Here is a 57671-nt window from a genome sequence, read left to right as displayed (position 1 = left end):
TGCTTTCTACTATTACTTCTTTTAACGCACGTACTTTAAGAGTATCCCTGGTTTGGGAAAAAGCCTGGCTGATAGATAGGATAATGAATAATATAGCACAGCCGGTTGTAAAAGATCGCATAGTCCTCCTGGTTTGTTGACTATGCAAAAGTATCTGGTGCTGTCACGGCTTTGGGTTAATAAACCTTGGTATATAGTTAACAAATGTTAACCGGGCTAACCACCTCTCTCAAAAAGACCGCTGTCAAACCCACTCAATAAACAAGCTTATACCCCAACCCCCTCACATTCACCAGCTGCACAGAATCATCATGCTGCAAATACTTCCTCAGCTTACTGATATACACATCCATATTCCTCCCATTAAAGAAATTATCATCTCCCCATATCTCCAGTAGTATATTCTTTCGGTGCGTGATCATATTCGGTTTCGCCGCCAGCATTTTCAGGAGATCTGCCTCCCGGAGGGATAAACGTATCAGCTCCTTCTCATGCCTCAGTTCCTGCCTGTTATGATCAAAGGTATAGTTCCCCAGCAGGTAAACTCCTGTAGTATTCCTGTTTCCAGTAGCCGCAGGCAAACTACGCTTCAGCAATGTTTTTATTCTCAGTATCAGCTCTTCCAGGCTGAAAGGCTTCTTCATATAATCATCCGCGCCGGTTTGCAGGCCGTTGATCACATCTGTGGTCTCACTTTTGGCAGTAAGGAAGATGATAGGTGTTTGTTCATCCACAGCACGAATATCCTTCACCAGCGAAATACCATCCTTGCGTGGCATCATGATATCTATGATACAGACATCCGGCCTGAACGAAAGATAATGTTCCCACCCCTGCACGCCATTTATAGCATGAGAGATATGGAAACCATTCATTTCCAGGGTTTCTTTCACTACCCCTGCCAATATCACTTCATCTTCTACCAGCAGGAGCTTGATCTTTTTCATTCTTCGGTATTTGAAATGTAAACGTTGTGCCTTCTCCGGGAGTACTGTCAACAGATATATGACCATTCATCTGCACCAATAGCGCCCTCACATGACTTAATCCAAGACCATAGCCTTTGGTATCAAGCCTGTCACCCTGTATCACCCTGTAAAACTTATCGAACAGGAACGGATAATGCTGCTTTTCAATACCATTGCCATTATCGGCAATAGCAAAACTGAAAGATGTAGGATGCTCTGTAACGCTGACCCTTACCCGTTTCAGCAACTTATCATTGTATTTTATGGCATTATCCAGCAGGTTCACCAGGATAGTATCCATTGCTTCCCTGTCTGTATAGATATAGGGCTGTGCAATATTGTAATGCATAGATATCTCCGCTTCCGGCTGATAAGCGAACCGGGCTACCGCTGTGCCAAGCAGCTCCTTTATAGAGATCTCTTCCCTGTATAACGGAAGCTGTGTCTGTTCCAGTTTTGTTAACTGCATGATCTTTTCTATAAGCCCCTGCAGTTTATCCAGTTCGTCTTTGGAATGACGCAGGTAACGTTCCGTTTTCTCCTTGTCATGCCTGCCATGGAAGGTCAGCAAAGACTCATTTGTGGCCTTCAGTATAGCTACAGGCGTCTTCAATTCATGGGTCACATGACTGATAAAGTCCCGTCTCATATTATCCAGCTTTTCCTGCTTCAGTATAATACGCCATAATATCCATATGCAACCGGTTATCAGCAGCGCAATAAACAGGGAAAGTATAATAGCGCTGCTCATTTTCTTCAGCAGGTAAAGAGTGATGCCTGTAAACTGTACTGCCACCACCTTATGCTGATTGGAAAGCGCCGGGTTAACCGTAACCTGCGGCTTTGCCCGTTTAATCTCTTTTGGAGTTACAAACAGTTGAAAAGGTATGGTGATCCCCTTTTTCCTGAACTCTTTCTGCAACAATACCCGGAGGCTGTCTTTATTGGGAGCGGCATTTGTAAAGGAAGTAAAGACAGTGGAAATAAAATGTGAATACGGCGAGGTATCTCCCATAGTCAGGTCTGGAGCATGAGAGGAATCTACACTGATAGTATCTGGTTGTGCGGCTGTAGCTACCTGTTTTTTGATTTTGGCGGAATCAGAATTTGTAACATTTACATTGACAGTGGCTTTAAAAACATAAGACTCCTCCTCCTCAGGACCGGAAAGTATCCTGACAGATTGCAATACAGACTGGTCATATGACTCCTTTACTATCTCTGTCACTGTAGCCAGGAAAGCTTCCTGTTGCGACAGGTAAGTCTGTCTCAGCCAGTAAAGCTGAAATAGTAATACTGTCAGTACAGCCGGTATAGCTATCCACCATATCCTTTTACTCACTTTCTTCATGTCCGCAAATTTAACCTTCTGCTGCCGGGCTTATACTTTTCTTTAACAATCATTAACGTTCATTAAGAATTAAACCTGCCGTATTTGCGGATACACTTTAATACCACACAGACCTATCTGCCTATATCCTCATTCCAGAGCTCCGGCCGCTTCTCTATAAACTCCCGCATCATCTCAATACATTCCTGGCTGTTTTCTACGATCACTTCCCGGTTATTTGCTTTCAGCAGGTCTTCCCCACCCATAAACGTCTGGTTTTCACCTATTACGACCTTCGGAATGCCATACAGCAGTATAGCACCCGTACACATCGGGCAGGGAGACAGCGTTGTATACAGCGTACAATCCTTATAGGTAGCCGCAGTAAGCCTGCCGGCATTTTCCAGCGCATCCATTTCCGCATGCAGTATGACGCTGCCCTTTTGTATCCTCCTGTTATGCCCGCGCCCTATAATATTTCCATTATGTACCAGCACAGACCCTATTGGAATACCGCCTTCATCAAGGCCTTTTAAAGCCTCTTCTATAGCGGCCATCATGAAATTGCTCATAACATTGGTTTTCTTTTCTAAGATATAACTATATTGCCGTATGATCATCGATACATTAAGGAACGCGGCATTATACGCCAACCTGGGCGCAAAATTCGTAAAGGCATTTGACTACCTGCAGCAGACAGACTTTTCAAAAGTAGCAAAAGGCAAATATGAAATTGAAGGGACAGATATCTTTGCCATTGTAAATGAATATGATACGATAGATACAGCGGGAGAACAAATGGAATCTCACAAAAAATACATCGACGTTCAGTATATAGTCAGCGGAGAGGAACTGATTGGCCATGACTTTCTGCGCAATCAATCCCCCTCCAGAGAATATGATGAAACAACTGATTTCATGCTGTTCGGAGAAACGCCTTCTTTCTTCTCAAAACTCGAAGCTGGTATGTTCGCCATCTTCTTCCCTACTGACCTGCACATGCCTAATATTAAAGTGAAGGACCCCGTTCCGGTAAAGAAAGTTGTGATCAAGATCAGCGTTACTTTCTGATAAGGTTATCCAGCGCGCAACCGTTGTATGATACATAGCTTAACAACAAGGCGAAGAAAGCCGCATGTACCAGCTGCGAGGTCAGCGCCTCCCAGTTCTCTATAAGAGTAGTGCCCAGGATAAGCAGTATCATAATAATCCCCCCGGCAATAAGTGAAAGGCGGGTGAACAGGCCCAGAATAAGTGTCAGTCCTACTACAAATTCAGCAATAGGTAAGGCATAGCTGAAAGGCGTAACCAGCGCGGAAGGAAGCATGGATTTTTCAAAACCCTGCACCATCCATGCACTGAACTTATCAAGCTTGGAAAGTCTTACCAGCCCGTGGCCAAACATGCTGGCGCCAATAGCCAGTCGCAGAAGCAGGAACGTAATTGTGTTGTTGATCATTGTATATGGGTTTACTTATTTGATACAGCAAATATCGTTGACCGGAAGCATCAGCTTCCTGTACGATGGCCATATTATTCTGTACTTTTATTGGATGATGAAGGAAAATCTATATCAGCCTTTTGAAGTTCGAATTTAAGGAAGTTACCGAATGGCAGGAAGCACCGCATCAAAATAACTTCTAAGAATATTTATAAACATTATTTTTTATAAATAAATAATTAAAATATGTTATTTTTAGCTCCGTTCTTTATAATGTTAGTTAGCTCATGCGATTTGTCAAACAAACCAGGCTTTTTTACAGGGAGGGGAATTCGGACAAAACTTATGAAATAGACCTATGCGAGGTTGGCCCCGGACAATATGTAGTAAACTTCCGCTATGGTAAACGCGGCAGCGCGTTGAAGGAAGGCAGCAAAACAGTAGCACCTGTTTCGCTGGCAGAAGCCACTGCAATATTTGATGCCCTTGAAAAGGAAAAGCGCTCAAAAGGATATTCCGGAGAAGAGGATGCCGGACCTGTAGCAGAATTCGTTGCCCCGGATGCTTCCGGGGTAGAAGGAGCCGCACAGCAGGCCATTCTCAAACGACTGGAATACGCTCTTAAAAGAAATTCAAAATTTAAGACCAGCTGGAAAACATCCCGCGTAATCTGGATGGCGGGCGAATTACGCCTGAAAGAGGCCGTGCCCTATATCACCAAACTGATAGAACGGGAAGACGCCATGCAACGCTATGCCTCCCTCTGGGCCTTAGGCCGCTGTGGAGATAATACAGCCGTTCCCGTATTACACGCCTACGCAAACAACCAGGCATACCCATATTACCAGCGCCAGATAGCCAGCAATTCCATGTTGCTGCTCATGACGCCGGAAGAGGCAGACGTCTATTTAGAACAATACCGGAAAATATTACCACTCCCCTTCCAGGAAGCTATCAATAAAGATAACAGGCAGGAACTGCTGCAATTGCTGAGAGACCAGGTAGGCACCCTGATCTCCCCCTCTTATCCTGTACTGGAAGAGCTGTACATAATAGCATACCGCGTACCGGTAGTAAAACAGGTGCTGGTAGAATTCCTGTCAACGTTACCCTTTAAACCTAATTACTTCCAGCACATCCGCCACATCTTCAAACAGGCAGAACTCCGTGACGATCATGAGATGTTTGGCATACTGGGCGCCCGCTTTGAGCGTGAACCGGAAATGTTCAGGCACAAAAACTGGACAGCATATGAAGGATATTCGCCCGAAATTTACGTAGAGGCATTACAGTCTTATATAAGCACAGCAAAAGAGCTGAAGAAGCCCGGCAGCAGGATCGCTTACTCCAATAAAACCAGGCACTACCTGAGGAACCGCGTGCTGAGAAGATTGAGAAAATTAGGCGAAGCTGAAGATATCCAGTACGTAAGGCTTGCAACAGCCCTGCTGCTGCAATACGATGCAGCGCTCAATAACGTACCGGAACGCTACGCCAGGACCATGCGATATGACTACTCAACAAGGTCATATACCACACTGGAAAAATATTATCCTGCCAACGCAGAAGCCGTATACCTGCATTATATCCTTTCAGGCAACAGGAAAGATTACCAGCTGATAAACGGTGGCATGGGCTGGTATATTAAACAGGATACCACTCAGGAACAAACGAACCAGGCGCTTAAAAAGGAGGACGGTTTACTGAATAAATTGGCCAGCCTGCTCCGTGGCGGAAAAAAAGACGACAGTCAGCCAAAGGAATCTGCTGAGAAGACAACGAACGATAGCCCTGCGCCTTTTGCACATCTCTGGCGCAAATTGCCCCAGGCCTTTATTCAGCTGCTGGCTAAAGCACGCATGGAAGAGATCCATGTATTTGCACTGACAGAACTGACATCCCATCCGGATTACACCGCTCTCCGGCAAAAGATGGACGTATCACTGATCACTGCCCTGCTCAGGAATCCCTTCCCTATCCCTCAGCGATATGGACTGGAGCTGGCAAAAGAGAAATACGATCCCAACACTCCTTCCATTTCTCTTGTGCTGGCCCTCATAGGCAGCCCCTGGGAAGAGGCCCGCAGCGTAGGTATGGATTGGATGACCGGAAGGCCGGATGTTTACTTCGCCTCTGCCGATTTTGTAAAGGACCTGATCTTCTCCCCTTATAAAGACATAAGGGCATTTGCCGGTAAACAACTGGAAAAAACACCAATTACTGGCGATAACGCCAGGCTGATAGTTGGCAAGGCTATCGCCCACCTGCTTTCCTTCCGCAATGCAGACAAAACCACGAACGATTTCCTGACAGACGGATGCAGCCTGCTGGAATGGAGCTTTGGCCCCACCCTGAGCAGTCTGGACTTCCCATTGATAGAAGAGCTGCTGAACAATCAACTGCCTGCTGCACAGGCATTTGCAGCCCGCCTGCTCCTGCTCAAGAAAAAACAGTTCAATCTCAATCACATACCCGATAGCTTACTCTTACGCTTACTCGAAAATACCTATCAGCCGGTTAGAGATGCAGGTACAGCCGTACTTTCGGCTATCGGTGACGAAGAATTGTCTAAACGCCAGGGGCTGCTGCTATACTGTTGTACAACATCCTATACAGACCTCCGTAACGGTATCAGACCGGTATTGAAAAGATTGGCAACTGCCTATCCCCGGCTGGCAGTAACACTGGTCAATGAACTGGTGCCATTGCTGATGAGAAAGGAAACATCAGAGATGCTCCATGAAGACATCGCCGGTATTCTCAGCAATGAACTGGTAGAACACCTGCACGATATAGACCAGGCCTCAGCATTACGCTTACTCTATTCCAACTACCGCCCCGCTCAGAGATTTGGGGTGATAATACTGGAGAAATATATACCTGCGGATCAGCTTACCTTGAAGCAGGTCATAGCTACCGGCAATCATGAGCTGCTGGCAGTAAGGGAATGGTGCTGGCGCTTCTTTGAACAGTATGTTGCCCGCATCCGCTATGAAAGAGATGACGCTATTGCATTGCTGGATGCCACCTGGGATGATACCCGTGCCTTTGCCATGAAATTCTTCCGTGAACAGTTCCAGGAAAATGACTGGTCGCCGGAAACACTGGTTGCCATCGCAGATAGCGTAAGACCGGAAGTCCAGGCTTTTGGCCGTGAGCTGCTCACCCGCTTCTTCCGCCAGGAAGAAGGACCGTCTTACCTCATGAAGCTGAGCCAGCACCCTGGAGTAGCCATGCAGCTTTTTGCTACCAACTACCTGGAACAATATGCTACCGGCAACCTGCCCTACCTGAAAGAACTGGAACACTACTTCAGATCTGTACTGTCAAGGGTTAACAAGGCCAGGATAGCCAAAGAAAGGATCTTCAGCTTCCTGGAAAAAGAAGCCCTGCAATCGGCCGAAGCAGCTGCTTATATAGGTGGTATCATCGCCGATATCTCCGCAACAGTATCCATAGGAGATAAAGCGCGTTGTATCACCATCATGCGGAATATCCATCAACGCTATGAAGGAATGTTCCTGCCTGTAAGATTCATGGAAATCCCTGTGAAAAGATCTTAAACCCTGGAAAATGTTATTTAACTATAAATATAGCGGACACACACAGGTATACAGCAATGCTACTGCCGCCGGCATCTCCTTTGCGCCGGATATCTACCGCGAACCCACTTTCTTTGCAGGAAAACTGCGTAAGAAGATCGCTTTCCGCGAAGCTATCTCCGCCCTGCATGACGTCGTAGTATCCGATCTGCGCTTCAAACCAAAGGATAAAACAGCGTACAAAGAATGGGCTGCACAACAGGAAAGTATCTGGCTGGCAGAAGCAATGGGACAATACGATGCCGCCGCGGCAGATGCCCGCATCAAAGCCCTGCAGGTAGAGCTGACAGATGTACAGAAGGAAAAGGATCGTGTGATGGCCCCGTTTTATAAAGCACGCAAAACCTATTTCGATTACCTCTACCAGAAAGACAGAGATGCCTGGTTCGTACTCGACCCCGTGATCAGCGTACACCCGGACGAAATATTCTTCGAATGCTTCAGCCAGGATGAATCCGCATACGGCAAACTGAGCGCCAGTTACAACGTATTCAAAGAAGTAAATGAATTTAAATGCGGTACTACCAACATCGATTACTCCGCAGCTTTATACAATGAATTCCAGAAGATAAGGGACTATAAGGAGACTTCCTTTACCGTAGATCCCGGCGGGTTCTCTGTTCAGACCACCAGGGAAGAAATGTTCCGGGAAGTCAAGATAGACCTGCCCGACAGCTGGGTACGCGGCTTCCTCCAGGTTAGTTCCGCCATGACGCTGCCGGCAGCAACATTTGACCTCCACCCGATGGATGTTTACAACTTCTGCCTCTGGCTGCGCCGCTTCAAAGAAAAGAAAGGCCCACGCTCCATCCGTTTTGTACTGGAACCAGGCAAACCGGTAAAGGCCATCTTCGAGCCCTGGAACAAAGAGATTACCTGCGCAAGGTCCATCTATACTGGTCCCCAACGCCGCGAGATCCGCATCTGGGGCCGCAGGCGACTGCTCATCCTGGAACGCCTCATCCCCGTGGCTAAGAAATTTACCGTTCACCTGACAGGTAACGGACTGCCCTCATTTTATGTGGCAGACCTGGGAGATATGCAGTTCACCCTCGGACTTTCAGGATGGACAGCGAACGACTGGTCACGCTGCGGACAGTTTGACCTCATGGCTCCCCGCGCAGCTATCGACGATGTTTCCAAAATAAAAATATACAATGACCTGCAGCAGAACTGGATGGGCCGCCCTGACGAGATTGCAGCCCGCACAGGCCTGACCAGGGCCGCCGTACTGGCAGCACTGGGTATCTGCACTCAGGCCGGTAAAGTGATCTATGATCTGCACACAGGATATTACCGGCTCAGAGAACTGAGCCGCGAACCACTGCCGCTGGATCAGCTGCGCTTCTCCAATCCTAAAGAAGAAAGCGCTACCCGCCTGGCAGATGAAGGCAAAGTCACCTTCGCCGAAAAACTGGTGCCCGGTGTAGGCTTACAGCTGGAAGGCACAATACCCGCACACCGGCGTTCATACCATCCCGTTATAGTGATAGACGGAGATGAAAGACTGAGCACAGGACATTGCGATTGCAGCGATTACATCGCCAACAAACTCCATAAAGGCCCGTGCGAGCATATGCTGGCATTGCGTATGGTGTTTGAAAAGAAAAAACAACATAACGGATAAACGGAAAAGTAGTAACGTGAAAGGGGCATGAGAAAATGATAGAAAAAATATGCAATATGTATTTGTTGTTTGCATAAAAGTCTCTATCTTTCGTGTCAGAAAAGAATAGTATCTCCGACACTATCTTTAAAGAAGTTCTTTGTAAAGAGGAAATGATTGCACTTGCGCCCGTAACAGGGAAGAGTGATGCTTCGTCACTCAGGTAACATGACTATACATGCTTCACTAAATGCAATCTTTACTTTGGGCGGGGCACACCTACCAGTGATTTACGGTAGAAGCCCCGGGGGCTATAAATCACCGGTAGGTGTGCCCCGCCCTGGAGTTGATTGATTTAGTCAAAGGCTTGCACGAAGGGCCGTTTCCTCTTTACATTGTTTCTCTCCCCACTCCCCTTTCTGCTGCTACCCCGCTTATCCATTTCAACAGACTAAATTATCAGTACTAAAGCCATAAAATTATGACAGGTTTGACCCGTCAGGAACTGTATGACAGGATACGTTCTTCCACCAGAGATGAAGTGATCCTGGAAGAAATGAAACGCTTGGGCTTCTGGGCGCGTAGCACAGGCGCCCCCAGCTTGTCGGAAACATTGATCCGTAAAGAAAGCGAATTACGCCGTGAGCTGAATAAGCTGATGGAAGAAAAAGCACGTTACCGCAACAAAGAGAAAATACTGAACGATCTGCGTAAGAAGCGGATGATGGACGCAAAGGCAAAACGTGCAGAAACCAAACAGCGTAATGAAGAGAAACGCCGGGAAAAGGCCGCCGCCTGGGCTGCAGAGAAAGAACGGAGCGTTGTTTACCTCGGAGAAGACGTTTCCGCAGGACTGAATAAAACATTCTCAGATATCACCCGCCTGTCAGCTGCAGGATTACCCATATTACATGATGGCGTTGGCCTGGCAGCAGCAATGGGCATTACATTAGGCAAACTTCGCTTCCTCTCCTACAACAGGAAAGTAGAGGAAGTTTCCCACTACAAACGCTTCTATCTCCCTAAAAAATCAGGTGGCCGCAGGTTGATATCTGCCCCCATGCCACAACTGAAAGCAGCACAGTACTGGGTCCTTCAGAATATATTGTATAAAATACCCGGCAGCCAGTCCGCGCACGGCTTTATTCCCGGCAGGTCTATTGTCACCAACGCACAGCAACACGTAGGAAAAGATGTTGTGATCAATATTGACCTGCGTGACTTCTTTCCCACCATCGTTTACAAACGTGTGAAAGGAATGTTCTGTAAGCTTGGATACAGCGAACAGATAGCCACTATACTGGCCCTGCTCTGTACCGAACCGGAAAGAGACCAGGTGATGCTTGACGGGAAAGAATATCATGTAGCCAATACCAACCGCCACCTGCCACAGGGAGCGCCCTGCAGCCCAGCTATTACAAATATTATCTGTTACCGGCTGGACAAACGTTTTGAAGGCCTTGCAAAGAAATTCAATTACACCTACACCCGTTATGCAGACGATATGACCTTCTCAACCAGTGGTGAAACAGCCGGTAAAGCCGGACAGCTGCTGTGGGCAGTAAAGAAAGTAGTGAAAGAAGAAGGATTTACCATCCACCCTGACAAGCTCAAGGTGATGCGCAAAGGTGATAAAAAGGAAGTAACTGGTATCGTGGTAAATGAAAAAATGAGCCTTGACAGAACTACTCTCAGAAAATTCCGGGCATTGCTGCACCAGGTATCAGTTTCCGGCTTCGCAGGTAAGAAGTGGGGCAATGGAAATATTGTAAGCAGCATGGAAGGATATATCAACTACGTGCAGATGGTGAAGCCCGAAACGGGAAAACAGCTGAAAGACAAATTTCGTTTACTGCTGAACAGGAAAGATATCAAAGCAGATCTGCCGGAAGCACCTAAAGAGGTCTTACCAGACACCTCTCTTCCCGATCAGAACAACGATAAACCCTGGTGGGACGTGGTATAAAGCCAGCTGATCTCACAAAATTCAGCTGCGCATTCCCTCCGGCAAAAAAAGCTTTCACCTGCCGTGAAAGCTTTTTTTACACCCCATCTCACTACTTAAACGGACGCATATCTACAGCCGTATCATTCCTGTAATAAGTCCCCAGCTGCCTGCCGCCCTTCTCATCATAAGTAATAGTAGGCCCATGCTTTTTCTCCCCCTTATAGAACTGTATGGCAGCCAGCTTCCCGCCGTAATTGAACACCTTGACATAAGTAAGGGAAGTATCTTTCCTGTGTGTGTAGAGCTCTGTCCGGAAATACACGCCCCCATTCCCCTCCTGGGAAGAAGTCAGCCCATAAGCGGTCGTATCTGTTAACTCATAAGGATCATTGCTGTGCCTGGATGCAGTATTGCCACATGAACAGCATATGATAAGACATGCGGTAATGGTTGGTAAGTGGAATCTCATTTGGGATATATTAAAGAGGCAATCTATTGTATTTCAGGGGGATTATAACCGGGAAAATGAATTCATTAACAAGGCATTAACTAATTCCTCTTAACATTGAACTATTTTAGAGCCATATGTGTTAGTTAGAAAATACCAGGACAATACTAATGTGACTGTTTTGATCTTATCTTGTTCTATTCACGCTATTACAACTGATTTTCTGTATGACTCCTTCAAGCTTGACGGCTCCCTCTGCATGGTTTCAACAAATGCAAATCGAAAATCCTGTTTACTATGATGCTTCATTTACATTTTATTTCGGCGGACAGGGAGCCTGGCAGGTGTTCCGGCACAAAGATGTGCAACGTGTCCTGAGCGATTATGAGGTATTCTCTAATGAATACATGCCCAAATCTGACGATAACCTCCTTGGCAGCAACCTGAACCAGACAGATCCTCCCCGGCACAGACAGCTGAGAGCCCTGATCAGCAAAGCCTTCGCCCCTTCCATGGTGGCACAGATGGAAACATGGATCAGAAAGGAGTGCGAAGAACTGCTCAACTCCTGCCTGGAAAACGGAGAAATGGACTTTGTAAAGGAATTCTCCATTCCCCTGCCCGGAAGGGTCACTGCCCAGCTGCTGGGAGTACCCAACCAGGACCACGATCAGGTCAACGCCTGGATCAATGCCATTGCCAGCGATCCAGCCGTAATAGGAATGGAAGCCTATTTTCAGGCGCAGCAGGAAATGGGGAAACTGTTCATGACATTATTGGAAGAAAGGGCCCGGGTACCACAACAGGACCTTATCACCCACCTTCTACAGGCAGAAATAGATGGGGAAAGGCTTAGCCCTGCAGATACACTGGCCTTCTGCATAGCACTGCTCATTGCAGGCAATGAAACCACCAATAGTTTCCTGGCCAACGCCATGTATAATTTTGCAAGCATGCCTGAAATACAGGCCCGCCTTGCTGCTAATCCGGCAGATATTCCTCTGGCTTTGAATGAAGTACTTCGCTTTGACCCACCCGTACAGAGCATGTGCCGCATTGCCAGACAGGATGTGGTGCTGGAAGGACATCAGATCCGCAAAGGAGACCTGGTCAATGCCTGGCTCTCAGCGGCAAACCGGGACCAGACAGTTTTCCCGCACCCCGATGAATTTAATATGTACCGTGATAATGGAAAGATACTCAGCTTTGGCTATGGCGCACATTATTGCATAGGGGCAATGCTGGCCAGGCTGGAAACGAAAATAACTTTTGAAACAGTATTTAGTAAAATGTACAATATACAGTTAAAGCCTGGGGTGCCTCCCACGAGGAACCCCAGCACTATTGTATCCGGATTTCAGCATTTACCATTGATATTTGAACAAAAATAATATGAGCCGTTTCGAGCCTCGGTCAGGCTCTGGTTCAAGGGGGCAATTATAAAAACAACTATCAGCAAAATTCCGTTTGGCCGCAGGCCAAACCAAAAAAGTACCATCAGATAAAACACCGGTTTGGCCCGCAGGGCCAAACCCATAAAAAAATATCATCAAACCGGATATACTATGTATATATATCCGAATGTACGTAAATTGCAGTTGGAACCTGGCCCCAATCGCTATTCTGCAATGTAATCAACAAACTGTATCTGAATTCGAAAAATCGGATGGAATAATTGTACAAGCAGGGAAACCTGATACAATCCCATTGAACAGATGTTCCGTAAAAGTAAAAGATCGGTGCATGAACCTACTACAACGAATTGTTACTACTGGCTGCAATGACTCTCTGCATGAGGACAAGAAACGTTCAATCCGCATAGTGAACACAATCTGCCTCACCACTGCATCTATGTCTATTGCATTTAGCGCCTGCTGTTATTTCCTTACCGGCAAAGAGAGCATAGTTGCACCGGCAATGATCGAAGCCGCATTGCTGCTAAGCATCATCTTCCTCAACTACCTTGGCAGATATACCGCTGCTGTAATAGCCCTCATACTCGTTAATAACGTTACAATACAGTATTACAGCGCTGTAATGGGAAGAGTAACGGAAGTCCACCTGCTTTTCATTTTCCTGGTGGGTCTCTCCATGCTGCTCTTTGAAACAGCAAAAATGAGAAGATTAGGTATAGGCATAACCATCTTCTGTTTCCTGCTCGGAGAGATCAACATGTACAATGGTTTCATTACCCCTGAAACACCGGTAGATGAACACTCCGCCACACAATTTGTTATCAGGTGGGTAACCATTCCAAGTATACTCCTGCTGGACCTGATGGTCATCTATTATTATGTAAAGAACGTAGATCGCCTGCAGAAGCGCGAAACAGAAATGGTGCAGGAAATGCTGAAGAAAGTTGAAAGACATAACAAGGAACTGGAACTCCTCACCGCCCAACTGGCCAAAGCTACAGACGCCAAAACAGTATTTGTAAGAGAAACCAGTCACGAAATACGTACTCCCCTTAACGCTATTTTCGGCATCAGCCAGTTGCTGCAACTGAAAGCTGAACAGGAACACACGCTCGCCCCTGTTAAACAGCTCATAGATCATCTGTACGCGGCCAGTTACAATACCCGCGAAATCATCAACAATGTGCTTGAATTTTCAAGGATAGAAGCCGGTAAGCTGGATACACCCCAGCCGGCCGCCTTTAACCTGCAGGATTGGATAGAAGGCATTGTGAACATGCATCAGTATGTAGCCAACGTAAAAATGGTGAAGATCAGGTATAGGATAGCCGAAAACATGCCGGAAATGATCATCTGCGACAGGATACTGCTCAGTAAAACACTGAATAACCTCCTGTCAAACGCCATTAAATTTACCTGCCAGGAAAGTGAAGTACAGCTGCGCATATCTGCGGAGAATGATAACTGGCAGCTGGAAGTAACAGATGAAGGAGAAGGTATCAGTCCCGAAAGACAATCCACTATATTCGACGCCTTCGTTACCGAAAGGAATATCTTTCTCGAAGGCACAGGCCTGGGACTGCACATTACCCGGCATCTGATCACCATAATGGGTGGTAATATAAATGTGCGCAGCGTCCCGGGAAAAGGTACAACCTTCACGGTTACACTGCCTCTGCTCACTGTTGCAGCAAACGGTGCTCTCCGCGGCATACATGAAGAAGAACAATTCATCCACCTCAGCCATACTTCCATACTGATCATCGAAGATGATAAAATGAGCCAGATGATCCTTTCAAGATTCCTCTGCGGACTAGGCAGCAGGGTTATGCAGGCTGAAGATGGTGTACAGGGGCTCCTGCTGGCAAGAGCTTCCAGGCCCGATATCATTATTCTCGATTCTCATATTCCCGGTATGAGCGGAAAAGATACACTGGCGCAGATCAGGAAAGATCCCTTACTGAAAAATATCCCTGTTATTATAGCTAGTGGAGATGCTTTCAAAGAAGCCAGCGAAGAAATGCTGCTGGCAGGCGCCAATGAGTATATGGTAAAACCAATAGAGTTTAAAGCATTACACGCTACACTGACTAAATATCTACAGGCAGGGGCCCACCCCTGATCCCCCCCTATGTTACGTGACCGGGATGGGCGTCCCCCTGTCAGCCATTATCAGGCCGTTTCAAGCATGGTAAAATGATACCGCTCCGTATCCTTCGTACTCCAGTCTATATTTCCTTTCATCATAATGGATAAGGCATGTATATACCTGCTCAACTGTAGATCTGTGGACATATTGAATGATGGCAATTCCTGTGCAAGCGTCTCGAACTGTTTAACCTGTTCATCATGAATATTTACTGCTGCTGTAATGGCTTCATCAATAGAACAGTCCCTGTTGTTCCTGATCAGCATTACAAGATTCATTTCGTCCCCCTGCTCAAGTTCCTTGTTAAAAGAGAAAAGATCATTTGCCCAGCAGATAGTATTGCTGCACAGCTGGATCAGCCGCTGCACCTTACCATCCAGGAAAACATAATCCGGCAAACAAAATCCCTCTATCGCTTCAAGCAGATATGCAAAAAAACTGGCCCCGCTGAAGATAGGTCTCCACTTCATATATTCTTCAACTGAAGGCAACTGTGATCGGTTAACATTCTCAATTCTCCATAGGTTAGCGGCAAAAGCCTGTTGCAGGCTCTCTATAAATCTTACTTGCCAGCCAAGGTTTCCAAGCTTCCGGATCCTTCTCCAGAAGTCGCTGACTGCGCTCAGTACAGGCCCTCCCTTTTCTAGTGTTACAATGCTGTTACGTTTCATAATACCGATGAGCGCGTGTACAAGCCGTTCAAACTGTATGCTCTGTTTAATACCGGCAGAGTCATCCGAATGTTCATCAAACTGATCATCCAGTATGAACAACAGTGTGTTAAGATCGGCCGCAATACTCAATGCATGCGGCTCTGCGGTGGGAAACATTCTCGCTACCATCCAGGTAAACTTTTGTCTGTGATAATATGACCAGACTTCCTCTGAAGGAACAAGCCTGTACTTTTTAACCCAATTGGTAGTGTGTTTGTCTGATTTTTCTACGTGAGGATTCAACTTTGACGGAAATGGGCAATAAAGGCCCGGCAATTGCTGAGTGTACATCATAATCAGATTAGTTTTGTGAGTGAGTAAGAACGAACACTACACATAGGGGGGATGTGTGTATCACATGACAAATGTAAATGGGTATCTTATTGCATATGCCTCCCGACAGGAAATACGGGCATTTAATGAATATACATTTTTATTCGCAAGACAAAAAACAAACATCGCAAACTCAATCCCCTCCCTAAAAAGCCGCGCAGCGCTCCCCACAAAAAAACGCTTTTGCCGAAGGCAAAAGCGTTTTTTTGTGCAACTTTCCCGCTCTATAATAGCAATCTTATCAGAATGAAACCCACGCTATTTGCGCTTTTCTCTCCTCACCTTTCCTCGTGATCATGATAGTAACATAAGTAGAACTTGCTTCTCCATAATCAGACGAACCCAGCATACAATAATATCCTTTAAACGTCTCCGGTGTACCAAAAAGAAATAACCGCTCCTGTTGTTTATCATCACAACGGTAACACACCGCATTCGCCTCAGTCAGGTAACGCAACGGCCTTTTATCCAGGTACGTACCACCAGGATCAAGATACTGCAGGTAGTCATTGAAAATTATATAAGTACCTTTTGGCGTAGGAATATACTCGAAAGAAAGATACGGCGTTGTATTAAGCGCCTGTATCCGGTTACGGAAAATCCATTGTCCCTTTTTCTTCCTGTGCAGGTACAACGGCGAATAAGTACCATTGGCCACCTGCATTTTGATCAGCGCATAACCAGACTGTTCTGCACCCGTTGCATCCAGGTGAGACACACCTATATCATTCAGATTGGTATGCATCTTATTCCATGAATTAGTACCCGTAGAAGCAAACTCACTCATCGTTTCAAACAGTACAGTACTGCTGCCATCCTTATGCGAAAGCAACAGCTGCGGCTGACCGGAATACGGCCCTGTATACTTCATTTTTTGCTGTGCAAACGCACTTACTTTCTCCTTACGCAGATGCTTGTAGTGACGAAGCTCCAGCGTTGCAGCATCAATATAATTAATATAGGCGCCGGCGTTATCAGCTTCTCCTGTATTATTCAGTAACAGGTGTAAAATGTTGGTACCGGCAGCCCGTTGCAGGCTGGCATGCACATCTGCAAAGTTAGCGGTATATGAAAGAGTACGGTGAGCGAAAACACTGTTTTCCCTGCCTGCTGAAGAGATCACTACAATAGCGGCAGAATCCTTACTGCCTTTACGGTTACTCAACGCCGCCGTAGCAACATATACCTTCTCTCCTCCCTGTACGCTCATATCCAGGTAAGCATAATAATCATAAGGACTTCCCGGCATATAATAAGCAGCGCTGTGTATCAGCTTATGCTCCGGGCTGAAGTGCATGACCCTGATACGCTCTTCGGGCAGCTCTTTCCTTTGCAGTTCCCCACCGGCAAAAGAAGCAACAGCATAATAGTCGCTCTGCGCATCTTTTACCACATAAAAATCGTGCGATGAAAAATTATTCTGTACAGCTACGTCCCTGTGCAGTACAGTAGGCAGCTCGCCCAGCTTATCTTCCTGCACCAGTTTACCGGTACTGGCATCCAGTACCAACCGGTATAGGTTAGGTTTATATTTCACCAGTTGCTGCAAAAAGAGCACTATCTGGCCATTAATAGCATAAATACCATCTATCTCCGTATCATTAAGATTTTGTGCATCCCAGAGAGCGCCGGTCACGGTTTCCGTTGCCGCAACCGTATGTTGGGCATTGTAGATAGTAACCACTATTCCCAGTTTCTTATCAAAATGAAGGTATGCGGTATTGCCGTTAGGTAATAAAACGAGCTTGTCAAATCCGTCTCCCGGTTCAGGGAAGCTCTCGCTGAGCTGTACTTTAGGCGTTTGTGCAAATGCGTGGTTGGCAAACAGTAGTAACAACAGGATAAGGCCTGTGTAGAAATATTTCATAGGTTTTTGTGGTTCTGGGTGTAAATGTATAAATATTTTATTTAATCTTTATCTGCTCCTCTCCCCCCACCACCCATCAAAAAACAATTCAAACTGCTATACAACTTCTTTTATCCTTATTCCCCTTTTGTTATATTTATGACTATTTCCAAACATATCGTAAATGAATATCAACAAAATCCTCCTGCTTCCCGGCCTCCTTTTGATGTCCTGCATGCAGTCTGTCTTAGGACAAACCACATCAAAATACGACCAGCATGAAGCATTCAGCCCCCTGTTCTATCCGTCAAACGGCAATGAATACCGCAGCGCAACCGGCGCCCCAGGTCATAAATACTGGCAGAACAGGGCAGACTATGCCATTAACGTGACATTAGATACCGCCAAACACAGTGTAAGCGGTACAGTGAACATCTCCTATAAGAACAACAGCCCCGACGGCCTGCCATTCCTCTGGCTGCAGCTGGACCAGAACATTTACAAGGAAAATTCCCGCGGCGCCGCCACATCCGTAGTAACCGGCGGCCGCTTCGCCAACCGTACCTCTACAGACGGGTATAATATCAGGTCAGTGAATGTAACCGTAGGCGGTAAAAAAACAGAGATCAAATACCTGGTAACAGATACACGTATGCAGATCATTCTCCCGAAACCGTTACAGGCCGGGGGAGGTACCGCAAAGATCAGCATCGAATACTCCTATGATGTGCCCCAGTATGGTACAGACCGTACCGGCCGTCTGAAAACCAGCAACGGCTGGATCTATGAAATAGCCCAATGGTACCCGCGCATGGAAGTATATGACGACGTACTGGGCTGGAACTCCATTCCTTACATGGGCGCTTCCGAGTTTTACCTGGAATACGGAGACTTTGACTACACCATCACCGCTCCTGCAGGACTGGTAGTAGTAGGCTCCGGCGAACTGAAAAACGAATCCCAGGTGCTCACAGAGAACGAAAGAGCACAGCTGGCCAAAGCACGTAACAGCGACCAGACCGTAATGATCAAAGACAGCGCTGACGTAATAAAAACACCTGCCCGCACCGGTAACCTGACCTGGCATTTTGAATGTAAAAATGCCCGCGATGTTTCCTGGGCAGCTTCCAGGGCATTTATCTGGGATGCAGCCAGGATCAACCTGCCCAGCGGCAAAAAAGCCCTGGCCCAGTCTGTTTACCCCGTTGAAAGCGTGATGCGCCCTAACGGCTGGGTAAGATCAACAGAATTTGTAAAAGGTTGTATCGAGATCTATTCCAACCAGTGGTTTGAATATACCTATCCTGTTGCTACCAACGTAGCAGGCATTGTAGGTGGTATGGAATACCCCGGCATCGTTTTCTGCTCCTACAGAAGCTCCGGCAGCGGTCTCTGGGGAGTGACAGACCACGAGTTCGGCCATAACTGGTTCCCTATGATAGTAGGCTCCAACGAAAGAAAATACGCCTGGATGGATGAAGGCTTCAACACCTTTATCAACGACGGCTCCGGTAAAGTATTCAACAACGGTGAATTTTACCAGAAACAACAGGGGCAATCCATGGGCCGCGCCATGTTCGGCTCCGATCCCATCATGAGCACTCCTGATGTGATCCAGAGCAGCTACCTGGGTATTGCAGCTTATTATAAACCCGCTATGGGCCTTGGCATCCTGCGCGATTACATCCTGGGTAAAGAACGTTTTGAATATGCTTTCCGCACTTATATACAACGCTGGGCATTTAAACACCCAACTCCCTGGGACTTCTTCCGTACCATGGAAAATGCTGCCGGCGAAGACCTGAGCTGGTTCTGGAGAGGATGGTTCATCAACAACTGGAAACTGGACCAGGCAGTGAAAGACGTGAAATACGTAGGTGCCGATCCCTCCCGCGGTGCACTCATCACTGTAGAGAACCTGGAGCAGATGGCACTGCCTGTCATCGTAGCCGTTACTGACAGCAAAGGACAAACTGATACAGTAAAGCTCCCTGCCGAAGTATGGGAACGCGGTTCCACCTGGACATTCAGACATAATTCTGATTCCCGCATCACCAGGGTAGTGATAGATCCTGACAAAGCTTTCCCTGATATCGACCCTGTCAACAATACCTGGAACGGCGATATCAAAAAAGTACCTGCCTCCGTATCCGTTAAAGATATCCTGAACAGATATCTGCAGGCAATAGGCGGTGTAGAAAAGATCAAAGCGATCAAAGACCAGGCTACCGTAGCTACTGGTAATGTACAGGGCACTGATATCAAAATGACCAGGAAATATAAATCACCTGATAAATTCCTGCTTGACGTCTTCATCCCCGCCATGAACGTACATGCCAGCAAACTGGTGATCAACGGCGATAGTATCTCAGCTATACAGATGGGCGCTCCCATGCCGCTGAACGATGAAGCAAAAGCTGGTATCCGCGATAACCTGACACTGGTACCTGAACTGGGATACCTCGATAACCTTTCTAAAGTACAATTGTCACAGAATATTGTTACAGGTGACGATGGAAAAGAATCCTACATGCTTACCGTGTCCGAAGGCGACGAAGGTGGCGTGACAGAGCTTTACTATGATGTGACAACCGGCCTGAAAGTAAAAACCGTGAACCGTAACGGCGAACAGATCTCAGGTATAATTGAGTCCAGCGATTACCGGGAAGTCAATGGTGTCAAATTCCCCTATTTGCTGAAAAATAACCTGGGAGGCCAGCAAATCGACTTTAAAGTAACCGAGGTAAAGGTAAACAGCGGTTTAAGCGATTCCGACTTTAAATAAATTATTGCGCATAGCTCCCCTCAAAAAAAATAGCTTTCGCCACGGCGAAAGCTATTTTTTTTGAACAATTCCTCCTCTCTTCCCCTCCCCCAAAAATTGCAATCGCTTGCATATAACGAATTAAATTGATAAATTGTTAACCTGAAGCTATATTGATAATCAATAAATTTGAGCTTCAACAAATTTGTGTTGGATAATGTTTAATTATTTTTTATATATTTAATGACATTATTGTGCGGAAACAGCACTGACCCGATTGAGAAAAATGACCCGTGAATCCCTGTGGCATAAGTGATAAAGATAATTTTATTGAAAAAACTCAGATTTAAATTTTAATCATATATAATCCTGCTATCATGAAAGTATCTGCTATTAGCTTCCCAAGTGTTTTTGAAACAGCGTATGGCAACACTGAAAACTCTTCCAAGGACTTATTGAACGGACTTAAGATCAAAAAAGACGATAACTGGTACATTGTTGGGAACATGGCCAGACGGGGCGGCATCAATCCCGGGCGCATCACTAACGCTGCTCCCCAGGAAGCTGACTACGAAATCCTCTTTAAAGCAGCCATGATCAACGTACTTGATAAAGTACAACAGCCACTGTCTGTCACCATGGGCTTTCCCTTCTCTACTTATAATATATATAAAGGCGCAGCAGAACAGTTTTTAACCAAGAGACACTTTCTGATAGAATACGATACTCACACTTTCAATAATAAAGGAGCTATTAAAAAAGGGATGCTGGATATTGAGCGGTTTGAAGTGATCCCTGAAATTGTAGGCGGTATCATCGGACTGAAAAAAACGGTGAACGATCCCAAAACAGAGAACTTCATCGCCGTAAGCTTTGGCTTCGGTACTATTGAAGGCGGCATGGCTACTGCCGATGGGTTGATAAACCGTACCTGCTTCAGCTCCCATGGCATCAAATACGCCATTAACAACCTGGCCCGTGAGCTGAACAAACAATATTACCTGGATATGAAGAACGAGCATCAGCTGGACGATGCCTTCATGAAAGGTTCCATCTTCACCAACCGTAAAAGAATAGACCTGAAAGATATGCGCAAAGCATTGCTGACGGCCTATTACAAAGAAGTGGTATCTCCCCTCATGAGAAACTATTTCACTGACCAGGACTTTGAAAATTGCAGCAAAATATACCTGATGGGCGGCGGCGCCCATTACCGCGAACTGACAGACGCTTTCGTAGAGGAATTCAGGGATTTTATCCCCGTGGAAGTCGCGCCGGACCCGGAAAACCTCGTGAGCATTGGTTATCTTTATAACTCGCTCAGGATCTCTGACGATAAACATCAGAGAAGCGTAGGACTGGACCTTGGCAATGCCTCCTCCATTATTTCCGTTTTTGAAAACGAAACTATATCTGCTGAACCAAAACCATGATGTGTCTGTCTTGAAAGATCTAATAAAGAAAGCCTTTGGGAAAAGCGGGTTCTTTATCCCCAGGCAGGTGTCTGTACAAGGCACTATCGAATCAACTATACCCGGAACTATTGATGGAAATGTAAGAGGCGATGTCCGGACAGAAGGTATGCTTATAATTGGAAAAACAGGCAGTATTCGCGGAAATATCTATGCAACTGACCTTGTTACCTATGGAAAAGTATACGGAGATGTTTTCGTAAATAATAAAGCTGTTATCAGTAACAAGGCTTATGTTAAAGGAGATGTAACCGCCCTCATACTCGAGGTGGAACAGGACGCCGTTATTGAAGGTGCCATCCGCAAACACGCTACAGAGGCCGATGATGTTGTGCCTCCTGACGCCAGTGCGGAGGACGATAAGATGCTGCCGGCTGAGGATGAAGAAAAATCCAGCTCGTGGTTTTAAAGTGAAAACCGGGCTGACTGAAAGGTCAGCCCGTCATTATATTATTTCAGTTTAGCCCGCTCATATTGTACGGGCCACGTAAATGAACCGTCTTCCAGCTCATGTGCAGCACGCATAGGAAAGTACGGGTCCCTCAGAAACTCCCTCGCCATTAATACAAGATCTGCCTTCTGTTCTGTAATAATACTTTCAGCCTGTGCCGCAGTAGTGATCAGTCCTACGGCCCCGGTCAGTATTCCCGTTTCCTTGCGTATATGCTCCGCAAAAGGGGCCTGGTATAACGGTCCTACTGATATCTGTTGATGGTGGACCAGCCCGCCGGAAGAACAATCTATCAGATCTACTCCCTGCTGCCTCAATAGTTTGGCCAGCTGCGTAGAAGAATCAAGGTCCCATCCGCCCTCCGCCCAGTCCGTAGCAGAAATACGGACAAACAAAGGATATTCCTCCAGCCACACTTCCCGGACTGCACTCACTACTTCCTGCAACAGCCGTATCCTGTTCTCAAAGCTGCCCCCATACTCATCTGTACGGTGATTGCTGAGGGGCGACAGGAACTCATGTATCAGGTAGCCATGGGCCGCATGCAGCTCAATTACTTTAAATCCCGCTTCGAGCGATCGTTTTGCCGCAGCCTTAAAATCAGCGATCACCTTACGGATCCCATCCGTTGTCAGCGCAACCGGCTGACCATACTTCTCTGAAAAAGCAATAGCACTGGGAGCATAAATCTCAGGCCACCCGCCATTTTCCGGCAATATCAGCTTAATGCCCTGCCACGGTGGTGATGTGCTGGCCTTCCGGCCCGCATGCGCCAGCTGTATACCGGCCACCGAGCCCTGCTGATGAATAAATTGCGTGATCCTTTTAAGGAAGCTAATATGCGAATCATCCCATATGCCAAGGTCAGCAGGAGATATCCTCCCCTCCGGGCTCACTGCCGCCGCTTCCGTGATCACCAGCCCGGCGCCTCCCACTGCCCTGCTGCCAAGATGTACCAGGTGCCAGTCATTGGCAAAACCGTTCTCCGAACTGTATTCACACATAGGAGAAACAGTGATCCTGTTCCTGAATGTTACGCCGTTTATCTGTAATGGAGAGAATAATGCTGACATTTCACTGTGTTTAGGTACCGTAATTTAAGGAAATGCTATAAACGAAGAACCTCCGGACAGGCCGGAGGTTCTTTGCTAAAATGTATGAGAAAGCAAGCTTAGTCAATACGTCTTACGTTAACGGCGTTCATACCTTTCCTACCTTCCTGCAGCTCAAATTCAACCCTGTCATCAGCTTGAATTTCGTGTACCAGGCCGTTTACGTGTACAAAAGTCTCTTTATTGGACTCATCATGTTTAATGAAGCCAAAGCCTTTTGTCTCGTTAAAGAACTTTACAGTTCCTTGGAATTTTGTGTTCATTTGAATTAAATTATAAAATTGGTAAAGGATAAAGGTAAGGGTTAAATAGCCGGATGCCAAATAAAAAAACAATTACTGGCTGGTAACAGGCCAATTTCCCTCATATCTGCACCACTTTTACTCAAAATTTAACTTATCATTATAATTTACTGATATCTCCAAACAACACCCTGAAACACCTGCTCTGCGTTTTCAACGTGTCCGCCGGCGTCTTAAATTCCTTTTTTCCATAGAATTCCTCCATAAAATCCTCCGGACCAGACCACACCGTCTGCATCATTCCCTGGTACCTATCCTTCATCACCTTCGTGGAAGTAGCCCTGAACTGCAACATATCCGTCAGCTGCTGCTGCGCACTTTCCGCCTTCCGCCACGGGCACGTGATCACCTGCAGCCCCTTCATGGCAAAATAAACCGGTGTCTTATCCGGTCTGTCGTAATGCCAGTCACATATCACCACATCCTTGGGAATAAGATCAACTGCCCTGTACGTATTGTTGAGACTGGCCTCCCACATACCCATACCAGTGGTCTTCCCATCCAGCAACCTGTCTCCCCATATCCACAATGCCCTGCCTTTCGATGCCAGGTGATTCCGTAACAACGTCACTTCTCCCGCAAAAAGCTCAGCTTTATCCCTCCCGCCACAACGCGGACATTTCGCTTCTCCCAGGTAAAACACCTCATCCATACCGGCATGAAAAGCTTTGGCCTCGAAAGCGTCACACAGCTCATCCACCAGCGTCAGCACTACACCATGCACTTCCGGATGAAGAGGACAATAACTCTTGCAATACAGGCCGTCATCATTAGGCCATACATAATTCTCCGGCATCTTCACCCAGGGCGTTTCATCAAACTGGGGATAGACAGAAAGCAACCGGCCGGTAGAACCAGCCCAGGACTGATGCCCCAGCAGGTTAAACTGAGGGATCAGGTTAATGTTAGATTGCCGGCATACCTGGACAAGTTTTTTGACATCAGCTTTGGAAAGAGCGTCGTTTTCACGCAATTCCGGGTGACTTTCATACTGGTAGTTATAATCTACCCTCAGAAGCAACGTATTTACCTGCCTGGGAACGAGCTCTTCCCGTATAAAACGGATGAACGCATCCAGTGAAGACTTATGAGGAGCTCCTATACAGAAGCCTCTTACAGGTAAAATGCTGTCAGGAACAGGAAAAATAGTAGCATGGCGTGGTGCCGTAGTTGGGCGGAATGCACTGATAGCAGCCGCCACCAGCAACAGGATAAGTATTTTTTTCATAAAGCGGGGATCATTATTGCATGAATTTAGTAAAAACCCTTTTGAATATTCAGCCGGTCACAAGCAGTAATCTCCGTTCCCATAAAATAAAAGGCCTGCCGGAAGGCAGGCCCTTATTTATAAAAGATCAAGTTTGAAAAATGCTTATTCCATATTCAGGTCAGCGGCGCCTCTCACCTCAGTGCTAACCTCACCCAGCAGCGTATTGCCCTTGCAATTCTGACCGGTATAGACCTTTACAAAGTCGATCGCGTTCAGGGTAACCGCTTTACCGTCCTTATCCACTGCCCATGCAATATCCAATGAGTTGTACATATTGGTCTCATACGGATCTTTGGTGGCGTCAGTACTCCAGTTATCTGCATAACCCCATGCAAAGGCCGCATTGATATACACACTGCTGCCGGGCATTAAGCCAAAAGTATTAGACATCACAGTTCCCTCAAAGGTGATGGAATCCTGGTTGGCTGCAAACAAAGGATAATACTGGTGATTATGGAAACGGTTAATAAGCACCGTGTCGCTGTTGCCTCGGTTATCTTTCCATATCACATTGGCTACTGCCTTAGGATTGTAATAGGTAACCTTATAATTCTTAATGGTACCTTCCGCATTATATTGACTACCCGCCAGCTCGTACCACGGGTCATCAGGAATACCATTACCGTTAATATCCTGGCTTACCACCACAATACCCGGCTCTGACCATTCTGTAGGCGTTTTCAGCGGATTGCCATATATGGCCAGATCTGCGCCTGATTTGTTTACTATGGAGTGATCAAATCCAAATATGACATATCCTCCAAACGCACCCAGGTGCACCATGTTACTGGTACCGCCAATGATCTTCTGCGCGCCTTCAGGAGTACCTATGCTTTCATTTACAAACTGGCCCGGTGCAGGAAAATATTCATATACCACGCTTATATACTTACTACTGGTGCCCGTTACCGGTCTTACCTTAGGCACCACATCCACCGTTAATTCCTTATTCACCTTAGTGCCATTGGCACGGCTGCCTTCATATTTGATCACATACTTGGCTGCAACACCTGGCTTATATGCCAGTCGCCAGCCGGTGATAGTAAGTGTATCATTGATCTTCCATGAATGGGTAACAGGTACATTGTTGTCTGCAATGGCCTCAATAATGATGCTGTCTCCCACATTGACAGTGGTATCTTTGGTAACAGAAAGTGTTACGTTCAAAGATGGCGTAACATCCTTATCATCCTTACAGGAATAAAGAAGAGCCGTGAAAACGCCCGCTAACAGTAATACGGCGGTAGATGATTTTTTGTAGTACATATATTCAGTGTATGTTTTTAATATAAGAACACGGCCTTCTGCGGTGTAGGTCCTGTCGCAAACTTGAATCGCAGTGTACCGTTGTTATAAAAGCAGAACATTTCCCCATCCCCCGTATAATTCTTTACATCCGCAATATAAATATCGCCTCCGTTCTGGTTAGCAGTTATGCTATAGGGTGTGGTAATGCTGGTGCCATCAGTGATGAAATTACTTCCCAGTACTTTTGTAACGCTGTTAAATGGCTTGATCCACGGGCTGTAAGTGCTTACCATGTATACGCTGTCACCATATACCGTCATCGCCTGTACGTCGTAACTGTATGTAGGCGTAGCCACTGCATCCGTTGTCGTATTGATCCTGGTAACCTGTGGCGTCAACGCCGGATTGGTCCAGCTGCCCCAGGAAGCTACATATACGTCGCCTCCTTTGGCTGTAACAGCCCTGGCAGGATTATATCCTACAGTTATTTCCGCCGTCTTGGTAAAGGTAGCGATATTGATCACGGAAACGGTGGTAGGAGTAGCATACGGATGAGAAGGATGATCAGAGTTGGTAACATACAGTTTACCGTTGGATACGGTCAGCTCTTCACATGCCCCTCCGGCCAGCACACTGGCCTCTATGGTAAGAGAACTGGTATCGATACGCCTTACATAGCCGTCGTAACAGGATACATATACTTTGCTGCCGGAAAATGCCACATTACGCGGCAGGTACTCTGCGGTTGTACCCGTAAAGAAAGGAATACGCGCCAGCGATACCAGTGTAGTCGCATTCAGCACTTCCACATAAGATTTAAAACCGCCCTGGATACCGGTAACGGTTACATAGATCTTGTTACCATAACGTTTCATATCATTGGCTGTCTCGCCAAGACCATAACCGTTCTTTGTCTTGAAATAGTTTTTATCTACCACGCCGGTAGCTACATTGTAATAGGAAATGGCGCTGTTATTAGAGCCCATTAATCCTTCACAGAGCACATAAACGCCCGTTGTGGCAGGTACGCTGGCTATAGATGGACCGGATGCCAATCCGTCGGTGGGTAACAGGGACTGCTGCGTTTCTTCTTTGCTACAGCTGTAGAAAGAAACGGCAAATGCAAGACCAAGGGTGTACAGAACAATTTTTTTCATGGGTTTCTTTTTATATGTTGATGAGGGAACTCTCTCCTACCTGGGAATAAAAGCAAAATGGGCAGGTATATCGCCTGTGGTAACACTCCATTTCTTCTTTCCCGTTTTGTCGAAACAATAAAGGGTGCCGGGTAACAGGTAATCTTTGGCATCTGTTACATAGATGTCGCCGCTTGCCGGATCTATAGCCATTCCATAAGGCACTGCTATCTGCTTTTCCGAGCCGTCAGTAATAAAATTATTTGTAACTATGTTTTCGTTCTTCACATTCACAATAGCATAGGAAACAGTATTGCTGCTGGTAATATAGCTCCATTCCACACTGTAGATGTACGCAGAATCTCCCTTTATACAAAGATTACTGGCGCCCAGGTCAAAAGAGTCCTTTACAATATCCTGTTTGGTATCTATTACATACAGCTTCGACGGAATGTCATAGTAGTCGCCCCTGGAAGTAACGTATATATCCCCATACTGATCAGCCTTCATCCGGTGCAGGTTAATAGCCACATCTATCCGCTTTGCTTCTGTGAACGTGTTCATATCCACTACAGATACGGTACGATCATAATTCGGCGGACTATACCCCCCTGAATTGGCCACATACATCCTGTCTCCCACAATCGCCATTTCTTCCGGCTGCCTTCCCACTTCTACTTTCCTTAACACCTGCAGGGTAGCAGTATCTACTTCTGCAATAAAACCTTCCCCGGTATTGGTATCACCCTGGGCCGCGGCATAAGAGCTCACATATGCCTTGCCCTTGTAGAAAGTGATGTACCGGCAGTTACGGATACTGATCTGTCCAATACGCCTTGCAGAATGTACATCCATCACCTCCACCTTATCAGACATATTGATCACCGCATAAAGCTTGCCCCCATATATCTGTATGTCATTGCCCACATCTCCCATCTCCTTTGTCGCCCCGGGATTCACCTCACTGTAAATATTACGTTTGTAGGTGCCGGTACTTCTGTCAAAGTAATCCAGCGTAGCCAGGTTCATCCCCATATTACCTTCATTGAGCAGGTAAAATCCATTGGTCAGTGAATCCGGATCAGCCACCGGAGTTTCTACTGGTGGGACTATCTGAGGCCCCTTACGGCATGCCCCTGCGAAAATGGCGAGCGCCACTAATACCACCAGATATATATTGAATGTCCTGGTCATCGCTTAAAGATTTATAGTAGCTGTAACACGGTAATAACGCCCCGGCATCGGGTAACTGATCACCACGTCGTAATGTTGATTAAACACATTATTGACCTCTCCGGTTAACCGTGTCAGCTTTTTATTGAAAATGAAGCTGGTAGACAGTGACAGGTCACTGGTATACCAGGGTTGCATATAATATTCAGGTATGTTCACACCAAGAAAGTAACGCTCCCCCACATAGATAAAACTATAGTTCACCTCCCATTTATTCCAGGAAGCATGCCCTATAAAGGAGCCACTGTGTACAGGCGCATAGGCTATCTGGTCCTTATAATTGGCCTCAGCAGGATTGGTCATATCCAGCGCCTTCTGGTAAGTATATTTCACGGAGAAGTCTGTCTGCACAGTTTTAATAAGCCTGGGCGATAACTGCACACCTGCATCTACACCATAAATCTCCACCGATCCCAGGTTCTGCATCTGCCAGCGGAACAGCTTGCCCGGCGCGGCCACTATCTTGTTCTTTACATGGCTGTAATAACCATCCGCCTGTAATGAAAAGAACTGCAGGAAGCCATTGCCATTATGAGTATAACTGAAGCCGGCATCATATTGTTTGGTATATTCCGGTTTCAGGTTGGTATTGCCTACAGTGGTATAATACATATCATTGAATGTAGGCATCCTGAAGATGTTCTTGTAAAATGCCCTCACACGCAGATCAGGACTGGCAAAGGGCTGCCAGGAAGCCAGTATTGTAGGGGTATAAGCATAATAATCCTTGCCGGCTGTATAAGCCCTGGCAGTTTCATTTACAATGGTGGTAAGCATATTGCCCTGTATATCCACTCTTCCAAGATGTACCTGGGTAGCCAGCGCGGCCAGCGTGGTATAACGGGTGGGAATGGCAAAATGGTCCAGGTTAACGGCCGTCATATTATTCACCTGGAAATCGGCCGATAAACCAACGTCCCAGAAAGAAGTGATCTTATATTGATTGGCAGAAGAGATGTAGTATTCATTCTGCTTGAAACGGTTAATGAACGCCCCGTTGACCGTAATCATGGAAGTATCCAGGTAGCGTACATAATCCCGCATGTATTTGGCATTCAGCAGCATGCTGTAACGTGTGCCTATCTTTTTGCTGTAAGAGGTCTGGAAGAAGAAGTTCCTGTCCCATTGCCGCTGTCCGTTGTAGAATTTATTGCTGACAACGGGTCCTGGCAGTCCACGGTCAGAGTTGTAATAATAAGCTTTAGCCTGCCAGGTGCTGCTGTCCCTCAACACCCCATACAACCCGCCTTCTACGCGCCATGCATCTATGTCAGCATTCTCCCTGACAGCAGTAGTATCATAAGTACCGTTGGTATAACGGAATTTGTAACGGCCGTCGGCATGCGTCCATTCGCTGCTTACAACGGCAGAAATACGGTCGTTCAGCTTTTGTTCTACACGTACTGAAGGATTGATCAGCCCGAACGAGCCGGTCTTAAATCCCACCTTCCCATGCATGCTTTCCCCTTCTTTAAAGGTAGGTTTGCGGGATTGCAGGTAAATGGATGACGCTGAGGCGAAGCCTTTTGCCGGTTGAAGCACAACCCCTTTCTGGGCATTGTACAGATCTATCTGCTCCATATTATCGAGCGAGAACCGGCCCAGGTCTACCGTTCCGTTCTGGGCATTGCCCAGCTGTATCCCGTCATAGAATACACCTACATGGTTGGTACCCATGCTGCGCACGTTCAGGGTTTTCAACCCGCCTACTCCGCCATAATCTTTTAGCTGTACACCCGAAAAGAAACGCACAGCATCTGCCACGGAGAGACTGTTCATCTTCTGTAATGCTTCCCCGCTCAGGGATTGTACAGGGGTAACGGAATTTGTCCTGTCGGAGAAGATGGTCACTCCCCGCAGGGTACGGGCAGCGGCAGTGTCTTTCGTTACTGCTGCTGCCACAGGATGAGGCACAGTGTCCTGTGCATATCCGGCATAACTGCCGGTCATGCAGACTATGAACAGGTAAAGAACGGATATGTAGGAATGTTGCCTCAATTACTGCAGGTGATTAATTAGTGAAACATTAGGATAAGGGGGGAAAGCATAAGCTTTCCCCAAAATGTGTCTTAATGGAAAACAATCATAGCCGGGTAATAGTAACCTGTATAATTTACTGTATTGATTAATGCAGCATTGCTGGCATTATAGAAATACAGGCTGTTGTTATCATCGCCGTATTCATTGCCGGTGGCAGTCACTATCAGCTGGTTCTTCGCTTTGTTGTAGGCAATACCCTTTCCATAGAAGTATTTACCTGCAGGCAGCGTAATGAATGGCGCTGAGAGCGAGCCGGTATTACCGGGAACATAGCGGTATACACTGGTACCGGAAATGATAAAGACAGCATCATCGGCAGTAGACGCAACGATAGATCCGGAAACAAAATCCCACTGGTTATAGTAAATATCGAAGCCTGCCTGTACACTGTCTACCGCCAGGGTAGACGGATTGATCCTGATCAGCGCTTTTTTGGAAGCGGCCCATATGCTGCCGTCTTTTCCTGCCGCAAAACCGGTTACCGCACCGCTGATGGTCTTAGCTACGCTGCCATCTGCCGTGTTGAATATCTTTACTCCTTCTGCTGCAGATAATGCAAATACATAAGTGCCGGTACTTAACATATCACGCGTATCACCGCCTCCGGTCGCAAGCTTCAGGCCCAACGCCGGACCGGCAAGTGAAACACCATAAATACCGTCAACACTGCTAAGCCAGCCCTGGGTGTTTGTTACGCCAACAATAGCACGGCCACTGCTGCCTGGCAGGTCTGCAATACGGCCGGTCTCTTTTAACGTAGTCGGGTTGAGGGTTACCAGCGGAGCGCCATATTTACCCACCAGGTAGAATTTATTGTCAATGATAGCGCCATATTCCATAGTGCTGGTATTACTGCCTAAAGTGCTGCCCGGGTTCTCGGTGCTGTAAACATTTATATAAAGACTATCCAGCCCATAATCATAGAAGTTCAGATTACCGGCAGCAGTAAGGAACTGTCCCTCGCTGAGAATGAAAAAGCCGTTCTCATACTTACTCCATACATGTATGTTGAAAGTATCTGAACCGGAACCTATAGAGTTGGTGGCCTGAACTACTACTTTGAAGTCGCCGCTTTCTGTTGCTTTGAATTTGTATATGGAATCTGTACCTACAGTATTACCGCTGATGATCCATTTGAAGTTGACTCCGTTCCTGTTGCTGATCACGGGGCGAAGAGTGATACTGTCATTCACATAAAGTGTATCATTAGGTTTCTCTGCCTGTACATCAGGAGCAGTTGTGATGTCCTCGTCTTTCGAACAGGATGCCATGACAACAACAAAACCCATAAATAACCAGGAGAGTAATTTTTTTTGCATGCTTCGAATTTTTATTTCAATTGATTGATAATGACTATGCTACCCTGTGCAACTTTCACTTTGCAGGGATACTGGTACTGATGAATAAAAAGAAAATATAGCCTGTCCCAGGCGTTACATCTGTTGCTTTTCACCCGAAAGCAGCGAATGGCTGTTGCAGCTGGCAGGTCTTCTGGCTTTCCTGCTTTTTCCGGGCCTTCCCGTCTAGCATGTTGCAGACAGTGGCAGATGGAGATTGTATCCGGAAAAAACGCTCGTTCCGCTTGAACGATACAGGATTACAGCTACGGGGATAGCTCCGGTTTTACACCGGATTCCCTTTTAATTCACCACAGGGTGAAACCAAATGCGGCACAAACCTACAGTAAGGCTGATTAATATCCAAAAAGTCCTTAATAAAAAACAAACATCTCAGTCCCCCTCTCCAAATTCCCTACAACGCCGTCTCAAATTCCCAGGCGGCCGCAGGGTCCAAATATCCCCCTCCTCAAAACTTCGATAGCCTCTTCTCACAACTATAAACTCTCAATCTTTTAAGAAACCCCCGTCTCAAATCCCCAGCCGGCCGCAGGCCAAAAATACCTCCCCCCGGAAAAATCGATTTCACCGAAGGTGAAATCGATTTTTCCGGTCAGTTTTTTTCGCGTCAAAACATAGTATCTTGCCGCAAACTCAAAACTGTTCTATTGAAAAAACTCATACTGTTTGTAGCTCTACTGTGCGCTCTCACAGACATTTACGCGCAAAACCTGCTAAACAGGACAGTCACCGTCAATGTTACTGACAAACCCGTTTCAGTAGTACTAGATAACATTAGCACCCAGGCCAACTTCCATTTTTCCTATGTACGCAATTTCATCCCTGACGACAGCCTGGTAACCATCAAAGCCTCTAAAAAAACAGTAAAACAAGTCCTCGACCAGCTCTTCCACGGCAACTGCCACTACAAGGAAATAGGCGACCAGGTCATCATCCAGCAGGGCGCAGCCCCGGTAAAAGAACACTGGTTCGTGATCAGTGGAAGGGTCACAGACGCTTTCACCGGTCAACCGGTAAGCAACGCCAGCGTATACGAAGGCTCCCAACTCATTTCCACATTCACGAACGATCAGGGCTTCTACCGCCTCCGCATTCGCGAAAGAGAAAAAGCAGTTGCCATTAACGTAGTAGTAAGCAAAGACCTCTACAGGGATACTGCCCTGGTCATTGCCGGTGGCTACGACCAGGAAATAGACGCCAGGGTACGCCCCTCTGCTCCCATACAACTATCCATAGTAGATGTAAATCAGTTCACACGCGTTGAACAAACCTGGATGGGAAGGCTCTTCCTCTCTTCCCGGCAACGTATGCAAAGCTTGAACATACGCGACTTCTTCAACAGCCAGCCCTACCAGTACTCTATTATCCCCGGCGCCGGCACACACGGTAAACTGGGCTCCCAGGTAGTTAACAAGGTATCATTCAACCTCATTGGCGGCTATACCGCCGGGTTAAACGGTTTTGAAATAGCCGGGGTATTCAATATAGATCAGAAGGATGTCCGTTATGTACAGCTGGCAGGCCTTTTCAACACAGTGGGCGGCAGCGTCAAAGGAGCTCAGGTGGCTGGCTTTCATAATAATGTAATGGATAGCCTCAGCGGCATGCAGGCAGCAGGCTTCAGTAATATTGTAAAGAAAGGCTTCACCGGCGCTCAGATAGCTGGCGCATACAACCGCTCCGGCACCAACAGCCGCGGAGTCCAGATTGCCGGTGGACTGAACAACGGCGGTGGTGAGCACAATGGCCTCCAGGTTGCGGGAATGGGGAATATCAGCCGCGGAGGATTGAGCGGCGTTCAGATAGGCGGCGCTTTCAACTATCGCAAAAAGGGTGGCAAAGGAATCCAGATCGCCGGTGGCGGTAACATCACGGAAGATACGGTACGCGGTGTCCAGATCGCAGGAGCTTTCAACTATACCAAAGTATTACACGGACTGCAGATCGGGGTGGTCAACATCGCCGATTCTTCTACCGGCTACAGCCTGGGCCTTATAAACATCGTCAAAAAAGGATACAACCAGCTCCTGGTATATAACAGTGAGCTGACAGACCTGAACGTAGCTTACCGCTCCGGCAACCGGAAACTATACAGCCTGCTCCTGGGAGGCATGAGCCTGAACAGCAATGAGAAGATCTATACCTTCGGATACGGCATCGGTACAACCATCCACCGTAATGCACTGGAAGATATCACCCTGGAGCTGACAAATGAAAATCTGTACCTGGGCGACTGGGAAACCACCAATACCATGATGCGCCTGCAAACCGCCTGGAACAGACGGCTCGTAAAAGGGATCACATTCTTCGGAGGGCCGTCTTTCTCCGTGCTCTTTGACGACAGGAAGAATGTAACCGTCCCCGGTTACAAAGCACTTATTCCTGGCCGTTATGCAGCCTTCTCTTCCGGCTCCTCCCTGAAATGCTGGTTTGGCTGGCATATAGGCCTCGCATTTTTCTAGCCTCAGATATTCAGCTGCTTACCGCAAAGCTCACCTTCTTCCGGCTTTCCCCTTAAGCATTCCAGCGGCGCGCAGCGCAAAAAGACACTCAAAAAATTTGCTTTCGCCGAAGGCGAATGCAAATTTTTTGAGCAGTTAACCTCCCCGTTAAGAAATTAAACTAATGCACTACCTTCTGTATTTATTTGGTACTTTTGCAGCTTATTTTTCAAAACAGACAAATAAAACTCAGGTAATGTCAAAAGTTAAAGTAGGTTTTGTGCAAATGAGCTGTACGGACAATAAGGCCGACAACCTGGCCAAAGCCATCCGTCAGGTACGTGAAGCTGCAGCTAAAGGCGCACAGATCGTATGTTTGCAGGAATTGTTTACTTCGCTGTATTTCTGTGATGAGGAGAACTATGATAATTTCTCCCTGGCAGAACCCATTCCCGGCCCCTCTACAGATAGCTTACAGAAAATAGCTGCAGAACTGGGTGTGGTGATCATCGCTTCCCTGTTCGAAAAACGCGCCCAGGGACTTTATCACAATACCACCGCAGTACTGGACGCCGACGGCGCTTACCTGGGCAAATACCGCAAAATGCACATCCCCGACGATCCCGCTTATTATGAGAAGTTCTACTTCACCCCCGGAGATCTCGGCTATAAAGTATTCAAAACAAAATTCGCTACTATCGGTGTCCTGATCTGCTGGGACCAGTGGTACCCCGAAGCAGCAAGGATCACTGCCCTCATGGGCGCCGAAGTGCTCTTCTATCCCACCGCTATTGGCTGGGCCACTTCCCAGGACGAAGCCACTAACGTAGAACAGTACAACGCATGGCAGACCATTCAACGCAGCCACGCCGTTGCCAACGGTATCCACGTGGTAAGCGTGAACCGCGTAGGCTTTGAACAGGAAGGCCGCATGAAATTCTGGGGCGGTTCCTTTATCGCCAATCCTTTCGGCTCCATCATCTACCAGGCTTCTCACGAAAATGAAGAAGTATTTGTTCAGGAACTGGACCTCTCCGTTACTGACAGGTACCGCACACACTGGCCGTTCATGCGCGACAGAAGGATCGATTCTTACTCTCCTATCACCAAAAGATTTATCGACGAAGCATAATGACGAACGGACAACCAAGTTTGAAACAGCTGGGATACTATTTCCCGGCCGAATTTCATCCGCATATAGCTACATGGCTGAGCTGGCCGCACAAAGAAGCCAGCTGGCCCGGAAAGATCAATACTATCTATCCCTACTACAGCCAGTTTATAAAATATCTCGCCGAAAGCGAGCTGGTACGCATCAATGTAAATGATGCCGCCATGAAAGCTTTTGCAGAAGGACACCTGCGCAATGCAGGCGTGAACATGGCTCAGGTAGAATTCTATATCCATCCCACAAACGACGCCTGGTGCCGTGACCATGGCCCCGCTTTTCTCATCAATCCCAACGCGGAACAGAAGAAAGTGGTGGTAGACTGGAATTACAACGCCTGGGGTGGAAAATATCCCCCGTTTGACCAGGACGATGTCATCCCTACCCACATCGCCAAACATTTCAACCTGCCCGTATATTACCCCGGTATTATTATGGAAGGTGGTTCTGTGGAATTTAACGGTAAAGGCGCCCTGCTCACCTCTGCCTGCTGCCTCCTGAATGAGAACAGAAATCCCCACCTGGACAGAGAACAGCTGGAAACTTACCTGTCTGATTTCTACGGTGTGGACCAGGTGCTCTGGGTAGATGAAGGGATTGTGGGAGATGATACAGACGGGCATATTGACGATACCATCCGCTTCGTAAATGAAGATACCGTGCTGACAGTAGTAGAGAGCAATAAGGAGGATGAGAACTATGAGCTGCTGCAGCAGAACCTGCGGCAGCTGAAACAGATGCGCCTGCTCAACGGCAAACAGCTGAACGTGGTTGAGCTGCCCATGCCTGATGCTGTAGTACATGAAGACCAGCGCCTGCCGGCCTCATACGCTAACTTCTACATCAGTAATAAACACGTCATCGTTCCTACCTACCGTTGTAAGAATGACGATAAAGCTCTTCAGATCATCGCTGAAAACTTTAAAGACAGGGAAGTTGTAGGAATTGATTCTACTGAGATCATCTGGGGATTAGGCAGTTTCCATTGCCTCAGTCAGCAGGAACCTCTTATATAATATTTTTAAATCACGGCTGGTCACAGGCCAGCCACTCTATCAGAAAAAAGCGGTTTTGCCTTCGGCAAAACCGCTTTTTTATACAAATTCCCTCATCGCCAAATCTCCCCTCCTTTGTCACAGAACTGTTAAAATAAAACCAACAGTAGAGCCCAAATCATTGATTTTCACATTTTTTTTAGGTTTTCTGCGTTAATTTTAAAAATCTCAAATTTTTAAAGTCCTAACTCACTGTGTCAATGAAAAGAGTTGTAACCGGAAAATTAGTGAAGAACATTTTTATAACCGGAATCCTATCTACCGCCATTATCAGTATTGCTGGTACTTCTATTACTCCCAAAGCTGTGAAAACACCGGCAGTACATAGTACCATCGCAAATAACAATGCCCTTTTATACGAAGATCTTAAACTGGACTCCCTGGGTCTTACAAGAGATGCGTACAATTATGCTATGGCCGGAATGGAGAAACTGGAGCGGGAAGGGAAGCTGACCAATACAGATATTGTATCTATAATCGATTTCAGCCTGCCTTCCACTAAAAAGCGCCTTTTCGTGATCGATCTGAAAAACGGCAAGGTACTTTTTAACACCCTTGTATCCCACGGACGTAATTCAGGCACCGATATGGCCACAAACTTCTCCAATGCGCCGGAAAGCTTTAAAAGCAGCCTGGGTTTCTATGTTACCGGGCAAACCTACAGGGGGGAACATGGTTACTCCCTCAGGCTGGAAGGTGCCGAAGAAGGTATTAACGACAATGCTATGAGCAGGGGGATCGTGATGCATAGCGCTGCCTACGTCACCGAAAAACTGGCAAAGCTCCAGGGCTATATTGGCCGGAGCCTGGGTTGCCCTGCCGTACCGGAAAAACTGCACCGTAAGATCATCGAACAGATCAGGAATGGTACCTGTCTCTTCCTTTACAGTCCCGATAAATATTACCTGGCACATTCAAAAATGCTGCAGCAGGATACCCTGATGGCCAGGGACGTTCTGCAGGCAGACACTACTATCGTGTAAACAGTTTTGCAGCCATAGTGCTGTCATGATCATAAATATCGCGGCGTAATTGAAGATGCCCCGCCTCATCCACCCATGCGGTGAAATAGGTAATGATCACCGGTACGGGGCTTTTGATCCTCACATATTTTTCCTTTCCGCTGTTCATGGCGCTATCTATTCTTTCAGGCGTCCATGAAGGCGCATCTGCCAGCAGGTACCTGGTCATTCTGACCGGGTCGCCCAGCCGTATACACCCATGACTGAAGGCCCGTTGTTCCTTGTTAAACAGGTATTTCTGGTTGGTATCATGAAAGTAGATATTGAAACTGTTGGGAAAGAGGAATTTCACCCTGCCGAGGGGATTATCCTTCCCCGGCAGCTGGCGTATAATAGGCAATCCGTTCCTCTCTCCGGTTACTTCCATATTTTTCTCCTGCAGGTAATGCGGATTCCTGGCCAGGGCAGGCAGGATTTCCTCTCTTACAATACTGTTGGGAAGGTTCCAGTAAGGACTGAACACTATCTGGTCCAGTTCTCCTGAAAACATGGTAGTACCTTTCCCTTCCTTTCCTACCACTACCGGCATATCAAAATCTTTGTTCCTGCCATTCCAGGCATGCAGCATAAACTCAGGAATGTTAACACGTATAAGCCTGCCTTCAGGGCTTACAGGCAGCCAGTGCATTCTTTCCATATTGACGAGCAGGCATTGCACTATCTGTATAGCAGGAATATTCAGCTCGCGGATAATCGTATCCGTTATGGCCCCTTCAGGTACATGACCATACGTTGCCTCGAATGTTTTAACGGCGTTTTCAAGATTATCGTTAAATACAGCAGAAGTATCATTGTCCGGGTATTCTCCTGTCATATGTAACCGTTGCTTTACCCTTGCCACAAGCAAGGTGCTGTCTCCTTTCCTGTATTTCTTTTTCTCTACGGGAATACTGTCCCATCCTCCCTTTTTCGCAATACTGGTATACTGCTCCAGGAATTTCACCAGTGTGGAATAGGTAGTATTGGAACTAAAGATATCTTTCTTATTGCGGATAGCTTCTTCGGCTTTTTTGAACAGCTCTTCCTTTTGCATGGGAATAAAATGTTCCAGTTGTCTTATCTCGGCATCAGGATATGTTTTCCGGAAATATTCAATAAAGCGTTGCGTCAGCTGTAGTTCTGTTTTTATGATATTGGCGTCTCTGGGAGAAATAGAATCACTCTCGCCGGTCATCAGGGCATTAAGCCGGTATTCGAGTGATTTATTGGGTTCGCTGGTGTCTTTGCTGTAATCATATACACTACGGAAACCATAGGCCTGTTCATTCAGTCCCTTGCTGTCAAACCAGGCAAACTGGAAATTGCGTGAATTGTAAAAGCTGCGCAGCCTGTTGCCGGTAGTATCATCCAGTTTTTGCCTGGTAATGAATTTTTCTACAGCGCTGGTATCGAGGAAAAGATCATTATAGGCATTACCAGGATTGATACCGGTATTTCTGGGAGTAATTTCTTCAATATGTTGCTGTACGCTTGCGTTTTTTTGTTTGCAGCTGACAACGAATAAAGCCAGTATTGCAAACAGCAATAATTGTCTTTCCATACTTTTTAATTTACAAAAGGCATGCCTATCACAGGCCAACCTCCCGCTCAAAACAATCCCTGGCTAACCGCAAGCCGCCCCTCCCCGTCAAAAAATCCCAACATACCATGTTCCCAACATAAAACCATCTCAAGCAGACCTCGCCTTAAATTGCGGCATGATCCTCCCCTCCTTCGCAAACTCCTTCCTTATCCCCATCACCACATCCTTCAGCAATATCGTAGTACTATTCCTCTTCAACGCAGCTAAACAACAATACCTCGACACATTAATAATCGCCCCTCCCGTCAACTCATAAGTCCCCGCTATCTCTTCCATCTGCAACGCCGCCTCCATCACTACATGAGAAGGAAACGCCTGCTGCCACAACCTTAACCGCTGCTCCGGCCCCGGCACAGGAAAATAGATCATCGCCTGGAAACGCCTCCCAAAAGCCTCATCTATATTCGCCTTCAGGTTAGTCGCCAATATCACCAGACCAGGAAAATCTTCTATACGCTGTAACAGGTAAGCTACTTCCTGGTTGGCATACCGGTCATTCGCAGAACTGGTAACACTCCGCTTCCCGAACAACGCATCCGCCTCATCAAAGAACAATATCCAGTTCTTACTGGCAGCCTGATCAAATACCCCTGCGAGGTTCTTCTCCGTTTCACCAATATATTTAGACACTACCATAGAAAGATCTATACGATACACATCCAGCTGAAAAGCCTTTCCTAACAGGCATGCAGTGAAAGACTTTCCCGTTCCCGGCGGACCATAAAACAACGCCCTGTACCCCGGCTTGATCCGCTTCGCCATGCCCCAGTCATTCATCAGCGCTGAACCATGTTCTATCCATGTCTTTATTTCTTCCACTTCAGACATGGTATGTAAATCCAATACAAGATCTTCCCAATCCAGCCCCGTCTGTATCCGTTTGGCCGGGAACAGTGTATTGTAATCCGGCTGATAAGCTACCCCCTGCGTGAAATAACTGATATACTCGCGCGACATCTGAAGGGCGCCACTCAGCATCGGCTCCTCCGCCTGCGCACCGGATAGCTTCAGTATATTATGACTGGCAAAGAAATGCGAAGGCGCGAACAACTGCGTAAGCATGAACCGTTGCTGAAGATTGTGGGCAGACAACAGGAATGCCGCCGTTTCCCCCGTAGGCAGGAAACCGCCATGCTGTACTCCCTTGATCCCCCCGAATTCAGTAAAACCACGGTCATATGTGCTGTTCTTGATGAAGAAGACGTCCAGCAGCTGTGGCTGTATATGCGGACATAAAGCCAGCAGCAGCACCAGCCGTTCCGGTGTGCTCATCTGGTAATGCTGTACAATCTGGCTGTACACAGCGCCATCATCCTCCAAAGCCGGTGGCGGCGGTTCTTCAGTAGACGTATCCTGCTCAAAATATTGCTTCATCCGCAGGTCCAGTACCTGCCTGAACCATTGCAGGTCCCTGTAAAGCACACGGGCATTAGCTGTTATCAGGTGAGTGTCCATTCTGTATATAGTATTTTATTGTTCCAGGCGGGTTTGAACATCTGTACACTCCAGGGCAGTGTTTGCATAATAATGTCATAACTGCGGGTGGTGACCTTCAGGAACCAGGCCTCATCTGTCTGCCATATAATACCGTCCCGCTTCAGGAAAGAAGCACGGAAACCCTCCAGGCTGCTTTTATTCATTTTTTCCCATTGTGCGATAGCCGCCCGTACCAGCTGCGCCGCCAGGTCCCTTTCTGCATCTGTGATGACGATGTCAGGATCTAATGGTACCTCCGGCGCACAATTACAAAGCACCCTGTTCAGCAGGAGCTCCTGTTCCGGGTGACCGGTTTGCCCATCTACCAGCAATTGTAATAAACGGATGGCCTTTTGCCTGGCGCCCTCATTGATAAACTGCCCCTTTTCAAGCAGCTGCAACCGGCTGAAGTAGGTGTGAAAGAAAGGATGCAGCAAGATAAGGCCGGCATTGGTGACGGGAACGCCTTCCTGCTCAGAAGTAGCTACCGGCACAGGTTTCTTCCGTTGTTTAATGATCTCCGTCTGCTCCTTTTCTTCCACCGGCTTTTTCGTCTCATGCAGGTAGCTGGCTGCTTCCTTTACCAGTAAAGGCAAAACAGGTTGAATATGCGTAAAGGAAGGTATATCCTGGTAATTATATACCGGGATGGCCTGCAACAGCTTTTGTGTAGTAGTTTCACCAATGCCGCCAATGAAATGCAACCATGCCTTTATATAGGCAGCACTGTCATTGATCTGTATCCTGCCTGACAACCATTGCAGGTTAAACTGCCGGAACAGTAAACGGATACGCTCCCGCTCAAGATTGTCTGTCACCATTGTTTCCATCAGCTGCTGCCATTCACGTAATGCAGCTATTGTATGATTACCCCAGATAGCAGGCACATCTTCCATCATCTTCCAGAAATCCTCATCGCGGGTATGCAGTGCTACCTGTTGCATTACAACCGATGGCGCGAGAATATTCCGGTAAAAGAGCAGCCTCTCTGCCTGTGTACGCTGCCTGTATTGCAGCCATAATTCTCTGAAGCTCTCACGGTGTTGTATAAACGTATGTGGTAATGCCTGTTGCAGGAACTGAAGGGTATCCTGTTCTGCATAGATCTGCAACTGCCGGCGTATATTCTCTTCCACCGGCGTTACCGGCCTTTCAAAGAGCTGATGTATAGTAAGACGGGCCTGTAACGAATGATAGGGATGTTCCCATATACCGGCCAGTACAAACGGCCGTTTACGGAACAGCAGGATCACCGCCTGCTTCAGCAGTACTTCCTGCCGGGACGGCAACAGCTGCGAGAACCAGTAAGGTAGCTGCTGACCGGTAATATAGATAGTGAACAGGTCTACCGCCTGCTGCCACACCTCTTCCTTGTCTGCCTGCGCCAGGATATTATCATAGTGTATCCATAACAGTGGCAGCGGCAACGTCAGCCCGTTGGCTCCCGGTACTTTCAGCAACCGTGGCGCCATCACCTGCTCTGCATTGTCATTTCCCATTACCACCGTTGCATGTGGCTGATCGGTATAGATCTGTGCCTTATCATTTTCTTCATACAGCACCTGTATGAAGGTCGCGAACGATTCCGGCGGAATAGCCTGCCGGTAATGATCTATAGCCCTCCTGAAGATATAAAGCAGATGAACATAATCTATGTTGAAGTGCCGTGCCAGCCTTTCCAGGTTACGGCGTATGAACTGCTTCCTGTTAAACTGTCCGCTGTTATCTGTCACCAGGTAGGTCAGTACAAACAACCATACTGCCTTCTCAAATTCGCTCTGCCCTGCTTTAACCACCTGCTGCCTGCTATGTATAGCTATGACAGAGGTGATATACCTGAAGATGAAGGTAGACTGCTCTTCTTCCAGCGCAGTGATGATCTGCTGAACAGCATTCCTTGAAAAATGATAGATGATCCTCTTTAACACATATTCCTGCTGCGACAACCCCATCATAAAATGGGTGAACCGCTGAGTAGAGGCATGTATCAGCATAAGCAGCATATCTTCCAGCATTACCCCTTCCGAAGGTGCTGCCCACCAGGGCAGGCTGCCGGTATACAGGTAATGTTCCAGCAGGGCATAACGCCTCTCCGTTTCATCCCTGAAATGAAGACTTATGGTTGTACTGGCCTGTCTGACGTTGTCTTTAGCCAGTATGCCTGTTAGCATCTTCTCCAGCGCCTCCGGCCACAGGCGTATTATTTCTTCCTCAAATGAATGATACGATACCTCTCCCAGGTCTATTTCCACTCTTTTCAGCCATATACTTTCCGCCGGGTCCATCACCTGTTCTATCACCTTTTCCGTCATCCCGGCAAGACTGTTGTTGAACAGCCGGCTATACCGGTCCTGCAGGGCCTTTGCGTCCTGCTCCCGGTTATGATCAATGTCGAACGTGATCCTGCGTATAATATGTTCACGGTTGTTCATGGCTGCTGCTTGTTCCTGTTCAGGAAATGCACCAGCCTTTCTGCGGCAGGTGAAACATAAGCCGGATCAAAAAAGGAGTTCAGCTCTTTCACCCAGCTGTAATAGTTGTCTTCAAAAACCTTCATGTCCGCTATTCCCAGCCATCTGAAGTGAAGCCGGTAATGTGCGGGAGAATGCTCATGGAAGATCTGTTCGGTAAATCTCCTGAATTCTGTATACTGGAATCTGGCGGGCCACAACGGCAATACAATGGTTACCGAGGTCCGGAAGAACGATTCCGGTAATACCTTGCCGCCTGCAGTCCTGCACACATATTCCATCCGCGGATAGTGAGCCTTCCCCGGCTCCCTGAGCTCTTCCAGGTGAATGGCTATATGCTGCATCAGCTCTTCCCTGCTGTGCCCCTGCTGGTGAATAGTACAGAAAGCGCTCAGCTCCCTGTACATATCATCAGGAGGAATAGCAGCCCAGTCCTTTTGCAGCAGGCGGACTATATACTCCTCACGTTCTTCATACGTAGCAAAATGCTGCTGTTCCAGTAATATGTTGTTGGCAGATTCCATCAGCTGGAAACCGTAGGCTCTTGTCTTCAGGGATGGCTTCAGCAACACATGTTCCACCATATAGAACCCTTCAGAATCCATACTGAGTTTCTGCAGATGCCGGATAATCTCCTTCTGCGATATGGCAGCCTCCTGCCTGGTCTTATGCTGGCTCAGCGTTTTCCAGGTATGCTGTGCCGGTGTCTTATAAAGCACCAGGTAAAGGTCCTGCGCACTGTCCTTAATGATCCTGTAATTATCCGGATCAATACCCAGCTTCAGCAGGCTTACCGGCTGATGCCCGAAATGGTATTGCCCTCCTGCCTGCCCTCCGTCGTCAGTCACCCATAGCACCTCTCCTCCTGCATGAATACGCCTGGTGGTAGGAACAGGATGCCAGGCGCCTGTTGTCTGCATGTCTATATGTTCCTGGTCAAACACGCTTGTTAGTGGATACTGGTTGTCCGGCTTGATATGCAGCAAAGCATGTATCCAGTTATAATAGCCTCTGCCTGTGCCCTTCACCGTTACCTCTTCCAGGTAGTTGTAAGATTGCGTTCGCTCCGGCAGCAGGTAGTAGAGGTCTTGTAATATGATCGATTTCCATTGCAACTCTGTATTGATCCGTTTACTGCTGCCAGGCTCACTGTATAGTCGCTCATACAGGCCAATGGCATAACGGGGAAGTGACAGGTTGAACCGCGCCAGCAGGTGGTCCAGCGTCCTTAGTTTTCTCTGCTGGTAAAGAGCATCATCCTCTATAGCCCGTCTCAGGGCATTCATATACCCGTTATCCTTGTCAGCCATGAATGCCTCCCAATGCTGCGTTCCGTTAGTATATGCACTCAGCAGGTCCTTTACATGGGGAACCTGGTACAATGGCTGGAAGAAATAAGTTTGCGGGGGAATGGCCTCAACTTCGGGTGAGAAAAATCCATCCAACCCACCCAGCTGTGAAAGGTAATTGGCCAGCAGCTGCTCAAATAACAGCAGGTATGCTTTCAGCTGCTTTGCCTGTGCCTTTCTTTCTGCAGGAGCATGCTCTGAAACGCCATCTGCACCTATATTATAGATCTGCGGGAAAAAGTACTGCAATGAATGATAATGCGTAATATCCCTGTAGGAGGCCTGCAGGGAATGGTCCGCCAACTCCCTTTGCTGACCCGTAAAACGCCGCTTTCTGATCTCCCGCAGCTTCTGGTACATAGACCAGAATACCGCGTCCTTCGCATGCTGCTCAAACTGATCGCTGTAAATGCCTATATCATTGCCCGCATGTGATATGTCTATATGAGGATAATATCCATTTTCTATTTTAATGGGACGGTTGTTATACTGTTGCCCGTCAGACGAGAGATATAGATATTTCACCTGCAACACACCTGTCGTCTCTGAAATGCTCCGCACCAGCTCTGAAGGGTCCAGTTGCTGTCTCCTGGGTTTCAGATCGCTGTCGGGTATAAAGCCACCGGAAAGCAAAGGCCCGCTATAAATATCTTCCGTTGTATACCCGGCGTCCAGCAGTTCAGCTTCTGAAAGGAAACGTACAGGTGGATAGATAACATGCTCTATGGCATTGAATACATGCGCCAGCGTTTCCTTTACAGAATATTGCTCATCTATCATAATGGCGGCCCTGATATAGACAGGCTGAGGCTCCAGTATGCTGATCTCTTCAAAATTCTCTCCCAGGTTACGGTGCTTTATCAGTATGCTCCTGACGCTCTGCAGCAGCTTTTCTCCCTCAGGAGAATGCTGACTGACATCACTGCCTGGTGCTTCCTGCGGTTGTACATATACACGGTAAACGCCTTCTCCTGCACCTGGTATATAATAACTGCTTACGGGCTCTATCCATAGGTTTTCCACGCCCGGCGCCCGGTCCAGCACCAGCTTCCGGAAATCATTTGCTGTCACCGGGCCTGAACAGAGCATCTGTGCTTTGCTGTAAAAGGCATGTGCATTCCTGTTGATCTGCCCGTCTGTCCCTGCCAGTATCTCGTTGATAGGGAAATCTGTCTTATACGCCAGGTCAGTGATGGCAAAGCAAAGCTGTTCCAGGATAGTAATACCGGGATCATGCAGGTTGTAATCTGTCCACGCATGCCCCGATAGCTCCTGTATACGCGTAATCGCTTTGGCACGCAGCGTGGCATAGTCCAGCGTGGTATCTCTGTCTTTCTCCCGTTTGATCTGTATTAACTGGTTCGCCATAAATTTTTATTTAGCTGCGCGCAGCGCAAAAAAAACGCTCCCGGAAAAATTGCTTTTGCCGAAGGCGAAAGCAATTTTTCCGGCAATTAATAATAATAACCCGGTGGCATAAAAGTCTCATCATCCCACAACCTCGTAACCCTGTAATATATCCCTACTTCCGCCCCATAATTCCTGTTAGTCCTCAACTGCAACGCATAATCATGCGTCCCCCCCACCCACCTCAACTTCAGCTTATTCCAGCAAAAACCATAATAAGCCGACGTCTGCCTGATCTTACTATGCGACCTCCCATAAGCGCTCAGCGCATAACCATGCAGTATAGCAAACCTTCCGCTCCCAGTCATCCCCGTCCTCGCTATCACCTCATAAGCCTGGCAGTTATTCTGGTGAGGTATAATAGTATGCCATTTGCCATTTGCAGGTACTTTCCCGGTCACAAAAGTACCTGTACGGCCTTCCATCCCAACAAAACCTCCCACATCCATTTTTAAGCCCGGAGAGCACGGTTGCCCTATTCCCATATTCCCGTCCTGGTGTAAGAAGAAACTCTTTTTATCCCGCAGCTCGTCTTTTTCAATATTGGTATAGGACTGCATCCTTAAACCGGGGTTTTCCCTGTCATCCTTTTCCATCACAAAAAAAGGCTTCAGGTCATCATTGGTACGGTAGAAAGAAACCAGCCTTTTGGAAGTTCCAAGGGCAGCTATCAGCATACCGTTCTCTTCATCCTTTGTAAAACCGTCCTCCTGTTTGTTGATCGTAGAATCTATCAGGTTGGCAAAATGATTTTCATCAGGCAAACGCCCGTTCTTGAAAAGTTCTTTCAGTTCTTCCCTGCCCAGGACCTTGGGATCATTTTTAGTAGCCATATTACCGGGGTTGTATTGTTAATGAAATAATTTCTCCTTCAGGATTATGCTGGTCAGTATCATCCCTGTAAGACGTTCTGTGCTGCTGCCCTATGATCAGCTCCTCTCCCGTCATCACCTGCCCTACACCAGCCGGCTGCGGATCGCTGTACTGCCATTCATCTAATACCTTGATGGCATGGAACGGCGCAGGGATCAGCACCGCTTCCGGAGTAGAGCTTTTTACATATCCCGTATTACTGACAGCCGTATCCAGCATACAATGCAGCAGCTCTCCCCTGTTGTCCCTCTCTTTGAAAAAATGAAGCATGGAAAACGCAGTGACATATTCCACATAAGGCAGACGCTTAATGAAATCCATTATCTCGGATAAGTAAAGCGTACTGCCTATCTCTACATCAGAAGTAGTATCAAACAACCAGGGAGTAAGGTAACGGCGGATATCCTCCTGCAACCGGGTAAGATAATAGTTGTCATCTGCCCCGTTATTCTTTCTACTGAAACAGACATGACAGCAGATCTTCACTTTTTCATAAACAGGATTATGCACCGTTACATGCGCAAATGAGGAAAGCAGCCCTTCTGCATATTCCTTTATCCTGTAAAGGGTAGCCATACTGGCCCTTGGCTCGCTGCCGGCATACAATCCATCTTCGGGCTGCCTTGGCACAACTACCAGGCGCAGGTTGTCATCAGCCTGCGCATACTCTTCATTCTCTCTCCTGTTGTTGATACATTTTACAATGAGTATTTCAGGAAATGCTTCCAGTATAAGCTGGATCAGATCTATATTTGTAATGGGTCTTTTTTTATGCCTCAGCCTTTCACTGACACGGGTATAATACTGCATAGTGGTTTCTGCCGGCCTTCCTCCAAAAGAAGGGAACAGCTGCCATATCTGCATGATACCCTTTATTTCCTGCTGAAATGATCTGATAGACATTGGCGCCAGCATAGTAGCGCCGGCAGTATCCTCCTGGTCGCGCACAGCCAGTCCTGCATTGGTAAAGATCCCTTTTACCATTGGGCGTATGGTCATCGCCATCGGAGCAGACAATCTTATCCATTGAAGATCTGCATCCAGCCGGGTATTACCATAACAGGACTCCGCCGGGGCCCTCAGCTTTACTATACCGCTGTTAATGAATTGCTGGGTGGTATCTGACAGGATGTGTAATGAATCAAACGGTAGCCACTGGTCATTGTACAGGTAACTCCATTTCAGCTCCTGCAATTTAACAGTAGTATTATGGCTGTCCTTTTCCTCCAGCTCAAAGAAAAGCGACAACTCTTCATGCGGTTGCAATCCCTTCAAGCCTATATAAAGACTGGCTTTATCTTCAAACTGGGGCAGCAATGAAAAATCTTTCTGGTTGGTAGATGGATATCCCTGCCGGTGACCATAAGGGTACATATGAAAAAGCTGCATGTCATTCCCATTATGCACCTTATCCAGTTTAAAGATCTCTGCCTGCTCCAGCGTATAATCCACCGTGATGGATTTTACCAGCGGGGTATATGGCGTATTGGGAATGGGCTTCTTCTTTGTCCACCTGCCGGCATTATGAGTAACAACTTCAGGGAACAAACGGGCATATAACCGGTGACCAAAAGCTTCCTGCGGCTGTGTCAGCGCCAGCCTCACTACACCGTCAGTATAAAAATTAGTGCCTGCTTCCATTTCTTTATGAAGCAGCAGCTTATTGTGAAAGTTTATTTTCTGCAGATCGTAAGGCTGCAGCACCGCCTTGTCTGAAAGAAAAATGCGGCCCTCTCCATCCCTGTAGGTCTGAAACAATGGCAACATTTCCCGCCTGCCTCTCTCCGGTGTAAACTGCCCGTCAGAAAAAACACTGATAGCTGCCTTAAACGAGCTGTTACCCATGTCTGCATGATAATCTGCATAATGGGCATCAAATCCGTTAATGGTATGAGGTAGCTCCAGCCAGTCCAGGTTAATATTGAAATCTTTGGTATAGCTGTTAAATACATTGGTGTCTCGTATATCAAGATACGCCCCTGTTGAAGGCTGTGGGCCAAATATATGGAAAGGCGTGGCAGGGCTCAGCGGACCGGCACTGTTATAAAGTTTTACTGATCTGTAGCCCTTTACTTTTGCCTTGATAGCTATTCTTTCCAGCCAGAGCAACTGCATAAATGAATAAGGATGATGGAAGCTGTTGTTGTTAAGCTGCAGCTTCAGCAAAGGGTAGTGCGTATTATATGTACTCCCGTGTTTAGCAGGGTCATAAACAGTCACAGGAGGATCATTTACATCCAGCTGCAACGTGATAACAAGACACCTTTCTTCCACGTTCTTTATACTGTGACGGGGCACAGTGGCCCAGCCTTCCTCCGTTGTATAGGAAATAATAAATGCGGCAGAAAGCAGCTCATTCATAGCAATGCTTTCCTTCTTTCCCGTTACGGCAGCAAAATTACGTACATAAGCCAAGAGCCTCCTGAACGAGTTCTCTTCACAATGCAGGGCCAGTTCCACCGTTCTTTTCCCTTCAGGAAGGAATAGTATAGGAGAAGCCAGCAGGCATCCCATTTCTGTTTCCTGCATCGTGCGCCTGTTAACTGGAAGGCTATGCTGCTCTTCTCCCAGTAAAGGCCACGAAGCAGCAGGCTGCATACCAGGCAGGTAATCTGCTGGTACAGGTACCTTTCTCTGGGCAGAATAAACCTGCGTTTCAATAATGTCCTGCAGAATATGACTGCGTGCACTGATCTGCCGGTGATGACTTACATAAACAGAGCGCAACGCCATGATCTGTACATGGCTTATCCTGATGGCCTCCTTCAACCGGTAAGTAGCAACAGGTACGTCCTTCCTGGCTTCCGCTACCATAGCCGTATTTTCCGGTATAATAACGGGCAGCATTTGCGGCTGTGCTTCCATGAACACATGTACCTTGTCAGGTACAGCAGGCCGCTCCTGCATGCCCAATACTGTCTTATAGTAATAATCCAGGTGCTTTTCCGTCAGTAGATTGATCTTGTCCTGCAGGTGTTTATACAGCTCTACAAAAGATACCAGCAGCCCTATATGTGGTTCATGCTTTAGCTTATCCGGTCTGGTACGCAGGTAAAACTGAGCAGAGCTGGCCACCTGGTAAAACTTCGCCCGCAGGCTGTTATATACTTCATTCAGGGATTCATAACCCAGGAAAACAGGAGGCGTGACAGGTTGTTTTTTTACAGCTTCCGGAAACAGCTCATTGAGCTGCCTGTTCATTACAGAGGTACGGAAAAGACCACTATGCCTGAATAAAGGAATTGCCTGGATTTCGAACTGTAATAGAAGAACTACATCATTATTCAGGCCCTCCATCACCTCATCAATATAAACCCAGGTATATGCCCGTACATCTGCTCTCTTCAGCTGACGCAGCTTTTCTGCCAGCACAGTTGCAATACCGTACATCAGCTCAAAAAATCGGGATAATACGGGACGCAGCTCCTGGTCATAATCAGCCTGCTGCAAAAGCTCCTGTACAAGTTGATACTCCTGCTGATAGGCAAGAAAGTTCATCCGGGCAATCTCTGCGAGTATCACGTACATCTCTGCCTGCAAAAAATCCTGCCAGTCGCCCTCAGGCTGGTCCAGCAGGTTATAATAGTTAAACTGGGATGCTATGTCCGAAAGAAAAAGCAACAGGTCCTCGGGCGACCGCTCATCTATCTTTACATAAGACGGCCGCAATGCTTCAAGCTCCCTTTCCGACTGGCTTAGCCCGTCGGCCATATGATCATTGAAATAATCCATTAGCCTTATCGCTCATGCAGCAGGTTCGGAGATGTAATGTTTGTTCCTTCCAGGAAATAAAAAGGATAGACCATATTGTGCCGGGTATTGGTGCTGATCACCTGGTAATGCAGCCGTAGCTGTAAAAATCCTTCCACATCATTACGGTACAGCACATCAGTATCTATATAAATGACCCTGGGCTCATACTCCAGCAACGCATGATAGATCAGGTGATTGATCTCCGCTATCAGCGTGCTGTCAGCTTTTTCAAATACCAGCTTTTTCAGGTTACAGCCAAAATCCGGCTGCATCATCCGCTCGCCGGGCGTAGTGCCCAGTATGATACGGATGCTTTCTTCTATATCCTCTATGGCATAAGACATCAGCAGGGTCCGCCCTGCCTTGTCGAACGATGGTGGAAAGGCCCACCCTCTGCCCAGGAATGAGTGAATTTCCATTTGCTTTATTTTATCCGCCAATTAATACAGTAGGGCAACCTAACACGATCGTCCCTCCATGCGCCGTCGAATCGCCCATACGGGCAGCTGGCTTACCACCTATCATAACCGTGGCAGATCCCTTTACAATAGAGTCCGGAGGGCCCACACAAACACAGTTGTCGCCCACTACCGCTGCCGGCATTTTGCCTATCAGCACTGTTGGCACACCTGGCCCTATTACCGGTCCGCCCACATGTGGTATTGGCGGTAGCCCCGGCGTCTGCATAGGGCATGTATGCATATCCGTAAGTCTTGCTGCAGGAGTACCCATAAACGTAGTTTTGAGATTAGTTGATCATGACCATAGCGCCTTTGATAACTGTCTGGCCCGAAGCAGAAACTTCCGCACTGGCGGTGCCTTTTGCAGTAAATCCCATCTGCGCGGTCTGTTTAATATTCATCCCGGAAGCTTCCAGGTCCTGAGTGGCCTTGATCACAGCCTTGCCCGTTGCTTCCATATTGATATTGCCGGTGGCTTTAATATTGATGTCCTTTGCACTTTTCAGTAGTATACCACTGCTGTCCAGTTTAATGCTGTTGTCTGACTGGTCCTTTATTTCAATAGACTGCCCGTCATCACTGAGCGTGATAGTATTGTTACCGGGAGTCGTGATCTTGATGATCTTCTTATCATCATCAAAATTGAGCTGTAGTTTACTGCGGGTGTACAATGCCTTGATATTGTTCTTCTCATCCGCCTGTGTAAGCGGAGGCGCTTTGGTTTTGCTGTATAATGAGCCCAGCACTACCGGATAACGCGGATCGTTTTCCAGGAAGCCCAGTATCACCTCATCTCCCACCTCCGGGCAGAATACCGATCCGGCGGCAGATGTAGCGTAATAGCTTGCCAGGCGCGCCCAGATACCTTTTTGCCCGCTGGCATTAGAGGCGGGTTTAACCTGCACCCGGTATTGGGAAGCTGGATCTGCAGATATCTTCACCACCGTAGCCAGCTGCAACCCTTGTATGGCAGGCACCTGACCGTTGGCTGGTGTATAGGAGAACTGCTCTTTCTCATAAATAGGCCTGTCAGGCGCGCCAAACTTTACAGTCGTTGTCCACTGCCCTTCCTGCAACGTATGCTGTACCATGTTGATGAAAGCTGTACCATTAAAACGGGCTCCCACGCCCGTCAGCTCCAGGAGAGCGCCAGGCTTTGGCTTGGCAGAGCCTATAAATACCACCCTTCCTCTCAGGGCGTTCATCCTTAACCGTAAGAGACTGCTGTCTGCCCATGCCTTCAGCTGATCTGTTGCCAGCGGAGTGCTGGATATAAGCTGCAGGGCCGTCTGGTCCAGCTTGCCGGAAAGCGACTGGGCCGTCAGGTTACCCTGGCTGTTGATAGACGGTTCTGCCGCAGATGACTTGATCACCGCCAGCGTCTGCGGGTCCCATGCAGCAGCTTCCAGTGAAGGAGGCTGCTTCTCAGCATTGAGCTCTGCATTGAATGAGATGATAGACTCTCCGAAAGCTACACGCAACACTGCATCTCCCGTAAAAACAGGTTTACCTATTTTAATCCCATCATCTCCCGCCACGGTAATAAACCCATTGAACGCCGCCCGGGCCAGGATGAAATCCCAATCGCTGGCCGACTTCTGGAACAACACTTCCTGCTCACCGGAAGTATCGTCCACCGTAACACCCAGGCCATAAGTACCCGCTATTTTCTTGATAATGTCACTGTCTGTCAGTGTACTGAACTCAGCTTCCTTCTTATTGAAAGTCATTTTCACAGCCGCATGCTTACAGGTCACCACCAGGTTGAATGTCGAAGATCTCGATATCTTCAACGCCTGTTTTACTATCACACCTTTGAAAATAGATTCCTCTCCGGAATCACCATAGCCTGCGGTAATGGAAAGCTCTGTGCCAGGTACAAGATCAGCGCCTTCACTGGCAGGGAACTTGCCCGTATCACCGGCTTCACCGGCATCACTGGTACCGTCTGCAAACACGATCTCTGCAAAAGGTATCTTATTGATCTCCTGTGTTATCTGTATAGATACCACCAGGTACTTTTCCTGTATAGCTGCACCATTGACCATGATAGTGAAACGTAAGGTAGGGTCGGTGATATTCAGTGGACTGGGTGCTGCCATCTCAGATCTTTTTTAACGGTGGAAAATATAGCTGATCACCCGGACGTATATCATGCACACTGTTCAATCCGTTTATCCTGGCCACCTCCATATAATAGGATGGATCTCCATAGATACGGTATACCATCGCAGGCAGCGTATCGCCGGCTTTTACAGTACGTATATGCGTCATGTCCGGCGATTGATTGGCCGCCTTCTTTTTCTTGGTGCTGAAGTCTATTGATTTAAGCAGGCTTAGTTTTATTTCAGCCCTCAACGCCGTGCCGTCTGAATTGAATAATTTATAGTTGGTAGTAAGACTGCTGCACATACCGTTAAATAATACGCCTCCCCATGTTATCATAAGAAAGTTAGGCCTGTGCAACGGCCCATGATAAGTAAATACAAGATCTGTCAGCTTCTTGATATACGCAGTCACAGTCAGCCCCTCAGGTATAGGCAGTATGCCCGTACCATCTACCAGCAGGTCAAGGTTCAGCGAAGAAGGCCCCGCACCCATAAAGATCTGCGTGGTCTCCGAGGCCCCTATCTCTTCAGACTTCCTGTAATCTGCATTATAGGTTGTCGAATAACCGGCCGGATTGATCATTGCATCAATACTTCCCAGTGAATCTTTACCCGCCATATCCCTGGAAGCAGTGATCTTCAGTTTTGTTATATCAGGCATATCTTATCTGTCTTCTTCTCTTTCAAATTTTGCAAGCAGGTGCTCCATACATTCTTTTATAATACTTTCTCTCAGTTCCCTTAAAGCCTGCAGGTCCGCCAGCGAATGTGCAGCGGGAGTATCAGGTGTGATCGTTACCTTGATAACAAGCTCACGTATTTCAAGCGCCATTGTTACAGCAGATTAAGCTTTCTTAAAATAGGAATAAGCCAGCTCCAACGTTTCTATCACTATCTCTCCCTCTTTCATCGCCTTCAGTCCGGTCACTTCCAGCTTAACAGGATAGGCTTTGAAGAACGTCCACTGGTACATCGGAGAAGCTTCTTCATCCAGCAACATTACATTAACCGTTGTTGGTGTAAAATGGAAAGATTCCAGGCTGTTCAGGATCCAGTTTGTGACAGCAGAGCCAATGAACATCCCCCTCTTCAATACAAGATTATTGTATTTGGGAGGGGAAGGGAGCCGGTGTATGAACTGGTTCTCCCCTCCTTCCTTTATCTCTTCTGTCTGTACCGAGACGGAGATGCCGCTTACCTCCTGGAAGTTCCCCTCTTCCTCTCCCTGGAAATCAGTGAAAGTGACCTTAAAGTGAAACCCTACAGGCGGATAATTCGGATCAGGCATCAGTATCAGCTTTGTGTTAATCCTTCATGTGCTACCTCCATGGATTCCACCGCAATTTCATTCGCATCAGATTTCATATCTGTTACCGTGATCTTACAGGGGAAAGCATTTTTCAGCGTCCAGCTCATAGCTATGCCCTGGGCTTCGTCCAGGAGACTGATCACTATGCTCTCACGCTTATAGGTATTCATCTTTATCTTATTGTATTTTTCCCAGAGGGCCTTATCTCCCTTAAAAATGCCCTTCTTCAGGGTAATATTGGAGAACTTTTGTATACCCGGCATTTTCACAGTAGAATAAACAGGACTGCTGCCGCCACGGTATTCTATGATCTGTGTTTCTGATGATAATCCCGTTACTTCCTGGAATATAAGTTCGGCCCCGTCCCACATTACTTTGAACGAGAATTTGACCAGGGGCCACGTGGTCTGGGCCTGTGATGCTCCGTCATCTGGCATAGCTTTAATATTTTATGGGTGAGAAAATAGGATAATGTTACTGTCAATTATGATTGCTGCATCATTTGCTGGAATGTGATCACGATAAACTCTGCAGGTCTTACGATCGCAACTTTCACAGTGATCAGCATCTTACCGTCCAGGATATCCTGTGGCGTCATAGTACTGCCAAGACCTATCTGCACATCAAATGCCTGCTCAGGAGCAGAGCCCGCAAGTGCACCCTGCTTCCACAGGTTCACCAGGAAATTATCTATCATGCTTTTTACCGTGATCCATGTAGTAGCGTCATTAGGCTCAAATACATAAGTACGTGCCGCCAGTTTGATAGACTGCTCTATCATGATCAGCGTACGCCTTACATTGATATAACGCCAGTCCTGGCTGTTGCCGTCCAGCGTACGGCCACCCCATATCAGCGTACCAATGCCAGGAAAAGGCCTGATCACGTTGATAGACTTACCAGCCATCACATCTACGTTCAGGTCTTTCTGCTCATCACCGGAGATGTTGACAGAAGGAGCATTGACCATGTTGACAGATACGTTGGCGGGCGATTTCCACACACCTCTTGTATTGTCTACCAGCGTATAGATACCGGCTATTGCCCCGCTTGGCGGCAGCTCATTCAGCCTGGACCTGATCTCTTCCAGGATACTGTTGTATACCGGACTGGAAGCCTTGAGCGACTGATGATAATTTTTCTTCGCATTACTGTCAGGCGTAGCCACAGCTTTATAAGCTTTTACTACCTGCTGGGCCTGTAACTCAGGCAGCAATGTTTCCAGGTCAACCGTAGCATCGAGGTTCTCGAAATCAACTTCGTTCTGCTGCACAATAGCTGTCTTCAACCAGGGATAATAAGCTGCGCCATAGTTGAGTGCATTGATGCCTATCTTATCGCGGAAGGCATCCACAATAGTTTTTGTGGTATCCGTAGCCCCCTGCTGCGCAAGGTCGAAAATGCCAAAACGGCTCTGCGTCTTGGCACAATGTGCCAGTACTTTCGTGTACACAGTGTTATATGCTTCTGCACCCAGCGCTATTACATCTGGTATAACTACCAGCGTAGGTTCAAACTCTTTTTCCAGCAGGGCCAGTACATCCGGTTTGGTATCAGAACCGGTAAAGTCGTCCAGCGATACAGCAATGCCTTCCGGCGTAGTGCCATAAGTACCCACAGAAACGATATAACAGTTACTGCCGCCGTTAGCATAAAAAAGACGAATACTGTTGTAGAGGTACAACGTATGCTTGTCATTGATCTTTACCATCATAGGCTTTCCGTTCACGATAAAGGTCTCGCCTTTATACTCCGGAGTGGGTTCTGCAATGGTAAATTTAGACTGGAATCCTCCGCCAAAAAGTTCAATGAACTCTGCAAATGAGGTAATGCGGGTGGGTTTGTGCAGCAGCGATTTTCCAAACCGTTCTGCTTTCTGGGTGTACCCGATAAAAGCAGGGACGGCTGTCTCCACGGCCACTGCCGAGCTGGGGAAGGCGTTCTTTTCTTCTATGTAAACGCCCGGGGTCATAAGAGTTGAAGCCATAGCTGAAAGTGTTTAATATTAATACAAGAAAATCTCTGAGTAGGTCTGCAACCGGTCATATCCCGGCACAGAAGAAAATGATATCCTGCTGACGTCCGGAGCTGGCAATGCTGCAATGATCACCGTATAACCATTCCTGTCATTGGCATGGTCTACCAGCTGAAAAGTATGTGCCGGCCGCTCTGCCAGCAGTAACGGAGTAGCTGAAATGAACATGCGTACACCCCGCTTGTCAGGAAGGTCCGGCAGCAAAGGTCCTTCAAATTGTACATTGCCGCTCGTATCTATCACTGCCGGATCCTCCAGCGCTGCCAGCTGATCACTCATCAGGAAATAACACCAGCGGGTTTGTTTCGCAGCAAAACATATCTCATGGCGTAATCGCAAAGTATTATCCACCTGTAGCCTTATCCGGCCAAATGGTTTACGCATGCCATATACCGCCGGCATCTGTACATCCATTTCTGAAACAGTTTCATTTACATGCAGCTTCCCCGTGGCCTGATTAGTAAACCATAGAATGCTGTTTACTATATCCGTTTGCGTAAGAGCAGTATAATTATAGAACTGCTCATCATTCAGCACCATATCAAATTCCAGCTGCAATCCTTCCTTCTGCAGGGACTCCCTGCTGTCATGAACTGACTGGTCATACAATAGCACAAATCCATCCCGCTGCCGGCGGAACAGTAAGCCATGACGCCTCATATCAATAGCGGTAGTCTGCGGCACATGCATGTTGATGTGCGCATACCTGTTGTCAGCAAAGAACAGGTGGCGGAAGCAGACTTCCGTCAAAACAGAAAAAAACATTATGACATGCTGTTTATAATATTTTATTGTCCATAATCATACATGGTACAATGGGTTTGTATTCGTGCATAATAGCATCATCGAAAATCATTAAGACAGTATCTTATTGTCTGTATTCATACCTGATACAACGGGCCTGTACTCGCGTATAATAGCATCGTCGAAAGTCAGCATTCGCATTTTATACACAAATCATTAAGACAGTATCTTA

44 protein-coding genes and 1 riboswitch (1 of these 45 running past the window's edge) are annotated in these 57671 nt (G+C 47.2%); of the genes, 13 read left to right on the top strand and 31 right to left on the bottom strand.

Translation table 11 applies throughout. The features are described from left to right. The 4 genes from GO493_RS23155 to GO493_RS23140 all read right to left on the bottom strand — a co-directional run. A protein-coding gene (locus GO493_RS23155; protein WP_157308612.1) for an outer membrane beta-barrel protein crosses the window boundary here: on the bottom strand, positions 1-121 show its beginning. 2417 nt of this gene lie to the left of the window's left edge; the window shows 121 of its 2538 coding nt (coding positions 1-121); the start codon lies at positions 119-121; its stop codon lies off the left edge, out of view. Positions 122-254: 133 nt separating this feature from the next. Beyond that, positions 255-947 carry a response regulator transcription factor gene (locus GO493_RS23150; RefSeq protein ID WP_157308611.1) on the bottom strand — a complete coding sequence of 231 codons (693 nt, stop codon included), beginning with the start codon at positions 945-947 and terminating at the stop codon, positions 255-257. Continuing rightward, on the bottom strand, positions 913-2319 hold the full coding sequence (locus tag GO493_RS23145) for a sensor histidine kinase (protein ID WP_157308610.1): 1407 nt from the start codon (positions 2317-2319) through the stop codon (positions 913-915). The genes GO493_RS23150 and GO493_RS23145 overlap by 35 nt, the downstream gene beginning before the upstream one ends. Before the next feature lie 113 nt (positions 2320-2432). Then, entirely contained in the window at positions 2433-2870 is a 438-nt protein-coding gene (locus GO493_RS23140) for a nucleoside deaminase (protein WP_157308609.1), read from the bottom strand. Between the two features lie 40 nt (positions 2871-2910). On the opposite strand from GO493_RS23140, the gene GO493_RS23135 reads away from it, so the two are divergent. After that, positions 2911-3369 carry a YhcH/YjgK/YiaL family protein gene (locus GO493_RS23135; RefSeq protein WP_157308608.1) on the top strand — a complete coding sequence of 153 codons (459 nt, stop codon included), beginning with the start codon at positions 2911-2913 and terminating at the stop codon, positions 3367-3369. Here the strand turns inward: GO493_RS23135 and GO493_RS23130 are convergent. Then, positions 3359-3757, bottom strand: a complete 399-nt coding sequence (locus GO493_RS23130) for a DoxX family protein (protein WP_157308607.1) — start codon at positions 3755-3757, stop codon at positions 3359-3361. The genes GO493_RS23135 and GO493_RS23130 overlap by 11 nt on opposite strands. 269 nt (positions 3758-4026) lie before the next feature. Between GO493_RS23130 and GO493_RS23125 the strand changes: the two genes are divergently transcribed. From GO493_RS23125 to GO493_RS23115, 3 genes are all read left to right on the top strand, one after another. Further along, the gene (locus GO493_RS23125) at positions 4027-7302 is read left to right on the top strand and encodes a HEAT repeat domain-containing protein (RefSeq protein WP_157308606.1); all 3276 of its coding nucleotides are present in this window, start codon (positions 4027-4029) and stop codon (positions 7300-7302) included. Positions 7303-7312: 10 nt separating this feature from the next. After that, complete coding sequence (locus tag GO493_RS23120; protein ID WP_157308605.1) at positions 7313-8968, top strand: SWIM zinc finger family protein; 1656 nt, start codon at positions 7313-7315, stop codon at positions 8966-8968. Between the two features lie 460 nt (positions 8969-9428). After that, a complete protein-coding gene (locus tag GO493_RS23115; RefSeq protein WP_157308604.1) occupies positions 9429-10913 on the top strand; it encodes a reverse transcriptase family protein in 1485 nt (494 codons plus the stop codon). A 91-nt stretch (positions 10914-11004) separates the two neighbouring features. On the opposite strand, the gene GO493_RS23110 is transcribed toward GO493_RS23115, so the two are convergent. After that, complete coding sequence (locus GO493_RS23110) at positions 11005-11364, bottom strand: hypothetical protein (RefSeq protein ID WP_157308603.1); 360 nt, start codon at positions 11362-11364, stop codon at positions 11005-11007. 251 nt (positions 11365-11615) lie between these two features. On the opposite strand from GO493_RS23110, the gene GO493_RS23105 reads away from it, so the two are divergent. Together GO493_RS23105 and GO493_RS23100 are read left to right on the top strand one after the other, a co-directional pair. Then, positions 11616-12734 carry a cytochrome P450 gene (locus GO493_RS23105; protein WP_198315805.1) on the top strand — a complete coding sequence of 373 codons (1119 nt, stop codon included), beginning with the start codon at positions 11616-11618 and terminating at the stop codon, positions 12732-12734. A gap of 352 nt (positions 12735-13086) precedes the next feature. Then, complete coding sequence (locus GO493_RS23100; RefSeq protein WP_198315804.1) at positions 13087-14880, top strand: ATP-binding protein; 1794 nt, start codon at positions 13087-13089, stop codon at positions 14878-14880. A 50-nt stretch (positions 14881-14930) separates the two neighbouring features. Here GO493_RS23100 and GO493_RS23095 read toward each other — a convergent pair whose 3' ends face one another. Continuing rightward, positions 14931-15749, bottom strand: coding sequence for a terpene synthase family protein (locus GO493_RS23095; protein WP_394350746.1), 819 nt, complete (start codon positions 15747-15749; stop codon positions 14931-14933). Between the two features lie 445 nt (positions 15750-16194). Next, positions 16195-17820: a hypothetical protein gene (locus GO493_RS23090; RefSeq protein ID WP_157308599.1), complete on the bottom strand. Its 1626-nt coding sequence runs from the start codon at positions 17818-17820 to the stop codon at positions 16195-16197. Positions 17821-17983: 163 nt separating this feature from the next. Here GO493_RS23090 and GO493_RS23085 point away from each other — a divergent pair, with 163 nt between their 5' ends. The 3 genes from GO493_RS23085 to GO493_RS23075 all read left to right on the top strand — a co-directional run bounded on the left by GO493_RS23085 (position 17984) and on the right by GO493_RS23075 (position 22444). Beyond that, positions 17984-20584: a M1 family metallopeptidase gene (locus GO493_RS23085; RefSeq protein ID WP_232538984.1), complete on the top strand. Its 2601-nt coding sequence runs from the start codon at positions 17984-17986 to the stop codon at positions 20582-20584. A 356-nt stretch (positions 20585-20940) separates the two neighbouring features. Beyond that, the gene (locus GO493_RS23080) at positions 20941-21996 is read left to right on the top strand and encodes a ParM/StbA family protein (protein ID WP_157308598.1); all 1056 of its coding nucleotides are present in this window, start codon (positions 20941-20943) and stop codon (positions 21994-21996) included. A gap of 10 nt (positions 21997-22006) precedes the next feature. Further along, entirely contained in the window at positions 22007-22444 is a 438-nt protein-coding gene (locus GO493_RS23075; protein ID WP_157308597.1) for a bactofilin family protein, read from the top strand. A gap of 41 nt (positions 22445-22485) precedes the next feature. Here the strand turns inward: GO493_RS23075 and namA are convergent, their stop codons facing one another. The 8 genes from namA to GO493_RS23035 form a co-directional block, all read right to left on the bottom strand. Continuing rightward, entirely contained in the window at positions 22486-23559 is a 1074-nt protein-coding gene (gene namA / locus GO493_RS23070; protein WP_157308596.1) for an NADPH dehydrogenase NamA, read from the bottom strand. Positions 23560-23657: 98 nt separating this feature from the next. Next, positions 23658-23861, bottom strand: a complete 204-nt coding sequence (locus tag GO493_RS23065; RefSeq protein WP_157308595.1) for a cold-shock protein — start codon at positions 23859-23861, stop codon at positions 23658-23660. Positions 23862-24000: 139 nt separating this feature from the next. Continuing rightward, entirely contained in the window at positions 24001-25128 is a 1128-nt protein-coding gene (locus GO493_RS23060; protein WP_157308594.1) for a family 20 glycosylhydrolase, read from the bottom strand. Positions 25129-25272: 144 nt separating this feature from the next. After that, positions 25273-26436: a PKD domain-containing protein gene (locus tag GO493_RS23055; RefSeq protein ID WP_157308593.1), complete on the bottom strand. Its 1164-nt coding sequence runs from the start codon at positions 26434-26436 to the stop codon at positions 25273-25275. A gap of 17 nt (positions 26437-26453) precedes the next feature. Next, the gene (locus tag GO493_RS23050) at positions 26454-27575 is read right to left on the bottom strand and encodes a YncE family protein (protein ID WP_157308592.1); all 1122 of its coding nucleotides are present in this window, start codon (positions 27573-27575) and stop codon (positions 26454-26456) included. Between the two features lie 36 nt (positions 27576-27611). Further along, the gene (locus GO493_RS23045) at positions 27612-28748 is read right to left on the bottom strand and encodes a DUF5074 domain-containing protein (protein WP_157308591.1); all 1137 of its coding nucleotides are present in this window, start codon (positions 28746-28748) and stop codon (positions 27612-27614) included. A gap of 3 nt (positions 28749-28751) precedes the next feature. Beyond that, complete coding sequence (locus GO493_RS23040) at positions 28752-30785, bottom strand: TonB-dependent receptor (RefSeq protein ID WP_232538982.1); 2034 nt, start codon at positions 30783-30785, stop codon at positions 28752-28754. Between the two features lie 71 nt (positions 30786-30856). Beyond that, complete coding sequence (locus tag GO493_RS23035) at positions 30857-32146, bottom strand: DUF5074 domain-containing protein (protein WP_157308590.1); 1290 nt, start codon at positions 32144-32146, stop codon at positions 30857-30859. Between the two features lie 145 nt (positions 32147-32291). Beyond that, a riboswitch (cobalamin riboswitch) is annotated at positions 32292-32508 on the bottom strand. A 324-nt stretch (positions 32509-32832) separates the two neighbouring features. On the opposite strand from GO493_RS23035, the gene GO493_RS23030 reads away from it, so the two are divergent. From GO493_RS23030 to GO493_RS23015, 4 genes are all read left to right on the top strand, one after another. Continuing rightward, a complete protein-coding gene (locus tag GO493_RS23030) occupies positions 32833-34647 on the top strand; it encodes a peptidase associated/transthyretin-like domain-containing protein (protein ID WP_157308589.1) in 1815 nt (604 codons plus the stop codon). A gap of 235 nt (positions 34648-34882) precedes the next feature. Further along, positions 34883-35758 (top strand): carbon-nitrogen hydrolase, encoded by an 876-nt coding sequence (locus GO493_RS23025; RefSeq protein WP_157308588.1) that lies wholly within the window; start codon positions 34883-34885, stop codon positions 35756-35758. Next, positions 35758-36810: an agmatine deiminase family protein gene (locus tag GO493_RS23020; RefSeq protein WP_157308587.1), complete on the top strand. Its 1053-nt coding sequence runs from the start codon at positions 35758-35760 to the stop codon at positions 36808-36810. Before GO493_RS23025 ends, GO493_RS23020 begins: the two co-directional genes overlap by 1 nt. 239 nt (positions 36811-37049) lie before the next feature. Then, a complete protein-coding gene (locus GO493_RS23015) occupies positions 37050-37832 on the top strand; it encodes a murein L,D-transpeptidase catalytic domain family protein (RefSeq protein WP_157308586.1) in 783 nt (260 codons plus the stop codon). Here GO493_RS23015 and GO493_RS23010 read toward each other — a convergent pair. The 15 genes from GO493_RS23010 to GO493_RS22940 all read right to left on the bottom strand — a co-directional run bounded on the left by GO493_RS23010 (position 37822) and on the right by GO493_RS22940 (position 57460). Further along, the gene (locus GO493_RS23010) at positions 37822-39411 is read right to left on the bottom strand and encodes a L,D-transpeptidase family protein (protein ID WP_157308585.1); all 1590 of its coding nucleotides are present in this window, start codon (positions 39409-39411) and stop codon (positions 37822-37824) included. The genes GO493_RS23015 and GO493_RS23010 overlap by 11 nt on opposite strands. Before the next feature lie 129 nt (positions 39412-39540). Continuing rightward, on the bottom strand, positions 39541-40908 hold the full coding sequence (locus GO493_RS23005) for an ATP-binding protein (RefSeq protein WP_157308584.1): 1368 nt from the start codon (positions 40906-40908) through the stop codon (positions 39541-39543). Then, entirely contained in the window at positions 40893-43361 is a 2469-nt protein-coding gene (locus tag GO493_RS23000; RefSeq protein ID WP_157308583.1) for a contractile injection system tape measure protein, read from the bottom strand. Before GO493_RS23000 ends, GO493_RS23005 begins: the two co-directional genes overlap by 16 nt. Next, positions 43358-46117 carry a hypothetical protein gene (locus GO493_RS22995; RefSeq protein ID WP_157308582.1) on the bottom strand — a complete coding sequence of 920 codons (2760 nt, stop codon included), beginning with the start codon at positions 46115-46117 and terminating at the stop codon, positions 43358-43360. Before GO493_RS22995 ends, GO493_RS23000 begins: the two co-directional genes overlap by 4 nt. Before the next feature lie 86 nt (positions 46118-46203). Continuing rightward, entirely contained in the window at positions 46204-46989 is a 786-nt protein-coding gene (locus GO493_RS22990; protein WP_157308581.1) for a hypothetical protein, read from the bottom strand. 1 nt (position 46990) lies between these two features. Beyond that, complete coding sequence (locus tag GO493_RS22985; protein ID WP_157308580.1) at positions 46991-50740, bottom strand: hypothetical protein; 3750 nt, start codon at positions 50738-50740, stop codon at positions 46991-46993. A 26-nt stretch (positions 50741-50766) separates the two neighbouring features. After that, positions 50767-51201: a GPW/gp25 family protein gene (locus GO493_RS22980; RefSeq protein WP_157308579.1), complete on the bottom strand. Its 435-nt coding sequence runs from the start codon at positions 51199-51201 to the stop codon at positions 50767-50769. Positions 51202-51211: 10 nt separating this feature from the next. Beyond that, positions 51212-51514, bottom strand: coding sequence for a PAAR domain-containing protein (locus tag GO493_RS22975; protein ID WP_157308578.1), 303 nt, complete (start codon positions 51512-51514; stop codon positions 51212-51214). Between the two features lie 16 nt (positions 51515-51530). Then, positions 51531-53345 carry a type VI secretion system tip protein VgrG gene (gene vgrG, locus GO493_RS22970; RefSeq protein ID WP_157308577.1) on the bottom strand — a complete coding sequence of 605 codons (1815 nt, stop codon included), beginning with the start codon at positions 53343-53345 and terminating at the stop codon, positions 51531-51533. A 1-nt stretch (position 53346) separates the two neighbouring features. Next, positions 53347-54012 (bottom strand): CIS tube protein, encoded by a 666-nt coding sequence (locus tag GO493_RS22965; RefSeq protein ID WP_157308576.1) that lies wholly within the window; start codon positions 54010-54012, stop codon positions 53347-53349. Positions 54013-54015: 3 nt separating this feature from the next. Next, positions 54016-54183 carry a DUF5908 family protein gene (locus GO493_RS22960; protein WP_157308575.1) on the bottom strand — a complete coding sequence of 56 codons (168 nt, stop codon included), beginning with the start codon at positions 54181-54183 and terminating at the stop codon, positions 54016-54018. 12 nt (positions 54184-54195) lie between these two features. Then, entirely contained in the window at positions 54196-54639 is a 444-nt protein-coding gene (locus GO493_RS22955; protein WP_157308574.1) for a phage tail protein, read from the bottom strand. Positions 54640-54644: 5 nt separating this feature from the next. Continuing rightward, positions 54645-55097 (bottom strand): phage tail protein, encoded by a 453-nt coding sequence (locus GO493_RS22950; protein ID WP_157308573.1) that lies wholly within the window; start codon positions 55095-55097, stop codon positions 54645-54647. A gap of 47 nt (positions 55098-55144) precedes the next feature. Continuing rightward, on the bottom strand, positions 55145-56647 hold the full coding sequence (locus tag GO493_RS22945; RefSeq protein ID WP_157308572.1) for a phage tail sheath family protein: 1503 nt from the start codon (positions 56645-56647) through the stop codon (positions 55145-55147). An 18-nt stretch (positions 56648-56665) separates the two neighbouring features. Next, positions 56666-57460 carry a hypothetical protein gene (locus GO493_RS22940; protein ID WP_157308571.1) on the bottom strand — a complete coding sequence of 265 codons (795 nt, stop codon included), beginning with the start codon at positions 57458-57460 and terminating at the stop codon, positions 56666-56668. Positions 57461-57671: the final 211 nt, after the last annotated feature.

The organism is Chitinophaga tropicalis (assembly GCF_009758205.1).
In the GTDB taxonomy this organism is placed as follows: domain Bacteria; phylum Bacteroidota; class Bacteroidia; order Chitinophagales; family Chitinophagaceae; genus Chitinophaga; species Chitinophaga tropicalis.
This window is presented reverse-complemented; position numbering and strand designations above follow the sequence as displayed.

Bases quoted from the DNA above. Each gene is read 5' to 3' on its own strand.
- GO493_RS23150 (WP_157308611.1), bottom strand. From the start codon at position 947: ATGAAAAAGATCAAGCTCCTGCTGGTAGAAGATGAAGTGATATTGGCA.
- GO493_RS23145 (WP_157308610.1), bottom strand. From the start codon at position 2,319: ATGAAGAAAGTGAGTAAAAGGATATGGTGGATAGCTATACCGGCTGTA.
- GO493_RS23140 (WP_157308609.1), bottom strand. From the start codon at position 2,870: ATGAGCAATTTCATGATGGCCGCTATAGAAGAGGCTTTAAAAGGCCTT.
- GO493_RS23135 (WP_157308608.1), top strand. From the start codon at position 2,911: ATGATCATCGATACATTAAGGAACGCGGCATTATACGCCAACCTGGGC.
- GO493_RS23130 (WP_157308607.1), bottom strand. From the start codon at position 3,757: ATGATCAACAACACAATTACGTTCCTGCTTCTGCGACTGGCTATTGGC.
- GO493_RS23125 (WP_157308606.1), top strand. From the start codon at position 4,027: ATGCGATTTGTCAAACAAACCAGGCTTTTTTACAGGGAGGGGAATTCG.
- GO493_RS23120 (WP_157308605.1), top strand. From the start codon at position 7,313: ATGTTATTTAACTATAAATATAGCGGACACACACAGGTATACAGCAAT.
- GO493_RS23115 (WP_157308604.1), top strand. From the start codon at position 9,429: ATGACAGGTTTGACCCGTCAGGAACTGTATGACAGGATACGTTCTTCC.
- GO493_RS23110 (WP_157308603.1), bottom strand. From the start codon at position 11,364: ATGAGATTCCACTTACCAACCATTACCGCATGTCTTATCATATGCTGT.
- GO493_RS23105 (WP_198315805.1), top strand. From the start codon at position 11,616: ATGCAAATCGAAAATCCTGTTTACTATGATGCTTCATTTACATTTTAT.
- GO493_RS23100 (WP_198315804.1), top strand. From the start codon at position 13,087: ATGAACCTACTACAACGAATTGTTACTACTGGCTGCAATGACTCTCTG.
- GO493_RS23095 (WP_394350746.1), bottom strand. From the start codon at position 15,749: ATGGTAGCGAGAATGTTTCCCACCGCAGAGCCGCATGCATTGAGTATT.
- GO493_RS23090 (WP_157308599.1), bottom strand. From the start codon at position 17,820: ATGAAATATTTCTACACAGGCCTTATCCTGTTGTTACTACTGTTTGCC.
- GO493_RS23085 (WP_232538984.1), top strand. From the start codon at position 17,984: ATGAATATCAACAAAATCCTCCTGCTTCCCGGCCTCCTTTTGATGTCC.
- GO493_RS23080 (WP_157308598.1), top strand. From the start codon at position 20,941: ATGAAAGTATCTGCTATTAGCTTCCCAAGTGTTTTTGAAACAGCGTAT.
- namA (WP_157308596.1), bottom strand. From the start codon at position 23,559: ATGTCAGCATTATTCTCTCCATTACAGATAAACGGCGTAACATTCAGG.
- GO493_RS23065 (WP_157308595.1), bottom strand. From the start codon at position 23,861: ATGAACACAAAATTCCAAGGAACTGTAAAGTTCTTTAACGAGACAAAA.
- GO493_RS23060 (WP_157308594.1), bottom strand. From the start codon at position 25,128: ATGAAAAAAATACTTATCCTGTTGCTGGTGGCGGCTGCTATCAGTGCA.
- GO493_RS23055 (WP_157308593.1), bottom strand. From the start codon at position 26,436: ATGTACTACAAAAAATCATCTACCGCCGTATTACTGTTAGCGGGCGTT.
- GO493_RS23050 (WP_157308592.1), bottom strand. From the start codon at position 27,575: ATGAAAAAAATTGTTCTGTACACCCTTGGTCTTGCATTTGCCGTTTCT.
- GO493_RS23045 (WP_157308591.1), bottom strand. From the start codon at position 28,748: ATGACCAGGACATTCAATATATATCTGGTGGTATTAGTGGCGCTCGCC.
- GO493_RS23035 (WP_157308590.1), bottom strand. From the start codon at position 32,146: ATGCAAAAAAAATTACTCTCCTGGTTATTTATGGGTTTTGTTGTTGTC.
- GO493_RS23025 (WP_157308588.1), top strand. From the start codon at position 34,883: ATGTCAAAAGTTAAAGTAGGTTTTGTGCAAATGAGCTGTACGGACAAT.
- GO493_RS23020 (WP_157308587.1), top strand. From the start codon at position 35,758: ATGACGAACGGACAACCAAGTTTGAAACAGCTGGGATACTATTTCCCG.
- GO493_RS23015 (WP_157308586.1), top strand. From the start codon at position 37,050: ATGAAAAGAGTTGTAACCGGAAAATTAGTGAAGAACATTTTTATAACC.
- GO493_RS23010 (WP_157308585.1), bottom strand. From the start codon at position 39,411: ATGGAAAGACAATTATTGCTGTTTGCAATACTGGCTTTATTCGTTGTC.
- GO493_RS23005 (WP_157308584.1), bottom strand. From the start codon at position 40,908: ATGGACACTCACCTGATAACAGCTAATGCCCGTGTGCTTTACAGGGAC.
- GO493_RS23000 (WP_157308583.1), bottom strand. From the start codon at position 43,361: ATGAACAACCGTGAACATATTATACGCAGGATCACGTTCGACATTGAT.
- GO493_RS22995 (WP_157308582.1), bottom strand. From the start codon at position 46,117: ATGGCGAACCAGTTAATACAGATCAAACGGGAGAAAGACAGAGATACC.
- GO493_RS22990 (WP_157308581.1), bottom strand. From the start codon at position 46,989: ATGGCTACTAAAAATGATCCCAAGGTCCTGGGCAGGGAAGAACTGAAA.
- GO493_RS22985 (WP_157308580.1), bottom strand. From the start codon at position 50,740: ATGGCCGACGGGCTAAGCCAGTCGGAAAGGGAGCTTGAAGCATTGCGG.
- GO493_RS22980 (WP_157308579.1), bottom strand. From the start codon at position 51,201: ATGGAAATTCACTCATTCCTGGGCAGAGGGTGGGCCTTTCCACCATCG.
- GO493_RS22975 (WP_157308578.1), bottom strand. From the start codon at position 51,514: ATGGGTACTCCTGCAGCAAGACTTACGGATATGCATACATGCCCTATG.
- vgrG (WP_157308577.1), bottom strand. From the start codon at position 53,345: ATGGCAGCACCCAGTCCACTGAATATCACCGACCCTACCTTACGTTTC.
- GO493_RS22965 (WP_157308576.1), bottom strand. From the start codon at position 54,012: ATGCCTGATATAACAAAACTGAAGATCACTGCTTCCAGGGATATGGCG.
- GO493_RS22960 (WP_157308575.1), bottom strand. From the start codon at position 54,183: ATGGCGCTTGAAATACGTGAGCTTGTTATCAAGGTAACGATCACACCT.
- GO493_RS22955 (WP_157308574.1), bottom strand. From the start codon at position 54,639: ATGCCTGATCCGAATTATCCGCCTGTAGGGTTTCACTTTAAGGTCACT.
- GO493_RS22950 (WP_157308573.1), bottom strand. From the start codon at position 55,097: ATGCCAGATGACGGAGCATCACAGGCCCAGACCACGTGGCCCCTGGTC.
- GO493_RS22945 (WP_157308572.1), bottom strand. From the start codon at position 56,647: ATGGCTTCAACTCTTATGACCCCGGGCGTTTACATAGAAGAAAAGAAC.
- GO493_RS22940 (WP_157308571.1), bottom strand. From the start codon at position 57,460: ATGTTTTTTTCTGTTTTGACGGAAGTCTGCTTCCGCCACCTGTTCTTT.